This window comes from Streptomyces sp. NBRC 109706 (genome assembly GCF_000974485.1).
Lineage (GTDB): Bacteria > Actinomycetota > Actinomycetes > Streptomycetales > Streptomycetaceae > Streptomyces.
The window spans coordinates 886710-944380 of sequence record NZ_BBOM01000005.1 but is presented as its reverse complement, the minus strand read 5'-3'; the positions used below and the strand labels follow the sequence as shown (position 1 = coordinate 944380).

Annotated in this window: 51 protein-coding genes and 1 tRNA gene (2 of these 52 cut by a window edge); 30 read left to right on the top strand and 22 right to left on the bottom strand. The window is 70.8% G+C overall.

Annotation, left to right across the window (positions count from 1 at the left end):
* Window positions 1-379, bottom strand: the 5' portion of a protein-coding gene (locus AOM46_RS09080; RefSeq protein ID WP_062207859.1) for a TSUP family transporter. The gene continues 410 nt to the left of window position 1, outside the view; only the first 379 of its 789 coding nucleotides appear in the window; its start codon is at window positions 377-379; its stop codon lies beyond the left edge, outside the window.
* 414 nt (window positions 380-793) lie between these two features.
* On the opposite strand from AOM46_RS09080, the gene AOM46_RS09075 reads away from it, so the two are divergent.
* The 14 genes from AOM46_RS09075 to nuoN all read left to right on the top strand — a co-directional run bounded on the left by AOM46_RS09075 (window position 794) and on the right by nuoN (window position 17011).
* Window positions 794-1153, top strand: coding sequence for an NADH-quinone oxidoreductase subunit A (locus tag AOM46_RS09075; protein WP_062207856.1), 360 nt, complete (start codon window positions 794-796; stop codon window positions 1151-1153).
* A 110-nt stretch (window positions 1154-1263) separates the two neighbouring features.
* Complete coding sequence (locus AOM46_RS09070) at window positions 1264-1818, top strand: NADH-quinone oxidoreductase subunit B family protein (protein ID WP_062207854.1); 555 nt, start codon at window positions 1264-1266, stop codon at window positions 1816-1818.
* Window positions 1815-2540, top strand: coding sequence for an NADH-quinone oxidoreductase subunit C (locus tag AOM46_RS09065; protein ID WP_062207851.1), 726 nt, complete (start codon window positions 1815-1817; stop codon window positions 2538-2540). Before AOM46_RS09070 ends, AOM46_RS09065 begins: the two co-directional genes overlap by 4 nt.
* Window positions 2537-3871 (top strand): NADH-quinone oxidoreductase subunit D, encoded by a 1335-nt coding sequence (locus AOM46_RS09060; RefSeq protein WP_370592672.1) that lies wholly within the window; start codon window positions 2537-2539, stop codon window positions 3869-3871. Before AOM46_RS09065 ends, AOM46_RS09060 begins: the two co-directional genes overlap by 4 nt.
* Window positions 3868-4725 carry an NADH-quinone oxidoreductase subunit NuoE gene (gene nuoE / locus AOM46_RS09055; RefSeq protein WP_062207845.1) on the top strand — a complete coding sequence of 286 codons (858 nt, stop codon included), beginning with the start codon at window positions 3868-3870 and terminating at the stop codon, window positions 4723-4725. Before AOM46_RS09060 ends, nuoE begins: the two co-directional genes overlap by 4 nt.
* Complete coding sequence (gene nuoF, locus AOM46_RS09050) at window positions 4725-6083, top strand: NADH-quinone oxidoreductase subunit NuoF (protein WP_062207842.1); 1359 nt, start codon at window positions 4725-4727, stop codon at window positions 6081-6083. The genes nuoE and nuoF overlap by 1 nt, the downstream gene beginning before the upstream one ends.
* Window positions 6080-8608 carry an NADH-quinone oxidoreductase subunit G gene (locus tag AOM46_RS09045; RefSeq protein WP_062207839.1) on the top strand — a complete coding sequence of 843 codons (2529 nt, stop codon included), beginning with the start codon at window positions 6080-6082 and terminating at the stop codon, window positions 8606-8608. Before nuoF ends, AOM46_RS09045 begins: the two co-directional genes overlap by 4 nt.
* On the top strand, window positions 8608-10023 hold the full coding sequence (gene nuoH, locus AOM46_RS09040; RefSeq protein ID WP_062207836.1) for an NADH-quinone oxidoreductase subunit NuoH: 1416 nt from the start codon (window positions 8608-8610) through the stop codon (window positions 10021-10023). Before AOM46_RS09045 ends, nuoH begins: the two co-directional genes overlap by 1 nt.
* Entirely contained in the window at window positions 10016-10657 is a 642-nt protein-coding gene (nuoI, locus tag AOM46_RS09035; protein WP_062207834.1) for an NADH-quinone oxidoreductase subunit NuoI, read from the top strand. The genes nuoH and nuoI overlap by 8 nt, the downstream gene beginning before the upstream one ends.
* Window positions 10654-11577: an NADH-quinone oxidoreductase subunit J gene (locus tag AOM46_RS09030; protein ID WP_062207830.1), complete on the top strand. Its 924-nt coding sequence runs from the start codon at window positions 10654-10656 to the stop codon at window positions 11575-11577. The genes nuoI and AOM46_RS09030 overlap by 4 nt, the downstream gene beginning before the upstream one ends.
* Window positions 11574-11873 carry an NADH-quinone oxidoreductase subunit NuoK gene (gene nuoK / locus AOM46_RS09025; RefSeq protein WP_062207827.1) on the top strand — a complete coding sequence of 100 codons (300 nt, stop codon included), beginning with the start codon at window positions 11574-11576 and terminating at the stop codon, window positions 11871-11873. The genes AOM46_RS09030 and nuoK (AOM46_RS09025) overlap by 4 nt, the downstream gene beginning before the upstream one ends.
* Before the next feature lie 14 nt (window positions 11874-11887).
* Entirely contained in the window at window positions 11888-13783 is a 1896-nt protein-coding gene (nuoL, locus tag AOM46_RS09020; RefSeq protein WP_062207824.1) for an NADH-quinone oxidoreductase subunit L, read from the top strand.
* 1 nt (window position 13784) lies between these two features.
* Window positions 13785-15413, top strand: coding sequence for an NADH-quinone oxidoreductase subunit M (locus AOM46_RS09015; protein ID WP_062207821.1), 1629 nt, complete (start codon window positions 13785-13787; stop codon window positions 15411-15413).
* Entirely contained in the window at window positions 15410-17011 is a 1602-nt protein-coding gene (gene nuoN, locus AOM46_RS09010) for an NADH-quinone oxidoreductase subunit NuoN (RefSeq protein ID WP_062207818.1), read from the top strand. Before AOM46_RS09015 ends, nuoN begins: the two co-directional genes overlap by 4 nt.
* Window positions 17012-17177: 166 nt before the next feature.
* On the opposite strand, the gene AOM46_RS09005 is transcribed toward nuoN, so the two are convergent.
* Together AOM46_RS09005 and fahA are read right to left on the bottom strand one after the other, a co-directional pair.
* A complete protein-coding gene (locus tag AOM46_RS09005) occupies window positions 17178-17777 on the bottom strand; it encodes a hypothetical protein (RefSeq protein WP_158920313.1) in 600 nt (199 codons plus the stop codon).
* Between the two features lie 178 nt (window positions 17778-17955).
* On the bottom strand, window positions 17956-19167 hold the full coding sequence (gene fahA, locus AOM46_RS09000; RefSeq protein WP_062207812.1) for a fumarylacetoacetase: 1212 nt from the start codon (window positions 19165-19167) through the stop codon (window positions 17956-17958).
* Between the two features lie 114 nt (window positions 19168-19281).
* Here fahA and AOM46_RS08995 point away from each other — a divergent pair, with 114 nt between their 5' ends.
* A complete protein-coding gene (locus tag AOM46_RS08995) occupies window positions 19282-20292 on the top strand; it encodes a polyprenyl synthetase family protein (protein WP_062207809.1) in 1011 nt (336 codons plus the stop codon).
* Between the two features lie 197 nt (window positions 20293-20489).
* A complete protein-coding gene (locus AOM46_RS08990) occupies window positions 20490-21488 on the top strand; it encodes a hypothetical protein (RefSeq protein WP_158920311.1) in 999 nt (332 codons plus the stop codon).
* 72 nt (window positions 21489-21560) lie between these two features.
* Here AOM46_RS08990 and AOM46_RS08985 read toward each other — a convergent pair whose 3' ends face one another.
* From AOM46_RS08985 to AOM46_RS08970, 4 genes are all read right to left on the bottom strand, one after another.
* Window positions 21561-23486: a DUF11 domain-containing protein gene (locus AOM46_RS08985; RefSeq protein WP_062207803.1), complete on the bottom strand. Its 1926-nt coding sequence runs from the start codon at window positions 23484-23486 to the stop codon at window positions 21561-21563.
* 162 nt (window positions 23487-23648) lie between these two features.
* Window positions 23649-25736 (bottom strand): serine/threonine-protein kinase, encoded by a 2088-nt coding sequence (locus AOM46_RS08980; protein ID WP_062207799.1) that lies wholly within the window; start codon window positions 25734-25736, stop codon window positions 23649-23651.
* 309 nt (window positions 25737-26045) lie between these two features.
* On the bottom strand, window positions 26046-26951 hold the full coding sequence (locus tag AOM46_RS08975) for a hypothetical protein (RefSeq protein ID WP_062207796.1): 906 nt from the start codon (window positions 26949-26951) through the stop codon (window positions 26046-26048).
* Window positions 26952-27098: 147 nt separating this feature from the next.
* Window positions 27099-27551 carry a VOC family protein gene (locus AOM46_RS08970; protein WP_062207793.1) on the bottom strand — a complete coding sequence of 151 codons (453 nt, stop codon included), beginning with the start codon at window positions 27549-27551 and terminating at the stop codon, window positions 27099-27101.
* A gap of 21 nt (window positions 27552-27572) precedes the next feature.
* Here AOM46_RS08970 and AOM46_RS08965 point away from each other — a divergent pair, with 21 nt between their 5' ends.
* Window positions 27573-28181 carry an ABATE domain-containing protein gene (locus AOM46_RS08965; protein WP_062207790.1) on the top strand — a complete coding sequence of 203 codons (609 nt, stop codon included), beginning with the start codon at window positions 27573-27575 and terminating at the stop codon, window positions 28179-28181.
* A 34-nt stretch (window positions 28182-28215) separates the two neighbouring features.
* On the opposite strand, the gene AOM46_RS08960 is transcribed toward AOM46_RS08965, so the two are convergent.
* The 7 genes from AOM46_RS08960 to AOM46_RS08930 all read right to left on the bottom strand — a co-directional run bounded on the left by AOM46_RS08960 (window position 28216) and on the right by AOM46_RS08930 (window position 36706).
* On the bottom strand, window positions 28216-29085 hold the full coding sequence (locus tag AOM46_RS08960) for a phosphotransferase family protein (protein ID WP_234313685.1): 870 nt from the start codon (window positions 29083-29085) through the stop codon (window positions 28216-28218).
* Between the two features lie 55 nt (window positions 29086-29140).
* Entirely contained in the window at window positions 29141-30106 is a 966-nt protein-coding gene (gene rarD, locus AOM46_RS08955; protein WP_062207784.1) for an EamA family transporter RarD, read from the bottom strand.
* A gap of 176 nt (window positions 30107-30282) precedes the next feature.
* Entirely contained in the window at window positions 30283-31371 is a 1089-nt protein-coding gene (locus AOM46_RS08950) for a 2-oxoacid:ferredoxin oxidoreductase subunit beta (protein ID WP_062207781.1), read from the bottom strand.
* On the bottom strand, window positions 31361-33256 hold the full coding sequence (locus AOM46_RS08945) for a 2-oxoacid:acceptor oxidoreductase subunit alpha (RefSeq protein WP_062207778.1): 1896 nt from the start codon (window positions 33254-33256) through the stop codon (window positions 31361-31363). The genes AOM46_RS08950 and AOM46_RS08945 overlap by 11 nt, the downstream gene beginning before the upstream one ends.
* Before the next feature lie 218 nt (window positions 33257-33474).
* Entirely contained in the window at window positions 33475-34134 is a 660-nt protein-coding gene (locus AOM46_RS08940) for a response regulator transcription factor (RefSeq protein ID WP_062207775.1), read from the bottom strand.
* A 50-nt stretch (window positions 34135-34184) separates the two neighbouring features.
* Window positions 34185-35483, bottom strand: a complete 1299-nt coding sequence (locus tag AOM46_RS08935) for a sensor histidine kinase (RefSeq protein WP_062207771.1) — start codon at window positions 35481-35483, stop codon at window positions 34185-34187.
* Window positions 35483-36706: a sensor domain-containing protein gene (locus tag AOM46_RS08930; protein WP_078856620.1), complete on the bottom strand. Its 1224-nt coding sequence runs from the start codon at window positions 36704-36706 to the stop codon at window positions 35483-35485. Before AOM46_RS08930 ends, AOM46_RS08935 begins: the two co-directional genes overlap by 1 nt.
* Before the next feature lie 156 nt (window positions 36707-36862).
* On the opposite strand from AOM46_RS08930, the gene AOM46_RS08925 reads away from it, so the two are divergent.
* The 12 genes from AOM46_RS08925 (at window position 36863) to AOM46_RS08865 (ending at window position 49243) form a co-directional block, all read left to right on the top strand.
* A complete protein-coding gene (locus AOM46_RS08925; protein ID WP_062207768.1) occupies window positions 36863-37234 on the top strand; it encodes an NADH-quinone oxidoreductase subunit A in 372 nt (123 codons plus the stop codon).
* A complete protein-coding gene (locus AOM46_RS08920) occupies window positions 37225-37845 on the top strand; it encodes an NADH-quinone oxidoreductase subunit B (RefSeq protein ID WP_062207765.1) in 621 nt (206 codons plus the stop codon). Before AOM46_RS08925 ends, AOM46_RS08920 begins: the two co-directional genes overlap by 10 nt.
* Before the next feature lie 385 nt (window positions 37846-38230).
* Entirely contained in the window at window positions 38231-40231 is a 2001-nt protein-coding gene (locus AOM46_RS08910; protein ID WP_062207759.1) for an NADH-quinone oxidoreductase subunit C, read from the top strand.
* On the top strand, window positions 40231-41190 hold the full coding sequence (locus tag AOM46_RS08905) for a complex I subunit 1 family protein (protein WP_062207756.1): 960 nt from the start codon (window positions 40231-40233) through the stop codon (window positions 41188-41190). Before AOM46_RS08910 ends, AOM46_RS08905 begins: the two co-directional genes overlap by 1 nt.
* The gene (locus tag AOM46_RS08900) at window positions 41187-41717 is read left to right on the top strand and encodes an NADH-quinone oxidoreductase subunit I (RefSeq protein ID WP_062207753.1); all 531 of its coding nucleotides are present in this window, start codon (window positions 41187-41189) and stop codon (window positions 41715-41717) included. Before AOM46_RS08905 ends, AOM46_RS08900 begins: the two co-directional genes overlap by 4 nt.
* Window positions 41714-42256 carry an NADH-quinone oxidoreductase subunit J gene (locus AOM46_RS08895; RefSeq protein WP_062207750.1) on the top strand — a complete coding sequence of 181 codons (543 nt, stop codon included), beginning with the start codon at window positions 41714-41716 and terminating at the stop codon, window positions 42254-42256. The genes AOM46_RS08900 and AOM46_RS08895 overlap by 4 nt, the downstream gene beginning before the upstream one ends.
* Window positions 42256-42609: an NADH-quinone oxidoreductase subunit NuoK gene (gene nuoK, locus AOM46_RS08890; RefSeq protein WP_062207747.1), complete on the top strand. Its 354-nt coding sequence runs from the start codon at window positions 42256-42258 to the stop codon at window positions 42607-42609. The genes AOM46_RS08895 and nuoK (AOM46_RS08890) overlap by 1 nt, the downstream gene beginning before the upstream one ends.
* On the top strand, window positions 42606-44531 hold the full coding sequence (locus AOM46_RS08885; protein ID WP_062207744.1) for an NADH-quinone oxidoreductase subunit L: 1926 nt from the start codon (window positions 42606-42608) through the stop codon (window positions 44529-44531). The genes nuoK (AOM46_RS08890) and AOM46_RS08885 overlap by 4 nt, the downstream gene beginning before the upstream one ends.
* Window positions 44532-44535: 4 nt before the next feature.
* Window positions 44536-46167, top strand: a complete 1632-nt coding sequence (locus tag AOM46_RS08880) for a NuoM family protein (RefSeq protein WP_062207741.1) — start codon at window positions 44536-44538, stop codon at window positions 46165-46167.
* Window positions 46164-47768, top strand: a complete 1605-nt coding sequence (locus AOM46_RS08875; RefSeq protein ID WP_062207738.1) for an NADH-quinone oxidoreductase subunit N — start codon at window positions 46164-46166, stop codon at window positions 47766-47768. Before AOM46_RS08880 ends, AOM46_RS08875 begins: the two co-directional genes overlap by 4 nt.
* Before the next feature lie 227 nt (window positions 47769-47995).
* Window positions 47996-48856 carry a zinc metalloprotease HtpX gene (htpX, locus tag AOM46_RS08870; RefSeq protein WP_062207735.1) on the top strand — a complete coding sequence of 287 codons (861 nt, stop codon included), beginning with the start codon at window positions 47996-47998 and terminating at the stop codon, window positions 48854-48856.
* 15 nt (window positions 48857-48871) lie between these two features.
* Complete coding sequence (locus tag AOM46_RS08865; protein ID WP_062207732.1) at window positions 48872-49243, top strand: YccF domain-containing protein; 372 nt, start codon at window positions 48872-48874, stop codon at window positions 49241-49243.
* 133 nt (window positions 49244-49376) lie between these two features.
* Here AOM46_RS08865 and AOM46_RS08860 read toward each other — a convergent pair whose 3' ends face one another.
* The 3 genes from AOM46_RS08860 to AOM46_RS08850 form a co-directional block, all read right to left on the bottom strand.
* Complete coding sequence (locus AOM46_RS08860; protein ID WP_062207729.1) at window positions 49377-50069, bottom strand: DedA family protein; 693 nt, start codon at window positions 50067-50069, stop codon at window positions 49377-49379.
* 366 nt (window positions 50070-50435) lie between these two features.
* A complete protein-coding gene (corA, locus tag AOM46_RS08855; RefSeq protein WP_062207727.1) occupies window positions 50436-51533 on the bottom strand; it encodes a magnesium/cobalt transporter CorA in 1098 nt (365 codons plus the stop codon).
* A 92-nt stretch (window positions 51534-51625) separates the two neighbouring features.
* The gene (locus tag AOM46_RS08850; protein WP_062207724.1) at window positions 51626-52114 is read right to left on the bottom strand and encodes a YajQ family cyclic di-GMP-binding protein; all 489 of its coding nucleotides are present in this window, start codon (window positions 52112-52114) and stop codon (window positions 51626-51628) included.
* A 132-nt stretch (window positions 52115-52246) separates the two neighbouring features.
* Between AOM46_RS08850 and AOM46_RS08845 the strand changes: the two genes are divergently transcribed.
* Window positions 52247-52328, top strand: a tRNA-Tyr gene (locus tag AOM46_RS08845).
* An 860-nt stretch (window positions 52329-53188) separates the two neighbouring features.
* Here AOM46_RS08845 and AOM46_RS36015 read toward each other — a convergent pair.
* From AOM46_RS36015 to AOM46_RS08820, 5 genes are all read right to left on the bottom strand, one after another.
* On the bottom strand, window positions 53189-53518 hold the full coding sequence (locus AOM46_RS36015; protein WP_370592664.1) for a helix-turn-helix transcriptional regulator: 330 nt from the start codon (window positions 53516-53518) through the stop codon (window positions 53189-53191).
* A 770-nt stretch (window positions 53519-54288) separates the two neighbouring features.
* Window positions 54289-55233 (bottom strand): zinc-binding dehydrogenase, encoded by a 945-nt coding sequence (locus AOM46_RS08835; RefSeq protein WP_067226005.1) that lies wholly within the window; start codon window positions 55231-55233, stop codon window positions 54289-54291.
* A gap of 769 nt (window positions 55234-56002) precedes the next feature.
* On the bottom strand, window positions 56003-56518 hold the full coding sequence (locus tag AOM46_RS08830; RefSeq protein WP_062207721.1) for a hypothetical protein: 516 nt from the start codon (window positions 56516-56518) through the stop codon (window positions 56003-56005).
* 62 nt (window positions 56519-56580) lie between these two features.
* On the bottom strand, window positions 56581-57204 hold the full coding sequence (locus tag AOM46_RS08825) for a hypothetical protein (protein ID WP_158920309.1): 624 nt from the start codon (window positions 57202-57204) through the stop codon (window positions 56581-56583).
* A gap of 38 nt (window positions 57205-57242) precedes the next feature.
* Window positions 57243-57671: the 3' portion of a hypothetical protein gene (locus AOM46_RS08820; protein WP_062207715.1), read on the bottom strand. 813 nt of this gene lie beyond the right edge of the window; the window shows 429 of its 1242 coding nt (coding positions 814-1242); the start codon falls outside the window, past its right edge; the stop codon is at window positions 57243-57245.

Below are 57671 nucleotides of genomic sequence, written 5' to 3'. Positions count from 1 at the left end.
CGAAGCGGGGGCGGAGCACCACGAAGCCCGCGACGCCCAACAGCACCACCATGATCAGGGGTTGCAGCGCCTCCTTGCTGACCGCCGAGGCGAAGAGCGCGCCGCCGGCCGCCGCGAGCAGGGCCAGGCCGCCGAGGCGGAGCGCCAGCCGGCGGTCCAGCGGCGCTTTTCGGGCATAGGTGACGGCCGCGATGGAGGTGCCGGTGACGGCGACCGCCTTGTTGGTGCCCAGGGCGTAGGTGGGGGAGCTGTCCGGCAGACCGATCAACAGCGCGGGGAGCAGCAGCAGTCCGCCGCCGCCGACCACCGCGTCGATCCAGCCGGCCAGGGCCGCGGCCACACAGAGCAGCACGGCCGCGGTGAGGGATATGTCTGACACGTGCCACCACTCTAGAACCGGGGTCCATCCCGGTCGAGCCGGTGACGGAGTGCGGACGCGCATCCGTTGGTGGCGTCATGACCTGGGCTATATCACCGGCCGGTTCCCTTCGCGAATTTGCTTGGTATGTGCATCAAGTGGTACGAGCCGGGCGTTCGAATCGCCCCCCAAGTGCCGTCATCCGGGGCTTGTTCAGCGCATCGTTGTTAAATGACGACGACAGGTGAAAAGTCATGCGGTGGTGCGCATTGGGGGAAATGGGCGGGTGGGAGAGATCACAAACTTCTTGGGCGACCCCGTGTCGAAGGTCACAGGGGTCCGGGCATAGGATGCTCTGCAGCCTTGTGAACTGACTCACATAGCGATGATCTTCGTGGTAGCGCAGTCGCCGACGACTGGAAGGAGCGAGGTGGCGTGAACGCGTATGTGCCCATCCTCGTACTGGGCGCCCTAGCGGCGGGATTCGCCGTCTTCTCCGTGGTCGCGGCCGCGTTGATCGGCCCCAGGCGGTACAACCGCGCCAAACTGGACGCCTACGAGTGCGGCGTCGAGCCCACCCCGCAACCCGCAGGCGGCGGGCGGTTCCCCGTCAAGTACTACCTGACGGCGATGTTGTTCATCATCTTCGACATCGAGATCGTCTTTCTCTATCCCTGGGCCGTGCACTTCGACGCGCTGGGGATGTTCGGGCTCGTGCAGATGTTGGTCTTCGTCGGCCTGATCGGCGTCGCCTACGCGTACGACTGGCGGCGAGGGGGCCTTGAGTGGGACTGAGGACACGGGCGTCGAGCGCCGGGACGACCGGGACGGCACCTCGGACACCGCCTCCCACCGGAGCCCCCACACGACGCGGGGCGACACCACGCGAGGAAGGGCACTGACACATGGGCCTGGAAGACAAGATCCCCAGCGGGTTCCTGCTCAGCACCGTCGAGGAGGTGGCCGGGCTGGCGCGGAAGAGCTCCATCTTCCCCGCCACCTTCGGTCTGGCCTGCTGCGCCATCGAGATGATGACCACCGGCGCCGGCCGCTACGACCTGGCGCGGTTCGGCATGGAGGTGTTCCGCGGCTCGCCGCGACAGGCCGATCTGATGATCGTGGCCGGTCGGGTCAGCCAGAAGATGGCGCCCGTGCTGCGCCAGGTCTACGACCAGATGCCGAACCCCAAGTGGGTTATCTCCATGGGCGTCTGCGCCTCGTCCGGCGGCATGTTCAACAACTACGCGATCGTCCAGGGCGTCGACCACATCGTCCCGGTCGACATCTACCTGCCCGGCTGCCCGCCGCGCCCCGAGATGCTGATGGACGCGATCATCAAGCTGCACTCCAAGATCCGTGAGGAGAAGCTCGGCGTCAACCGCGAGCAGGCCGCCCGGGAGGCGGAGGAGGCCGCGATGAAGGCCCTCCCCACCATCGAGATGAAGGGGCTGCTGCGGTGAGCGACGCGGGTCAGGAGAACGAGAACACGAGCACAAGCGGCGTTCCGGCGGCCAGGGGCGAGGGCGAGCCGATCGCCCGCAGGCGCGGCATGTTCGGCGCCAACAACGGCGGCGACACCAGCGGTTACGGCGGCCTCGAACGCGTCGTTCGGATGCCGGGCGCCAGCCAGCGGCCCTACGGCGGCTACTTCGACGAGGTCGCCGACGAGTTGGAGGGCGCCCTGGAGGAGCAGGGGATCGCCCCGGAGACCGCCATCGAGAAGACCGTGGTGGACCGGGACGAGATCACGTTCCACATCGCCCGCGAACACCTCCCGGTCGTCTGCCGCACGCTGCGCGACGATCCGGCGCTCCGCTTCGAGCTGTGTACCGGCGTGAGCGGCGTGCACAACCCCACGGACACGGGCCGCGAGCTGCACGCGGTCTACCACCTGCGGTCGTTGACCCACGGCCGGCTGATCCGCGTCGAGGTCAGCGTCCCGGACAGCGACCCCCATCTGCCCTCGGTCGTGGACACCTACCCGACCAACGACTGGCACGAGCGTGAGGTCTACGACTTCTTCGGCCTGGTCTTCGACGGGCACCCGGCGCTCACCCGGATCATGATGCCCGACGACTGGCAGGGCTTTCCGCAGCGCAAGGACTACCCGCTCGGCGGCATCCCCGTCGAGTACAAGGGCGCCCAGATCCCGGCACCCGACCAGCGGAGGTCGTACAGCTGATGACCACACACGCCACCCGGCCCGCCGAGGCCAGGGAGACCACCGAAGGCACGGTCTACACCGTCACCGGAGGCGACTGGGACGAGTTCGCCGCCGCCGTCGAATCTGCCGACGACGAGCGGATCGTCGTCAACATGGGTCCCCAACACCCGTCCACGCACGGGGTGTTGCGGCTGATCCTGGAGATCGACGGCGAGACGGTCACGGAGGCCCGCGCCGGCATCGGCTATCTGCACACCGGGATCGAGAAGAACCTCGAATACCGCACCTGGGCGCAGGGCCCCACGTTCGTCACGCGCATGGACTACCTGACGCCGCTCTTCAACGAGGCGGCGTACTGCCTGGGCGTGGAGAAGCTGCTCGGCATCACCGACCAGGTCCCGGACCGGGCCAGCGTGATCCGGGTGCTGCTGATGGAGGTCAACCGCCTCGCCTCGCACTTTGTCGCCGTCGCCACCGGCGGCATGGAGCTGGGCGCGACCACGGTGATGATGTACGGCTTCCGGGACCGCGAACACTGCCTGGACATCTTCGAGTTGATCACCGGGCTGCGGATGAACCACGCCTTCATCCGCCCCGGCGGCCTCGCCCAGGACCTGCCGCCCGGCGCCATCGACGCGCTGCGCGAGTACGTCAGGACGATGCGCAAGAACCTGCCCGAGTACGACAAGCTCTGCACCGGCAACCCGGTCTTCAAGGCCCGGCTGCAGGACGTCGGCTATCTCGACCTGGCCGGCGCGCTGGCGCTCGGCGCCACCGGGCCGATCCTGCGCTCCGCCGGCCTCCCGCACGACCTGCGCAAGTCCGACCCGTACTGCGGCTACGAGAACTACGACTTCGAGGTCCCCACCACCGACACCTGCGACTCCTACGGGCGGTTCCTGCTGCGCCTGGAGGAGATGCGGCAGTCGCTGCGAATCATCGAGCAGTGCGTCGAGCGGCTGGAGCCGGGCCCCGTGATGGTGGCCGACAAGAAGATCGCCTGGCCCGCCCAACTGGCCCTGGGCCCGGACGGGATGGGCAACTCGCTCGACCACATCAAGAACATCATGGGCACCTCCATGGAGGCCCTGATCCACCACTTCAAGCTGGTCACCGAGGGCTTCCGGGTCCCGGCAGGGCAGGTGTACACGGCGGTCGAGTCCGCCAAGGGCGAGCTGGGCGTGCACATGGTGAGCGACGGCGGTACCCGCCCCTACCGGGTCCACTTCCGGGACCCCTCGTTCACCAACCTCCAGTCCATGGCGGCGATGTGCGAGGGCGGCATGGTCGCCGACGTCATCGTCGCGGTGGCGTCCATCGACCCCGTGATGGGAGGCGTTGACCGATGACAGCCACCGCTGAGAACCGCGGGGTGCCGCTGGGGATGCCGCAGCCGCCGGCCGCCAGCTACCCCGCCGAGGTGAGGGCGCGGCTTGAGGCGGACGCCGCCGAGGTCGTCGCCCGCTACCCGGACAGCCGCTCCGCGCTGCTCCCGCTGCTGCACCTGGTGCAGTCGGAGGAGGGCTATGTCACCCGCACCGGCATGCAGTTCTGCGCCGACGTGCTGGAGCTGACCACGGCCGAGGTGACGGCCGTCGCCACGTTCTACTCGATGTACCGGCGCCGCCCCTCCGGCGACTACCAGGTCGGCGTCTGCACCAACACGCTCTGCGCGGTGCTCGGCGGCGACGCCATCTTCGCCGCGCTCCAGGAACACCTGGCCCTCGGCAACGGCGAGACCACCGAGGACGGCAAGGTCACGCTGGAGCACATCGAGTGCAACGCGGCCTGCGACTTCGCGCCCGTGCTGATGATCAACTGGGAGTTCTTCGACAACCAGACAGTCGAGTCCGCCAAGGCGCTCGTCGACCAGCTGCGCGCCGGCGAGGAGGTCGTCCCCACCAGGGGCGCCCCGCTCTGCGACTTCAAGCGCACCGCCCGCATCCTGGCCGGCTTCCCCGACGAACGCCCCGGCGCCGTCGCCGCCGGCGGCAGCGCCGGGCCCGCCTCGCTGGCCGGACTCCGCCTCGCCAAGGGCGAGTCGGCCCAGGGCGCGGTGGTCACCCCGCGCCACCCCGAGGTGCCGGCCCTGTCGGACGCCGAGCGGCCGGCTCAGCACCCCAGCTCCCATGACGCCCCCCAGCAGACTTCGGCGTCGGACCCGCAGCACCCCGCGGGCCCGACCGCCGAGGAGGGTGAGTGATGACCGTGACCACGGACGACGTCAACGAGACGACCCCGAGGAAGCTGCTCGCCCCCGTGCTGTCCGAGGCCTGGGACCAGCCCGAGTCCTGGACGCTCGACGTCTACCGCAAGAACGGCGGCTACCGGGGCCTGGGCAAGGCGCTGGCCATGGCGCCCGACGATGTCATCGCCTACGTCAAGGAGTCCGGGCTGCGCGGCCGGGGCGGCGCCGGCTTCCCCACCGGGATGAAGTGGCAGTTCATCCCGCAGGGCGACGGCAAACCGCACTACCTGGTGGTCAACGCGGACGAGTCCGAGCCGGGGACCTGCAAGGACATCCCGCTGCTCTACGCCAACCCGCACTCCCTCGTCGAGGGCATCATCATCGCCTGCCACGCGATCCGCTCCAACCACGCCTTCATCTATCTGCGCGGCGAGGTCGTGCCCGTGCTGCGCCGCCTCCACGCCGCCGTGGCCGAGGCGCACGCCGCCGGCTACCTCGGCAAGGGCGCGCTCGGCGAGGGCGGCGATCTGGAGATCACCGTGCACGCCGGCGCCGGCGCCTATATCTGCGGCGAGGAGACCGCGCTGCTCGACTCCCTGGAGGGCCGACGCGGACAGCCCAGGCTCCGCCCGCCGTTCCCCGCCGTGGCCGGCCTCTACGCCTGCCCCACCGTGGTGAACAACGTCGAGTCGATCGCCTCGGTTCCCGCCATCATGGACCGGGGCAAGGACTGGTTCCGCTCCATGGGCAGCGAGAAGTCCCCCGGGTTCACGCTCTACTCCCTGTCGGGACATGTCGCCCGCCCCGGCCAGTACGAGGCGCCGCTCGGCATCACGCTGCGCGAACTCCTCCAGCTCAGCGGCGGAATGCGCCCGGGCCACCGGCTGAAGTTCTGGACGCCGGGCGGCTCGTCCACGCCGCTGCTCACCGACGAACACCTCGACGTCCCGCTGGACTACGAGGGCGTCGGCGCCGCCGGATCCATGCTCGGCACCAAGGCCCTGCAGTGCTTCGACGAGACCACCTGCGTGGTCCGCGCCGTCACCCGCTGGACCGAGTTCTACGCCCACGAGTCCTGCGGCAAGTGCACCCCCTGCCGTGAGGGCACCTACTGGCTGGTCCAGTTGATGCGCGACATCGAGGCCGGCAAGGCGCTGCTCAGCGATCTGGACAAGATCGCCGACATCGCCGACAACATCAACGGCAAGTCGTTCTGCGCCCTCGGCGACGGCGCGGCCAGCCCGATCTACTCCTCGCTCAAACACTTCCGCGCCGAGTACGAACAGCACATCACCGAGCGCGGCTGCCCCTTCGACCCCGCCAAGTCCACCGCCTGGTCGGACAGCGCGACCCACCAGGAGGTGAACGCATGACGGTCACCACCGACGCCAAGAGCGGTGGCGGGCAGGCAGCCAAGCCGCCCCGGGCCGATCTGGTCACCCTGACCATCGACGGCATCGAGATCTCCGTGCCCAAGGGCACCCTGGTGATCCGGGCCGCCGAACAACTCGGCATCGAGATCCCCCGGTTCTGCGACCATCCGCTGCTCGACCCGGCCGGCGCCTGCCGGCAGTGCATCGTGGAGGTGGAGGGCCAGCGCAAGCCGATGGCCTCCTGCACCATCACCTGCACCGAGGGCATGGTGGTCCGCACCCATCTCACCTCGCCGGTCGCCGAGAAGGCACAGCGCGGCGTGATGGAGCTGCTGCTGATCAACCACCCGCTGGACTGCCCGGTCTGCGACAAGGGCGGCGAATGCCCCCTGCAGAACCAGGCGATGTCGCACGGCGATCCGGACAGCCGCTTCGACGGCGCCAAGCGCACCTACGAGAAGCCGGTGCCGATCTCGGCACAGGTGCTGCTGGACCGCGAGCGCTGTGTGCTCTGCGCCCGCTGCACCCGCTTCTCCAACCAGGTCGCCGGCGACCCGATGATCGAACTCATCGAGCGCGGCGCGCTCCAGCAGGTCGGCACCGGACAGGGGGACCCGTTCGAGTCCTACTTCTCCGGCAACACCATCCAGATCTGCCCGGTCGGCGCCCTCACCTCGGCCGCCTACCGGTTCCGTTCCCGCCCGTTCGACCTGGTCTCCTCGCCCAGCGTCTGCGAGCACTGCGCCGGCGGCTGCGCCACCCGTACCGACCACCGGCGCGGCAAGGTGATGCGCCGGCTGGCCGCCGACGAACCCGAGGTCAACGAGGAGTGGATCTGCGACAAGGGCCGCTTCGCGTTCCGCTACGCCCAGCGCCCCGACCGGCTCACCGTCCCGCTGGTGCGGGACGCCGAGACGGGTGAACTGGCCCCCGCCAGCTGGCCGGAGGCGCTGCGCGCCGCGGCCGCCGGGCTGGCCGGCGCCAGGGGCCGGGCCGGCGTCCTCACCGGCGGACGGCTCACCGTCGAGGACACCTACGCCTACGCCAAGTTCGCCAGGGTCGCCCTCGGCAGCAACGACATCGACTTCCGCGCCCGGGTGCACAGCCCGGAGGAGGCCGCGTTCCTCGCCAGCCGGATCGCGGGCCACGGCCAGGACCTGGACGGCGCCGGAGTCACCTACCGCGCCCTGGAGTCGGCCCCCGCCGTGCTGCTGGTCGGCTTCGAGTCCGAGGAGGAGGCCCCCGGCGTCTTCCTGCGGCTGCGCAAGGCCAACCGCAAGCACGGCCAGCGGATCTTCAGCATCGCCAGCCACATCACCCGTGGCCTGGCCAAGACGGACGGCACGCTGCTGCCGGCCGCGCCCGGCACCGAGCCCGACTGGCTGGAGGCGCTCGCCGGCAACGACCCGGCGCTCGGCGCCGAGGGCCGGCGCGCCGCCGAGGCGCTGCGCCAGCCCGGCGCCCTGCTGATCGTCGGCGAGCGGCTGGCCGGCGTGTCCGGCGGGTACACGGCGGCCGTGGCCGCCGGCGCCGCGACCGGCGCGACGCTGGTGTGGATCCCGCGCCGGGCCGGCGAGCGGGGCGCGATCGAGACGGGCGCGCTGCCCGGGCTGCTGCCCGGCGGCCGGCCCGAGTCGGACGCCGACGCCCGCCGCGAGGTGGCCGCCGCCTGGGGCCTGGGCGCGCTGCCCGAGGCGCCGGCCAGGGACACCGCCGGCATCCTCGCCGCCGCCGCCGAAGGCGCGTTGGACGCCCTGGTGGTGGCCGGTGTCGAGGTGGCCGACCTGCCGGATCCCGCGCTCGCCCGCAGGGCGTTGGACACGGTCGCCGAGCGTGGCTTCCTGCTCAGCCTGGAGCTGCGTCCTTCCGAGGTGACCGAACGGGCCGACGTGGTGCTGCCGGTCTCGGCCGTGGTCGAGAAGGAGGGCACCTTCCTCAACTGGGAGGGCCGCGCCCGCCCGTTCGCCGCCGCCATCAAGCCCGACCAGATGACCAGGCGGCAGACCCAGACCGACGCCCGCGCGCTCCAGATGCTGGCCGACGCGATGGACGTCCACCTGGGCCTGCCCGATATCAACACGCTGCGCGCCGAGTTGGACGGACTCGCCGAGTGGACGGGCGCCCTGCCGCTCGGCCCGACCGCGACGCCCACCGAACTGCCCCGACCGGGGGCCGGCGAGGCGGTGCTCGCCGGGCACCGACTCCTGCTCGACCAGGGCCTGTTGCAGCAGGGCGACGAGGCGCTGGCCGCCACCCGGCACGCCGCCGTCGCGCGCCTCTCGCCGGCCACCGCCGAGGAGGCCGGCGTCGCCCACGGCGATCCGCTCGCCGTGACCGGGCCCGCCGGCACGGTCACCCTGCCGCTGTATGTGACCGACGAGCTGCCGGACCGCGTGGTCTGGCTGCCGCTGAACTCCGTTGGCGGCGGCGCCTACCAGGACCTGGGCGCCCGCCCGGGCCAGCTGGTCCAGGTCGCCGCCTTGACTTCGGCCGCTTCGCAGGCCACCGAGGAGGTGAACGCGTGATGCTGGCCGAGGAACTCACGACCGGGCTGGCGGCGGAGGCCGATCTGTCCATGTTCGGCGACGACCCCTTCTGGCTGGTCCTGATCAAGGCCGTCTTCTGCTTCGCGTTCCTGCTGGGCACGGTGCTGGTCTGCATCGTGATGGAGCGCAAGGTGCTCGGCTGGATGCAGCTGCGCATCGGCCCCAACCGGGCCGGGCCCTGGGGCCTGCTCCAGTCGCTCGCCGACGGCATCAAGCTGATGCTGAAGGAGGACATCGTCGTCAAGGGCTCCGACAAGGTGCTCTTCGTCATGGCGCCGATGCTCGCGACGATCCCGGCGCTGATGGCGATCGCGGTGATCCCGTTCGGCCCGGCCGACGATCCGGTGAGCATCTTCGGCACCCAGACGGTGCTCCAACTCACCGATCTGCCGGTCGCGTTGCTCTATGTGCTGGCCACCGCGGCGATCGCGGTCTACGGCACGGTGCTCGCCGGCTGGTCCTCCGGATCCACCTACCCGCTGCTCGGCGGGGTGCGGGCCACGGCGCAGATCATCTCCTACGAGGTCGCCATGGGCCTCAGCTTCGCCGCCGTCTTCCTCTACTCCGGATCGATGTCCACCTCGGCCATCGTGGAGGCGCAGGAGGACCGCTGGTTCATGATCCTGCTCCCGGTGTCGTTCCTGATCTACATGATCGCCATGGTCGGCGAGGCGCACCGCCCGCCGTTCGACATGCCGGAGTCCGAGGGCGACCTGGTCGGCGGGTATCTCACCGAGTACTCGTCCATCAAGTTCGCCTTCTTCATGATGTCCGAGTACATCCACACGGTCACCGTCTCGGCCCTGATGGTCACCCTCTTCCTCGGCGGCTGGCGGGCGCCGGCGCCGCTCAGCTTCTGGGAGGGCGCCAACTCCGGCTGGTGGCCGATGCTCTGGTTCACCGTGAAGCTGGTCGCGGTCATCTTCTTCTTCGTCTGGATCCGCGCCTCGCTGCCCCGGGTGCGCTACGACCAGTTCATGGTGCTGGGCTGGAAGGTCCTGATCCCGATCGCGCTGGTCTGGCTGATGCTGGTGGCCACCGTGCGGGCGATGCAGAACGAGGACTACGGCTTCCAGGACATCGTGCTCTGGGTGGCCGGCGGAGTGCTGGTCCTGCTGTTGCTCTCGCTGGTCGTCGACTTCCTCAGGGACCGCTCCGAACAGCGGCGCGAGGCCGCCGAGGAGGAGCAGCCGGAGGAGCCGTTCGACCCGCTGGCCGGCGGGTATCCGGTGCCGCCACTGCCAGGGCAGACCCTGCCACCGGTGCCGAGGCGCCGCTCCAGGGCCGAGAGGGCCGCCGGGTCCGCCGGATCCGAGGGATCCGAGGGATCCGAGGCAGACGAGAAGGCGGGCGCCGCCATCACGTCCGAGGGAAAGGAGGGTGACGATGCCTGAGTTCCACAATCCGGTGGCCGGCTTCGGCGTGACCTTCAAGGCCATGTTCAAGAAGCGGATGACCGAGCAGTACCCGGAGGAGAAGAAGCCGACCGCGCCCCGTTTCCACGGCCGGCACCAGCTCAACCGGCATCCGGACGGCCTGGAGAAGTGCATCGGCTGCGAGCTGTGCGCCTGGGCCTGTCCCGCCGACGCGATCTATGTGGAGGGCGCGGACAACACCGAGGAGGAGCGCTACTCCCCGGGCGAACGCTACGGCCGCGTCTACCAGATCAACTATCTGCGCTGCATCCTCTGCGGACTCTGCGTGGAGGCGTGCCCCACCCGCGCGCTCACCATGACCAACGAGTACGAGCTGGCGGACCGTTCGCGCGCCTCCCTGATCTACACCAAGGAGGAGCTGCTCTCCGGGCTCAGGGACGGCATGGTCGAGGCGCCGCACGCGATGTACCCGGGCACGGACGAACAGTCCTACTACCGGGGCGAGGTCACCGAGGCCGCGCAGGGCACCGTGCGGCAGGTCGCCTGGTCCAAGGGCGAGACGCCCGAAGGGGCCGAGGCCGACGACGCGTTGGCCGCCGCCTCCCGGCTGACCGACCCCAAGGGCCCGGCCGATTCGGAGGTGCGCTCATGAGCGCCCTCGCCTCGCTGGCCGCCGGGACGTCGCTGGCCGCCGAGACGTCCACCTCCACGGGCGAGGCCCTGCAGTTCTGGCTACTCGGCCCGATCGCGCTGCTCGGTGGCCTCGGCACGGTGCTGATGAAGCGCGCGGTGTACTCCGCGCTCTGCCTCGCCGGCACCATGGTGATCCTGGCGCTGTTCTACCTGGCCAACGGCGCCTACTTCCTCGGCATGGTGCAGATCGTCGTCTACACCGGCGCCGTGATGATGCTCTTCCTCTTCGTGCTGATGCTGGTCGGCGTCAGCCATACCGACACGCTCAAGGAGACGCTGAAGGGCCAGCGTTGGGTGGCCGCCGGGCTCGGCCTCGGCGTCGGCCTGCTGCTGGTCTCCGGCATCGGCCAGGCGTCGACGGGCTCCTTCACCGGCCTCGCCCAGGCCAACTCCGAGGGCAACGTCCAGGGGTTGGCCTCGCTGCTCTTCACCCGCTATGTGGTGGCCTTCGAGGTCACCGGGGTGCTGCTGACCATCGCCGCCATCGGCGCCACGCTGCTCACCCACCGCGAGCGCCTGGAGCGCGCCAAGAGCCAGCGCGAGCTGGCCGAGGCGCGGGTGCGCGGCGGCAAGCAGCTCCCGCCGCTGCCGGCGCCCGGCGTCTACGCCCGCCACAACGGCGTCGACCTGCCGGGCCTGCTGCCCGACGGCACCCCGTCGGAGCTGACCGTCAACCCGACGCTGCGCGCCCGTGGTCAGGTGCGCGAGGTGCACGAGGACGCGCTCGCCGCGGTCCGTGCGCTGGAGCAGCGCACCAACCGGCACCACGGCCGCGAGGAGGCCCCGGGCCGCCCGGGTGCCACCGGAGCCGGCCGAGGCGGAACGGACGGCGAGGGCGCCCCCGGTGACGCCAAGAACGCCGAGGAGGCCAGGAAGTGAGCCCGGAGAACTATCTCTACTTGGCGGCGCTGCTCTTCACCGTGGGCGCCTGCGGCGTGCTGCTGCGGCGGAACGCGATCGTGGTGTTCATGTGCGTGGAGCTGATGCTCAACGCCGCCAATCTGGCGCTGGTCACCTTCTCCCGTATGCACGGCAATCTCGACGGCCAGATCATGGCCTTCTTCGTGATGGTCGTGGCCGCCGCCGAGGTGGTGGTCGGGTTGGCGATCATCGTCACCGTCTACCGCTCCCGTCATTCGGCCTCGGTTGACGACGCCAGTCTGATGAAGCTGTAAGGGGACGTGAACCAGTGGAGTCATTGATCGGACTGCTCGTCGGCGCGCCGCTGCTGGGCGCCGCGCTGCTGTTGGTGGGCGGGCGCCGCCTGGACAGGACGGGCCACTGGCTGGCGACCGGCCTGGCGGCCGTCTCCTTCGTCCTCGCCGCCGTGTTGTTCTTCGACCTGCTCGGTCGGGACGGCGAGGACCGTGCCCTGCACCAGCACCTCTTCAGTTGGGTGCCGGTGGCGGACTTCCAGGCGGATGTGGCGTTCCAGCTCGACCAGCTGTCGATGACGTTCGTCCTGCTGATCACGAGCGTGGGCACGCTGATTCACCTCTACTCGATCGGCTATATGGAGCACGACGAGCGGCGGCGGCGGTTCTTCGCCTATCTGAACCTCTTCCTCGCGGCGATGCTGCTGCTGGTGCTCGCCGACAACTACCTGCTGCTCTACGTCGGTTGGGAGGGCGTCGGGCTCGCCTCGTTCCTGCTGATCAGCTTCTGGCAGCACAAGCCGAGCGCGGCGACCGCCGGCAAGAAGGCGTTCGTGGTCAACCGGGTCGGCGATGTGGGCCTCTCCATCGCGATCCTGCTGATGTTCACCACCTTCGGCAGCTTCGCCTTCGAGCCGGTGCTGGCCAACGCGACGGAGACCTCGGAGGGCACGCTCACCGCGATCGGCCTGATGTTGCTGCTGGCCGCCTGCGGCAAGTCGGCGCAGGTGCCGCTCCAGTCCTGGCTGGGCGACGCGATGGAGGGCCCGACCCCGGTCTCGGCCCTGATCCACGCCGCCACCATGGTGACCGCCGGCGTCTATCTGATCACCCGCTCCGGGGCGATCTTCAATGCGGCGCCCGACGCGCAGACCGTGGTGGTCGTGGTCGGCGCGGTGACGCTGCTCTTCGGTGCGATCGTCGGTTGCGCCAAGGACGACATCAAGAAGGCGCTCGCCGGCTCGACCATGTCGCAGATCGGCTACATGATGCTGGCCGCCGGGCTCGGCCCGGTCGGCTATGTCTTCGCCATCATGCACCTGGTCACCCACGGCTTCTTCAAGGCCGGCCTCTTCCTCGGCGCCGGATCCGTGATGCACGGCATGAACGACGAGGTCGACATGCGGCGTTACGGCGGCCTCCGGAAGTACATGCCGATCACCTTCGTCACGTTCGGCCTGGCCTATCTGGCGATCATCGGCTTCCCCTATCTCTCCGGATACTTCTCCAAGGACGAGATCATCTACGCCGGTTTCAGCCAGGGCGGCACCGAGGGCTGGATCCTCGGCGGCGTGATGCTGCTGGGCGCCGCGCTCACCGCGTACTACATGACGCGGATCATGCTGCTGACGTTCTTCGGCGAGAAGCGGTGGCAGCCGGACGCCCAGGGCCACGAGCCGCATCCGCACGAGTCCCCGCTCTCCATGACCATCCCGATGATGGTGCTGGCGGTCGGCTCGGTCGGCGCCGGTTTCTTCTTCAACCTGGACGAGCGGTTCGTGCACTGGCTGGAGCCGGTCACCGGCCTCGACCACGGCGACTCCCCGGTCAGCCATGGCACGGTCGCGCTGGCCGCGACCGGCGTGATGGTGCTGGGCGTCGTCGCCGCCTGGTGGCAGTACGGCCGCCGCCCGGTGCCGGTGGTGGCGCCGCGCGGCCGCTGGATCACCAGGGCGGCCCGCCGCGATCTGCTCCAGGACGACTTCAACCACGCCGCGTTCGTGGCGCCGGGGAACTACCTGACCCGTGGACTGGTCTATCTGGACCACAAGTTGGTGGACGGTGTGGTCAACGGCACCGCCGCCTCGTTCGGTGGTCTCTCCGGTCGGCTGCGCCGGGTCCAGAACGGATTCGCCCGCTCATACGCGGTATCGATGTTCGGCGGTGCGGCAGTGCTGATCGCCGCGACCCTGCTGATGAGGGCGGTCTGATATGTCATTTCCCCTGCTGACGGCCACGGCGCTGACGCCCGCCATCGGCGCCGTCGTCACCGCGTCGGTGCCGGCCGCCCGGCGGACCCTGGCCAAGTGGACGGCGCTGTTCTTCTCGCTGGTCACGGTCGGCTTCGCCGCGGCCGTGCTGCTGCGCTTCGACACGGGTTCCGGCGCGGACCGCTTCCAGCTGACGGAGTCCCGTTCCTGGATCGAGGACTTCGGCGTCCGCTACGAACTGGGCGTGGACGGCATCGGCGTGGCGATGATCGCGCTGACCGCCGTGCTGATCCCGTTCCTGATCGGCGCCGGCTGGAAGGACGCCGACCCGGAGGAGGGCGCCGAGGAGAACGGGGCGGGCGCCGAGAACCGCCGCTGGCGGCCGACCCAGGCGTTCTTCGCGCTGATCCTGCTGGTCGAGGCGATGGTCGTGATGTCCTTCGCGGCCACCGACATCTTCCTCTTCTACATCTTCTTCGAAGCCATGCTGATCCCGATGTACTTCCTCATCGGGGGCTTCGGCGACCGCGCCGGCGAGCAGGGCGAGGAGGGGCAGGCGCGGCAACGCTCCTACGCCGCCGTCAAGTTCCTGCTCTACAACCTGGTCGGTGGCCTGGTGATGCTGGCGGCCGTGATCGGCCTCTATGTCGCCACGGCCGACCAGCTGCCGGAGGGCACGTTCTCCCTCCAGCAGATCCTCCAGGCGCGGGCCGCCGGCGAGTTGGACTTCGGCACCGGCACCGAGCGGTGGCTCTTCCTCGGCTTCTTCGTGGCGTTCGCCATCAAGGCGCCGCTGTGGCCGCTGCACACCTGGCTGCCCAACGCGATGGGCGAGTCGACGGCCCCGGTCGCGGTGCTGATCACGGCCGTGGTCGACAAGGTCGGCACCTTCGCGATGCTGCGGTTCTGCCTGGGCCTCTTCCCCGAGGCCAGCGACTGGGCCACCCCCGTGGTGCTCGGCCTGGCCCTGGTCAGCATCATCTACGGCGCGCTGTTGGCGCTGGGCCAGCGGGACATCAAGCGGCTGATCGCCTACGCGTCGATCAGCCACTTCGGCTTCATCGTGCTGGGCATCTTCGCGATGACCAGCCAGGGCCAGAGCGGCGCGACGCTCTACATGGTCAACCACGGGGTCGCCACGGCCGCGTTGCTGCTGGTGGCCGGCTTCCTGATCGCCCGCAGGGGCTCCCGACTGATTCAGGACTACGGCGGGGTGCAGAAGCCGGCGCCCAAGCTGGCCGGCGCCTTCCTGATCGGTGGTCTGGCCACCCTCTCGCTGCCCGGACTCGGCCCGTTCGTCTCCGAGTTCCTGGTGCTGGTCGGCACCTTCAGCCGCTACAAGGTGGCCGGGATCATCGCCTGTGTCGGCATCGTGCTGGCGGCGCTCTATGTGCTGGTGCTCTACCAGCGCACCATGACGGGCCCCGTCAAGCCCGGGATCGAGAAGCTGCCCGATCTGAAGGTGCGGGAGATCGCCGTGGTGGCGCCGCTGGTCGCGCTGCTGATCTTCCTCGGCGTCTTCCCCAAGGCGCTCACCGACATCGTCAACCCGGCCGTCGAGCACACGCTCTCGGACGTCGGCAAGACGGACCCAGAACCTGAACTGCCCGCAGTGGAGGCCGCACCGTGAATGAACTGCAGGCCCCGGACATCGAATGGGTCGCGCTCTCGCCGAGCCTGATCGTGTTCGGCGCCGCCATCGTAGGCGTGCTGATCGAGGCGTTCCTGCCGCGCCGGCAGCGGTACTACGCCGAAGTGGCCGTGTCCGCACTGGCGTTGGCCGGTGCGTTCGCCGCCGTGATCGGTCTGGCCGCCAGCGGACACGGCACCGAGGAGGCGCAGATCGCCGGCATGGGCGCGCTGGCCGTCGACGGTCCCGCGCTCTTCCTCCAGGGCGTGATCGCGCTGGTGGGTCTGGTGTCGGTGGCGCTCTTCGCCGAACGGCGCCTTGAGCCGGCGGTGCACGGCGCCCGGGTCGACTCGTTCGCCGCGGCCCCGGCCGCTGTGCCGGGCGGCCCCGCCGAACAGGAGGCCGTCAAGGCCGGACGCACCACCACGGAGATCTTCCCGCTGCTGCTCTTCGCGGTCGGCGGGATGCTGCTCTTTGTCGCGGCCAACGACCTGTTGGTGCTGTTCATCGCCCTTGAGGTGCTGTCCCTTCCGCTGTATCTGCTCTGCGCGCTGGCCCGCAGGCGGCGGCTGCTCTCCCAGGAGGCGGCCGTCAAGTACTTCCTGCTGGGCGCGTTCGCCTCCGCGTTCCTGCTCTTCGGCGTGGCCCTGCTCTACGGCTACGCGGGCACCGTCTCCTATGCCGGCATCGCCGATGTGGTGGCCGGCGAGCCGGGCGCCATCGAGCCGGGCCTGGCCGGGACGATGGGCAACGACGCGCTGCTGCTGATCGGCGGCGCCCTGCTGGTGATGGGCCTGCTGTTCAAGGTGGGCGCCGTGCCGTTCCACATGTGGACGCCTGACGTCTACCAGGGCGCGCCGACCCCGGTCACCGGCTTCATGGCCGCGGCCACCAAGGTCGCCGCCTTCGGCGCCCTGCTGCGGCTGCTCTATGTGGTGCTGCCGGGCCTGCGGTGGGACTGGGAGCCGGTGCTGTGGGGCGTGACCATCGCCTCCATGGTCGGCGGCGCGGTCGTCGCCATCACCCAGACCGACGTCAAGCGGCTGCTGGCCTACTCCTCCATCGCGCACGCCGGGTTCATCCTGGCCGGCGTGGTGTCGCTGTCGGAGGACGGCGTCTCCTCGGTGCTGTTCTACCTGGGCGCCTACTCCCTGGTGACGCTGGGCGCGTTCGCCGTGGTGACGCTGGTGCGGGACTCCGGCGGCGAGGCGACGCACCTCTCCAAGTGGGCGGGGCTCGGGCGGCGTTCGCCGCTGCTGGCCTCGGTCTTCGCGCTGTTCCTGCTGGCCTTCGCCGGTATCCCGCTGACCTCCGGCTTCTCCGGCAAGTTCGCCGTCTTCCGGGCGGCGGCCGATTCGGGCGCCATGGGCCTGGTGGTGGTCGGCGTGCTGGCCTCGGCGATCGCCGCGTTCTTCTATGTCCGGGTGATCGTGCTGATGTTCTTCAGCGAGCCCAAGCCCGACGGTCCCTCGGTGGTGATCCCCTCGCCGCTGACCAGCTCGGTGATCGGCCTGGCCGCCGTGGCCACCGTGGCGCTCGGTGTGGCGCCGCAGTACTTCCTCGATCTGGCCGGTCAGGCCGGGGTCTTCGTCCGCTGACCGCTCGGGCGGCGCGCGACACGACGGCGGCCCGGCACCCGCTTCCGATGGTTCGGAAGGGGTGCCGGGCCGCCGTCGTGTCGGCACGGGCGTCTCGCCGCCCGGAGGCCACGGTGCCTCCCCGGGCCGGCGTTCGACCGCCGGGGGCCCGGACCGTGGCGTCCGATCAGTAGCCCAGCTCCTCCAGCTCGCGCTGCAGCTCCTCCAGCTCGGCGAGGTCCAGATCCTGGTCCAGGCCGCTCAGGTCGCCCATGTCGCCCAGGTCGGGCAGGTCCTCAAGGCCGGTCAGGTCGCCCAGCGACTGGTAGGTCTCGGTGCTGCCGGACGCCCAGGTGACGTTCAGCTCCGAGCCGTTGAGCGCCAGGGTGGCCTCGCTGTAGTCGCTGGAGCCGTTGTCGCACTCCAGCGCGATGCTGGCGCCGTCGAGCGTGCCGAAGCAGGAGGCCCCCGACATGTCGGCCAGGGTGTTCTCCACAAAGGTGACGGTGCCGGAGGTGAAGGTCAGCACCGGGTCGCTCTCCTCCAGGCCGACGGCCCAGAAGCCCTCCAGCTCCTCGGCGGTCGGCGCCGGACCGGCGGCCGCGTCGTCGCCCGCGTTCGGGTCCTCGGGCGCGGCGTCGCCCTCGGCTTCCTGCTCCTGCTCCTGCCCCTGGTCGCCCTGGCCCAGGCTGCCGCCGCCCTCGCCGTCGTCGTCGTCACTGCAGGCGCTCAGCAGCAGCATGGCCGCGGCCACGGCAGGCACGGCGAGACGTATCGAGCTACGCATCTGTTTCCCCTCAAAGTCGAGCATGTCGAGGGAAGATTAGCCTGTGCCGAGACGGGTAGATGACACTGTTACGTTCCTATTTCATGTGCGGCGCCTGGCCGAGACCTTGGGCACACATTCCCCACCGCATGAGCGGGTTCTCCACAGCGGACGGGCCGTGCCGGTGCGGGCGTTCCCGTCAGAGCGGCGGGCCCACCGTGCCGCTGACCTCGCCCAGGCCGATCCGCCCGCCGTCCGCGCCAGGCGCCCAGGCGGTGATGGTGACGCGGTCCCCGTCCTCAAGGAACGTCCGTGGCCCGTCCGTCAGTCGCAGCGGACGCTCACCGTTCCAGGAGAGTTCGAGCAGCGAGCCGCGCTGCCGCTCCTCGGGCCCGGAGACCGTGCCGGAGGCGAAGAGGTCCCCGGTGCGCAACGTCGCCCCGTTCACCGTCAGATGGGCCAGCTGCTGCGCCGCCGTCCAGTACATGGAGGCGAACGGGGGCTCGGCCACCGGCTCGTCGTTGAGCAGCACGGTCAGCCGCAGATCGAGCCCGCCGGGCGGCTCGTCGGCGTCGTCCAGATAGGGGAGCAGCGGCCGGTCCCGCTGCGGGGGCGCGACCCAGGCCGCGTCCAGCGCGTCGAGCGGGGTGATCCAGGCGGACACCGAGGTGTGGAAGGACTTGCCGAGGAACGGGCCGAGCGGCACGTACTCCCACGCCTGGATGTCCCGGGCGGACCAGTCGTTCACCAGGCACACTCCGAACACATGCTCGCGCAGTGCGGACAGCGGCACCGGGCGTCCGGGCTCGGACGGGGTGCCCACCACAAAGCCGACCTCGGCCTCGATGTCCAGCCGCGCCGAGGGCCCGAACCCGGGCGGCGCGGCCGGGTCGGACGAGGCCGGCCGCCGCTGCCCCAGCGGGCGCCGTACCGTGCCGCCGCTCACCCGGACCGTGCCGGCCCGGCCGTGGTAACCGATCGGCAGATGCTTCCAGTTGGGCGTCAGCGGCGGCTGTCCCGGCCGGAAGATCCGGCCGACATTGCTCGCGTGGTGCTCGCTGGCGTAGAAGTCGACATAGTCGGCGACGGTGAACGGGAGCCGGAGCGTCACCGTCTCCAGCGGACGCAGCAGCGGCTCCACCGTGGCGCGGTGCGCGGGATCGCCCAGCCACTCCCGCAGGGCGGACCTGACGGCCCGCCAGACGGGGCGTCCGGCGGCCAGCAGGGCGTCGAGGGAGGGCGCGGAGAGCGGCCCGGCATGGGGGGAGCCGAGGGCGCGCGCGGCGGCGCCCACATCCAGCACGCGCTCCCCCCACCGCACGCCGATCCGTGGCGCGTCCGGTGCGTCGGTGGGGCTGAAGACCCCATAGGGGAGGTTGTCGATTCCGAACAACGCTTCGGCGGTCGGCATGGAGACATGCTATCGACCACGCCCACGCGCACCAGCGGTACGTCCCCGAAGTGATCGACATGCGACCGGATACGCTGCCAGGGACAACGCATCGGAGATCAGGGGAGAGCGCTCGTGACCGTCGTTGGGCCCTTCGGGGTGAGCGTGCGGGACCCGGCCCTGGACGCCGAGGTCCAGGCGGGGCTTTCCGCCGTCGAAGCGGGGCTGGTCGAGGCGACCAAGAGTGATGTCGACTTTATAACCGAGACGGCGCAGCACCTGGTTCGAGCCGGCGGCAAACGGTTCCGTCCGCTGCTGCTGTTGTTGGCCGCCCAGTTCGGCGACGCTCACGCGCCCGGGGTCGTGCCGGCCGGTGTGGTGGTCGAGTTGACTCATCTGGCGACGCTCTACCACGACGACATCATGGACGAGGCGCAGGTCAGGCGCGGGGTGCCCAGCGCCAACGCCCGGTGGGACAACTCCGTGGCCGTGCTCACCGGCGACTTCCTCTTCGCGCGGGCCTCGACGATAGTGGCCGAGCTGGGCACCGAGGCGGTCCGCGTCCAGTCCGAGGCGTTCGGACGCCTGGTCACCGGGCAGATCCAGGAGACCGCCGGCCCGCGCCCCGGCGAGGACCCGGTGGTCCACCATCTCGATGTGGTCGCCGGGAAGACGGGCTCGCTGATCGCGGTGGCCGGCCGGATGGGCGCGATGATGGCGGGCGCCCCGGCGGAGGCCGTCGAGGTGCTGGCCCGCTACGGCGAGCTGATCGGCATCGCGTTCCAGTTGGCGGACGATGTGCTGGACATCACCAGTGACCGCGCGGAGTCGGGCAAGACGCCCGGCACCGATCTGCGGGAGGGCGTGAGCACGCTGCCCGTGCTGCGGCTGCGCGAGCTGGCCGCCCGCACCGGGGCGCCGGAGGACGTCGGCCTGGTGGAGCTGTTGGCCGGCGATCTCACCGATGACGCACGGCTGGCCGACGCGCTGGCCGGGCTGCGCGCCCACCGCGCGCTGGAGCTGGCCCGGCAGGACGCGCTGTCGTTCGCCGAGCGGGCCAGGGACACCCTCGGGCCGCTGCCCGACGGCGCCGCCAAGGAGGCGCTTGGCGAGCTGTGCGACGCGGTGGCGGACCGTACCAGCTGATGAGCGGAGCGTAGTTCCGCGTGCTCAACACCGGCCGCCCCCGAGCCCGAGGGCGGTCGTCCCCTACGGGTTCCCCACCACCGGCGTGCGCAACCGTCGTCCTTGGGTAGTACGGAAGAGCCGTCCGTGGGCGGATGCCTTCGGGCCGTCGTGCTGTTGCAATGGATACAGCCACAAGGCGAGCGGAGGGGCATCTGATGGCTTTGCACAGGAACATCCGGCGCGCGGGACTTCCCATCGCGGTGACAGCTGGTGTCGCGGCGATTGGGGTGGGCGTGTGGCCGGCCCTGGCCAGCGACGGCAGCCCGGACCTGCCGGAGATGACGGCCGAGGAGCTGGTGGTGCTGGTCGCCGAGTCGGAAACGGCCCAGCTGTCCGGGACGGTTCGGGTGGAGACGGATCTCGGCATACCCGATCTGGGGGGCATGGCCGACGGCGCGATCTCCCGGTTCGCCGGCGTGGACGGCCCGTTGGCCGGTCTGCTCGCGGGGGACAGCACGCTGCGGGTGGCCTTCGACGGCCCCGAGCGGCAGCGGCTGGCGCTGGTCGCGGGATCGGACGAGTTCGCGGTGATCCGCAACGGCGACGAGCTGTGGGCGTACGACAGCGCGAGCAACGTGGTCTACCGGGCGGATCTCGCCGAGGCGGCCGCCCAGGCCGAGGAGCAGGGCGAGCCGGTGCCGGAGGACTGGGCGGAGCTGACCCCGCAGGAGGCGGCCGAGCGGCTGCTCGCCGACGCCGAGGGCACGGCCGACATCACGGTCTCCGGCACGGCCAGGGTCGCGGACCGCGATGTGTACCAGCTGACGGTCCGTCCCTCGGACGAGAACGCCCCGATGTCCTCGGCCCGGGTCTCGGTGGACGCGGAGACGGGGGTGCCGCTGGCCGTGCGCGGCGAGGCGCCGGGCGGTCAGGTGCTCGATGTGGCCTTCACCGACGTCGACTTCACGGCGCCGGCGGGCGGCGCCTTCCAGTTCACGCCGCCGGCGGACGCCGAGGTGGTCGAGCTGGACCCGAACGAGCCGTTCGGCGGTCTGCTGCCCGAGCTGCTTCCTGAGGGCCTGCCCGAGGGGCTGACGCTCGACCCGTCGGCCGATCTCCCGGAGGAGGTTGTCGCCGAGCTGCCGGAGGGGGTGGCCGAGCGGCTGCCGGAGCTGCTGGCGGAGCTTGAGGAGCTGGCCGGCCGGCACGGCTGAGCCGGCGGACGGCTCGGGCCCCCGCGACCGGGGTGGGGTCGCGGGGGCCCGAGCCGTTCTCGGTCCGGTGCCTCAGTCGCAGTGCTGGTGCCCCGGCTTGTCGCCGTGGTGGTGACCCGGCTTCTCCCCGTGGTGCGGGGGCTTGTCGCAGTGGTGCGGTGGCTTGTGGCCGTGGTGGGGCGGCTTGTCACCGTGGTGCGGGGGCTTGTGGCAGCACTTGCAGTGACATTCGCAGCAGGGCGGCGGCTCCGGAGTCGTCACCGTCACCTCGGTGGTGCAGGGGAGTTGGGTGTCGCCGGTGCAGTGGGCGCCTGGGGTGGGGGAGGTGACGCTGTTGCGGAGGGTCTGGTCGCCGGTGTCGGGGTTGTCGATGCGGACGGTGTAGGTGATGGTGGCGGTTTGTCCTGGGGTGAGGGTGCCGGTCCAGTTGAGGGTGCCGTTGGTGAGGGTGGCGGTGCCGGTGTCGGCGGTGGGGGTGCCGACGATGCCGGCGTCGTCGAGTACGTCGGAGAGGTCGTCGGTGAACTCGGCGGGGTCGACGGTGGTTTCGCCGGTGTTGGTGACGGTCACGGTGTAGGTGACCTCGTCACCCGGCTCGGCCTCCGTCACGCTGGCCTGCTTGTCGATGGTCAGGTCCTGCACGCTCCGGACCACCGGCACCGACGCCGAGTACTCGTTGGAGAGGACCTGCTCCCCGGCCGGGTTGTCGCCCTGGGCGGTCGCGGTGTTGGTGAAGACGTCGGTGAGGGTGTCGCCCTCCTCGATCACATGGCTGCCGGTGCACACCATGGACGAGGTCGCGCTGCCCGCCGGGCCCAACGTGGTGCGCGGACAGGACACGTCGGTCACGTCCGGGTCGGTGACCGTCACATCCGTGAGCGGGGTGGTGCCCGTGTTGGTCACCAGGAACTCGTAGGTGACGGTGTCGCCGATCGCGTACGGTTCGGTGGTCCCGCTGGTGACTGTCTTCACCAGGTTGAGATTGTCCAGCTCCTCGACGGACATCGCGCTGACATCGCGGATGAGGTGGGTGTCGAAGAAGCCGCCGGTGGAGGCCGAGAAGCCGAACTTGTAGGTCTCCGGTGCCTCCTCCGTCAGCTGGGTGGTCAGCACCGTCTGCAGACCGTTCCCGTCGTGGAAGTCGATGTCGACCTCGACGGTGGGCAACTCGTCGGGGCTGACCGTGATCTGCACGGTGCGCAGTGCCGGCTCGGGGTCGGTGCCCTGCTCGCGGAGGCTGCCCGGCAGGGTGGAGACGTAACCGGCGGGCGCCGTGGCGTCCGGCGTGATGGTGGACGTGAGATAGCAGTACCCCTCGATGCCCTGGCCGGGCCCGCGCAGCGTCACCGTGTTGGGCACCTGCGCGTCGACGGTCACCGGGGAGCGCTGGTCGTCGGGGCAGCCGTTGCCCCGGTTCTCGAAGTCGTTGACGAAGTTCCCGTAGGCGTCGAGCCCCACGCCCACATAGCCGCCGTCGACGCCCGGTTCGAGGTTGCGCTGCGCGTAGCCGAGCGAGCCGCCGGTGGCGCCCGTGCTGGTCAGGTTGGTCGAGCCGTCGACCAGGAAGAACCCGATGCCGTCGGCGCCGGCGCCGTCGGGGTTGGTGCCGTACTGGTACTGGTCGAAGGTGACCTGGAGCCCCCCGTTGCCGGGCAGCGGGCGGTTGTAGACCACGCCGCCGGTACGGTACGTGCCGCTGTCGGTGAGCTGCAGATAGCCGGGCGTCACGCCGGGAGGCGGCACCGGGGCCGTGGTCTGGTCGGCGCCGTCGCAGGGGCCCAGGGCCGAGGCGTCCGGTGGGGGTTCGGCGCCGGCGCCGGTCAGACAGGCCGTGTCCAGCGGGATGAACCCGGGGTCGTCGACCTGGGAGCCCTCGAAGGTCTCGTTCAGCAGTACCGACCCGTTGCTGGGCGGCGCCATGGGCACGGCCGCCGGGGTCGCGGCGAGCGCGAGCCCCTGGCTCGCGCCGAGCAGCACGGTGAGAGTGGCGCCGGCCACGGTCGCCAGGGACGATCGCGGCCGGGCCGTACGGTGGGGGGGATCTCATGACGTCAAGTTAGAAAGGCCCACCGGTGGTCGCGGCCCATCGAGGGGTGACACGCGCCGAGAGGAGTCGTTCGGCGGAGTCCCCGCCGGCCCGGGGGAGGAGCGCGCGGACCGTCAGCCCCTGTTGACGGTCGCCCCGTCGATGGCCAGATCGGGCATGTCCCATTCCTCCAGGATCTCCGCATAGGTGCCGTCGTCCATCATCGCCTGCACGGCGGCCTGGATCAGATCGCGCAGCTCGGAGGCGCCCTCGGGCACCGCGATGCCCCGGACGGTGATGCCGACATGGTCCGAGGTGGCCCACAGCCCGCTGTCCGGGTTCTCGTTGACAAAGCTCCTGGCCCCCGAGTAGGAGACCAGCATGCCGTCGACCTGGCCCGCCTGGACCAGGGACTCCATCTCCTGGGTGGTGTTGGCGGTCCGCAACTCCACCGGCTCCCGGCAGCCCACCGTCGCGTGCTCGACGATGCTGCGCAGCCGGTCGGACTGCCAGGTGACGACGGACCCGCCGCACATGTCGTCCAGCGAACGGATGCCGGACTGCACGGGGACCAGCAGCGTCATCCCCTCCTGGATGTGGTTGACGAAGTTCACGTTCTCCTCCTGCCGGAAGCTCGGCACATCCTCAAGGCCGCCCATGGCGAACTGCGAGGTGATCCCGGCCATCGCGGCGGTCCGCATGGCCGTCATCAGGTTGCGGCTGTCCGACGAGGGGGCGAAGTCGATCCGCAGGCCCAGCCGTTCACCGATCTCCAGCGCCAGATCGTGCTCCACACCGGCGATATCGGTGTCGGGGTCGACATACATCAGCGCCCCCGCGTAGGTGCCGGCGCGGACGGTGATCTTCCCCTCCTGCCGCAGCTCCTCGGGCAGGCGGTCGAAGAACGGCGCGTCCGGGTCGCCCGGGTAGCCGGTGTCGTCGGTCGGATCCTCACCCGGCTCGCCGTCCGTTCCGTCGTCCGGCTCCTCGGCCGGTCCGGTCTCGGAGCCGGTGGGGTCCCCGCCGGCGGTCGGCGGGCCGTCGTCCCCGCCCCCGAACTGGTTGGCGACCAGAAACGCGCCACCGACCAGCGTCAGCACCACGGCGCCGGCCAGCAGCGGGGTGCGCCAGCGGCGGCTCGGCGGGGGCGGCGGGGGCGGCACGGTCGGCGCGTGCGTCCCGTTCGGTCCGTTGGGGCCGTGTGTCGCGGAGCCGGTCAGCGGGCCGGTGACGGGCGCCGCCGACGCCGGGTACGGCGGCGGGGTGCCCTGGCCCCGGCCGGGGGCCGGCGACGGCGGCGGGGTGTCGGGGGCGTCCCTCGGCCCGTCGAGGGCGAGCAGGCTGGCCGCGTCACGGCCGAGCTGCGCGGTGAGCCGGGGCGGCAGCCAGACGCCGCTGTTGTCGGTGTGGTGGGCGGCCAGCTGGAGGATCTGCGGCAGCGTCGGCCGCTCGCCCGGGTCCTTGAGCAGACAGCGCTCGGCGACCTGGCGCAGATAGCCGGTCAACGGGCCCTCGGGCGCGCCCAGTTCGGGCTCCTCGTGGAGCACGCGGTAGAGCACGGTGTGCAGCGACGGCTGGTCGGGCGCGAACGGCGACACCCCGCTGACCGCGTACGCCACCACGGCGCCCAGCGCGAAGATGTCGGCCGCCGAGGTGATGTGCTCGCCCCTGATCTGCTCGGGCGCCATATAGCCGGGCGAGCCGACCATGGAACCGGTGCGCGTCGCCTGGCTGGCGTCCACCGCACGGGCGATCCCGAAGTCGATCACCTTGGGCCCGTCCAGCGTGATCAGCACATTGGACGGTTTGAGGTCGCGGTGCACCAGACCGTTGCCATGGATATCGGTGAGCGCCTGGGTGAGACCGTGCGTCAACGCCCACACCGACTCCTCGGGCAGCGGGCCGTACTTCCCCACCACCTGGGTGAGCGAGGGCCCGGGAACGTAGCCGGTGGCCACCCAGGGAACGGTCGACTCGGTGTCGCTGTCCAGCACCGGAGCGGTCCACTCGCCGCTGACCCGCTGCGCGGCGGCCACCTCGCTCCGGAACCGGCGGCGGAACTCGGGGTCGGAGGCCAGCTCCGCGTGGACCAGCTTGATCGCCGCCGTCCGGCCCCCGGGCGAGCGGCCGAGATAGACCTCTCCCATGCCGCCGGCTCCCAGCCGACCCAGCAGCCGGTAGGGGCCGACGCTCGTGGGCTGACCCGGGCTGAGGGGCTGCACGTCACGGCCTCCCTTGTCTGTTCGCGTGAACCATCTCCCGTGGCAACGGGCAGAGTTGGGGAGGCATCCTGCCATGGCGCGCACCGGGCCCCCGCCCCCGGCGGGCGGCGTCCGCGCAACCGGGACCGCCGACGCGAGCCCCGCACCCCCCGGACCGACGTCGTCCACGTCTATGTCCACGGCCACGGCCATGTCCACGGCCACGGGAAGGTGTCCCCCCTCGGCTAGGACACTACCGGGCCACGCGCGGTTGCAACCTCCAGGACGACGGCTGCCAGGGGCGGACGGAACGGCGTGGCGGTCGGTCGGTCACAGCAGCCCGGCGGCCAGCCAGGACAGCGGTGCCAACACCGCCCAACAGGCCACCAGGACCCACCGCCGGCGCCCGTCGACCACCGCGTTCCGCACGAACAGCAGGGCGAGGACGAGCAGCGCGCAGAGGGCGGACGCCGCCAGCGCGAGCAGGACCAGCCAGCCCGGCAGGGCGTCGGAGTCCAGGACATGACGGGTCAACGCGGGGAGCAGCAGCGCCGCGCCGATCATCAGCGCGAGGACGGGCCAGCCGTCGCGGCCGTCGCTCGGCGTGCTGTCCGGCCGTCGGACGGCGGGCGGGGCGTCGCCCCAGGGTCGGGAGACGGGCCCGGCCGGCGGCACCTCGGGCGGCGCGGCCGGCCAGGACCGGCTCACCGTCCCCAACCGGGGTGCGGGCTCCGGCTCTTCCTCGGGCCCTGGCTCCGGCTCCGGCTCCGGTTCTGGTTCCGGCTCCGGTTGCGGTCCTGTGGTCGGTGCCTGCCTGGTCGCCGGCGCTCGGCCGGACGGGACGGGCGCGCCCGTCAGATGCAGAAAGGTCAGCAGCAGGCCCCAGCCGGAGACCAGCACCAGGGCGACCACGGCCGGCGTCACATCGCCGATCTCCATCATCCGCGGGTGCAGCCGGTCGTTGGCCAACTGCAGGGCGCCGGCGCCCAGTACGCCCGCCGAGGCCCCGGTGAGCCAGCCGTGGTAGACGGGCGCGCGGGCGCCCCGGCGCGGCAGGCCGATGCCGTGTTCGGCCAGGGTGTAGGCGATCAGGGAGATGATCAGCACCAACAGCGCGCCGGCGCCCCAGTCGGTCCAGTTGTCGGGCTGGGTCTCGTGCAGCGATTCCTCCAGCATGTTCAGTGCGATCGCGAACGGGACCAGACCCCAGAGGAATCCGGTGCTGAACGAGATCATGAACCGCGCTACGGGATAACGCGCCCCACCGCGACCTCCCACCATGGCCTCCCCAGGCGATCACACCCGCGAGCCCCCGAACGGCGGGCCGCCCGCCCAGCATCTCAGATGGCCGGAAACCATCCCTCCGGGCCGAGGCCCACGGGGTCAGGAGGCGCAGAACTCGTTGCCCTCCGGGTCGAGCATGATCCACCAGTGGCCGGCCGGGCCCTGGTTCTCCTCGCGTACCCGGCTGGCGCCCAGGCCCTCCAACCGTGTGACCAGCGCCTCCAGTTGGCCGCGTTCGCCGTGGATGTCGATGTGCAGCCGGTTCTTGACCGTCTTGGGCTCCGGCACCTCCTGGAAGAGCAGCCGTCGGCCCAGGCCGATATCGCTTGCCTCGTCAAAGGGGTCGTCCGGGTGCCGCACGGCGGCGAAGCCCCGGAAGCCGAGCCGTCCCTGGTGCTCGACGACGGCCTCCGGCGGCAACTGGCCGGCCGCGCGCAGCCGTTCCACCAGGCGGCTGTTGTCCTCCCGGCGGTACTCCAGGGCGGCGGCCCAGAAGTCGGCCTGCCGATGGGCGTTCTCACTGTCGATCACAAGTTTCCAGCCAAGTGTCATGTCACTAGTTATAGTGGTTACATGGAGCCTTCGCCAAGCAACGTGACCGGACTGCGCCTGCGTTCCCACTCCGGGGCGTGGTACCGCTTCGATCCCGGCGCGCTCTGCCTGGAGCTGTTGCCCACCGGCGGCCCGGGCGAGTTCGCCCGCTGGGAGACGCTGCACACGCCGCAGGCGTTCGACGACTGGCTGGGCGCCTGCCGTCTGCGCCCCACGCCCGAACTGACGGCGCGCGCGCCGGAGATGGCGGCGGTCCGCCGGCTGCGCGACGCACTCTGGGGCCTGGTGCTGGCCCGGGTGGCGTCCCGGCCGCTGCCCGAGGCCGAGCTGACCACGCTGAACGCGGCGGCCGCCCACCCCCCGCTGAGCCCGGCCCTCGCCCCGGACGGCACCCGCGCGTGGGCCGCCGGCGGCACGGTCGAACAGCTGCTGTCCACCGTGGCCAGGGACGCCGTCGAACTGTTCACCGGCCCGTTCGCCGAGCGGATACGGATGTGTGCGGCGGACAACTGCCAGCTGGTCTATGCCGACACCTCACGCCCCGGCCGCCGCCGCTGGTGCGCCATGGAGCACTGCGGCAATCTCCACAAAACCCGAGCCCTCCGCACCCGCCGCGCCACCCCACCATGACGCCCGGCCTCGGCCCCGGCCGGGCGTGAACGGGTCAGGGGGTGGCGTTGTCCAGGATGGCGGTGAGGTAGGTCTCCAGGCGGGTGGTGAGGAGGGTGGGGGTGAGGTCGGGGCGGCCCGATGTGCGCCAGGGGGTGGCTACCTTTTCGGCGTCGGGGGCGAAGCCCAGCGCGTCCAACAGGCGCCAGTAGCGCCGTGCCTCGGGGGTCGGAGCCAGGCGGCCGCCCGCCGCGCGGTAGTGGTCGGCGAGGCCGAGGCCGACCTCGGGGCCGTGCAGCAGTGCCAGCGCCGTCGCGCAGTGCGCCACATCGAGGTCCGCCGGGCCCAGGGACGTCTCCACCCAGTCCACCAGGCCGGTGATCCGGCCCGCGTCGTCGAAGAGGACATTGCCCGGGTGGAAGTCCCGGTGCAGGAAGCGGCCTTCGAACGGTGGCGGCGGTCGGTCGATGCCCGCGATCGCCGCCCGCCACAGCGCCGGCCGCGCGGTGTCCTCCGGCACCCGCACCCGTTCGGGGCCGGCCCACGCCTGGTAGGGGCGCGGACGTTCGGGGCCTTCGGCGGGCAACTGGTGCACGGTGACCAGCAGTTCGGCGAGCGCCTTCACCCGCCCGGGGAGGCCGTCGTCGTCGGCCAGCCGGATGCCGCCGGGGAGCAGCGTCATCAGCAGCGACGGCGCCGCGCAGTGCGCGCCGTCCGGGTCGACGCCGAGCGGCCTCGGCGCCGGGACCGAGGTGCCGGCGAGCTGCCCCAGCACCCGGTGTTCGCGCCCCAGCAGCCCCGGCGCGTGCCGGCGGAAGAACGGGGTGACAAAGGAGCGCAGCACCACCTCCCGGACGGCGCCCCCGGGCCCGGTCACCGTCAGCCGGCGCATCTCGGACGTCCAACCGCCGCGCAGCGCCGTCACCTCGGTGACCCGTTCGCCCGGCGCCAGCCGCGCCTCGACCCACTCCCTGGTCGTCTCAGCCAGCAGGGCTGGTCGCCTCCTTCGAATCCTTCGAAGAGGTGCCGGTCACGGCGTTGGTGACCACCGTGCGGCGGCGGGTGCCGGCCCGGCGGACCGCGTCCCAGGTGAGCACCGTCAACGCGATCCACACCAGGCCGAAGCCGATCCACCGCTCGGGCGGCATCTCCTCGCCGAAGGCCAGCAGCCCCAGCAGGAACATGGCGATGGGCGCGATGTACTGCATCAGGCCGATGGTGGACAGCGGCAGCCGCACCGCCGCCGCGCCGAAGAAGATCAACGGGAGGGCGGTGACCAGGCCGCTGGCCACCAGCAGCAGGGCGTAGCCGGGGCCCTGGACCGTGAACGAGCCCTCGCCCCGCCCGGCCAGCACCAGCAGAAAGCCGAGCGCCGGCAGGAACTGGAACGCGGTGTCCGCGCTGAACCCCTCAAGGCCGTCCAGACCGGTCCGCTTCTTCACCAGGCCATAGCCGGCGAAGGTCACCGACAGCGTCAGCGACAGCCAGGGCACCTGGCCGTAGGCCACGCTCATCACCACCACCGCGAGCCCGCCGATGCCCACCGCCACCCACTGCGCCCTCCGCAGCCGCTCCTTGAGCAGCAGAACGCCCGTGGCGATGGTGAGGAGCGGGTTGATGAAGTAGCCGAGGGACGCCTCCAGCACCCGGTCCTCGGCGACGCACCAGATGAAGACGGCCCAGTTGCAGGTGATCAACAGGGCGGAGAGCAGCACCAGCCCCAGCCTTCTGGGATCGCGCAGCAGCGGACCTATCCAGGACCAGTTGCGGACCAGCAGCAACAGCAGCAGCGCCGTGGGCATCGACCACACGATGCGGTGCGCGAGCACCTGGAAGGCACCGGTGTCCGCCAACAGATGCCAGTACAGGGGGAGTAGCCCCCACAGACCGAAGGCCGCGAATCCCAGCGCCAATCCCGACCGGCTCGCCGCGCCCGTTCCCGCCACCGCCCACCTCCCGAACTCCGAACAGTTGTCGCACTCGAACAGCGCCCCCCGAAGGTAACGCCGCCGGTCGTGCCTGTCATTCCGGATAAGGCGAGGCGAACGGCGCGCCGGGCAGTGCCGATCCCCCGCCCGGAAGCCGGACGGGGGATCGACGCGCTCTCAACGGCGACGCGACGTCAGCCGGCGACCGTCCAGGTGTCGTTGCCGGCGAGCAGCGCGCCGAGGTCGCCCTTGCCCTGCCGCTCGACGGCGAGGTCGAGCTGCTCGGCCATCTGGTCCTCGTACGCCGGCCGCGGCACGCTGCGGAACACCCCGATCGGGGTGCGGTGCAGCGTCTGCGGGTCGGCGAGGCGGCTGAGCGCGAACGCCGTGGTGGGCGACGCGGCATGCGCGTTGTGGACGAGGATGCCGTCGGTGCCCTCCGTCGCCACGTCGATCACCCGCAGATCGCCGCTCTCCGGATCGCGGACCACGCCCTTCTCGCCGAGACCGTCCTCGGCCGGCAGGCCGAACCGGATCGGCTCGCCGTGTTCGAGACGGATGACCGCCTCCTGGGCCTGCTTCTTGTCCTTCAGCACCTCGAAGGCGCCGTCGTTGAAGATATTGCAGTTCTGGTAGATCTCCACCAGCGCCGAACCATGGTGCTCGGCCGCCGCGCGCAGCACCCCGGTGAGGTGCTTGCGGTCCGAGTCGACCGTGCGGGCCACAAAGGACGCCTCCGCGCCCAGCGCCAGCGAGAGCGGGTTGAACGGGGTCTCCAGCGAGCCCATCGGCGTCGACTTGGTGATCTTGCCGGCCTCCGAGGTCGGCGAGTACTGCCCCTTGGTGAGCCCGTAGATCCGGTTGTTGAAGAGCAGGATCTTGAGGTTCACATTGCGCCGCAGCGCGTGGATCAGATGGTTGCCGCCGATGGAGAGCGCGTCGCCGTCACCCGTGACCACCCAGACCGACAGATCCCGCCGGGACGCCGAGAGACCCGTCGCGATCGCCGGGGCGCGCCCGTGGATCGAGTGCATCCCGTAGGTGTTCATGTAGTACGGGAACCGGGATGAGCAGCCGATGCCGGAGACAAAGACGATGTTCTCCTTGGCGAGGCCCAGCTCCGGCAGGAAGCCCTGGACCGCGGCGAGCACGGCGTAGTCGCCGCAGCCGGGACACCAGCGGACCTCCTGGTCCGACTTGAAGTCCTTGGCGCTCTGCGGCTTGTCGGCCGTGGGGATGAGCGACAGCGAGGTGCGGTGCTGGATAGGTGCCTCAGTGGACATCGTCCAGAGCCTCCTTGAAAGCGGTCGCGAGCTGCTCGGCCTTGAACGGCAGCCCGGTGACCTGCGTCAACGACTGGATATCAACCAGATACCGGGCGCGCAGCAGGGCGGACAGCTGGCCGAGGTTCATCTCCGGCAGCACCACCCGGTCATAGGAGCGCAGCACCTCGCCGAGGTTCGACGGCAGCGGGTTGAGATTGCGCACATGGGTCTGGGCGATCTTTCCGCCGGCCTTGCGGACCCGCCGCACGCCGGCCGTGATCGGACCATAGGTGGAGCCCCAGCCGAGGACCAGCACCCTGGCCTCGCCGCTCGGATCGTCCACCACGACATCCGGCACCTCGACGCCGTCCACCTTCGCCTGCCGGGTGCGCACCATGTGCTCGTGGTTGGCCGGATCGTAGGAGATGTTGCCCGTGCCGTCCTGCTTCTCGATGCCGCCGATGCGGTGTTCGAGACCGGGCGTGCCGGGCACCGCCCACGGGCGGGCCAGCGTGGTCTCGTCCCGCTTGTAGGGCCAGAACGTCTCGCTGCCGTCCGGCAGGGTGTGGTTCGGCCCGGTGGCGAACTGGACGCGCAGATCCGGGAGTTCGGCCGGCTCGGGGACCCGCCAGGGCTCCGAACCGTTGGCCAGGTAGCCGTCCGACAGCAGGAAGACCGGCGTGCGGTAGGCGAGCGCGATCCGGGCCGCCTCGATCGCCGCGCCGAAGCACTCGCCCGGCGTCGCCGGCGCCACGATCGGCACCGGGGCCTCGCCGTTGCGCCCGTACATCGCCTGCAGCAGATCGGCCTGCTCGGTCTTGGTGGGCAGCCCGGTGGACGGGCCACCGCGCTGGATGGCGACGATCAGCAGCGGCAGCTCCAGCGAGACGGCCAGACCGATCGTCTCGGACTTCAGCGCGACGCCGGGCCCGGAGGTGGTGGTCACGCCGAGCGAGCCGCCGAACGAGGCGCCCAGCGCGGCGCCGATCGCCGCGATCTCGTCCTCCGCCTGGAAGCTGCGCACCCCGAAGTTCTTGTGCTTCGACAGCTCGTGCAGCACATCGGAGGCCGGGGTGATCGGGTAGGAGCCGAGGAAGAGCGGCAGATCGGCCTGCTGGCCGGCGGCGACCAGACCGTAGGCGAGCGCCAGATTGCCCGAGATGTTGCGGTACGTCCCGGCGGGGAACGCCGAGACGGCCGGCGCGACCTCGTAGGAGACCGCGAAGTCCTCGGTGGTCTCGCCGAAGTTCCAACCGGCGCGGAACGCCGTGATGTTGGCCTCGGCGATATCGGGACGCCTGGCGAACTTCGCCCGCAGAAACGCCTCGGTGTTCTCCGTGGGGCGGTGGTACATCCAGGACAGCAGCCCCAGCGCGAACATGTTCTTGGAGCGCCCGGCCTCCTTGCGGGTCAGCTCGTACGCCTTGAGCGCCTCCACCGTGAGCGTGGTCAGCGGCACCCGGTGCACGCTGTACGCGTCCAGCGAGTCGTCCTCCAGCGGGTTGCCCGCGTAGCCGACCTTGGTCAGCGCCCGCGAGGTGAACTCGTCGGTGTTGACGATGATCTCGGCGCCGCGCGGCAGATCCGACAGGTTCGCCTTGAGCGCCGCCGGGTTCATCGCCACCAGCACATCGGGCGCGTCACCCGGCGTGAGGATGTCATGGTCGGCGAAGTGCACCTGGAACGAGGAGACACCCGGCAGGGTGCCGGCCGGGGCGCGGATCTCCGCCGGGAAGTTGGGCAGCGTGGAGAGATCGTTCCCCAGCGAGGCCGTCTCCGACGTGAAACGGTCCCCCGTCAACTGCATACCGTCGCCGGAATCCCCCGCGAACCGGATGATGACCCGATCCAGACGCCGCACGTCCTTGTCGTCCCGGCTCGCCTGGTTGGCCTCGATGGTCACTGCTGTAGCCCTCCTTACGAGGCGGCTCTTGTCGGCCATGGTACGGCGGGTAAGGGTTGCCTTCCCGAGGGCGTCTCACAGCGCGGACGTACTCTCACCCCGTGTGAACGGACGAGCGGTGACCCCCACCACCCCGCAAACCCCCCGCCATGCCGCGGAACGCCGCAACTCCCGGCCGAGTGCCGGTCGTTCACCTCTCCCACCAGCCTGTCAGAGGGCTAGGAATTGAGATACGTGAGAACCGCCAGAACCCGCCGGTGATCTGTGTCACTCTGCGCCAAACCGAGCTTCATGAAGATGTTGCTCACATGCTTCTCCACCGCGCCATGGCTCACCACCAGCTGCTGCGCCACCGCGGAGTTCGTCCGGCCCTCCGCCATCAGCCCCAGCACCTCGCGTTCGCGCGGCGTCAGCCCGCCCAGCACATCCTGTTTGCGGCTGCGGCCCAGCAGCTGGGCGACCACCTCGGGATCCAGCGCCGTGCCGCCCTCGGCGACCCTGGCCACCGCGGCGACAAACTCGCTGACGTCCGCCACCCGGTCCTTCAACAGATAGCCCACGCCCCGGCTCGATCCGGCGATCAGCTCCGTGGCGTACTGCTCCTCCACATACTGCGAGAGCACCAGCACCCCGAGATCGGGGAAGCGCTGCCGCAGCCGCACCGCCGCCCGCACCCCCTCGTCGGTGTGCGTCGGCGGCATCCGCACGTCCGCCACCACCACATCCGGCACCTGCCCGGCCTCGGCCAGCTCGTCGATCGCGGCGATCAACGCCTCCGCGTCGCCGACCCCGGCCACCACCTCGTGGCCCCGGTCGTTGAGCAGCCGGGTCAACCCGTCCCGCAACAGCACCGAGTCCTCGGCGATGACTACCCGCACCCGTCCACTCCCCGCTTCTCATGAACCGTCCCCCAGCATCTCACCTCGTCTCACCTCGGCCGACGGCCGCTCTGGGAGCCGTCCGGTTCCCGCCAGGGGAGTTCGGCGGTGATGGTGGTGGGTCCGCCGGTGGGGGAGTGGATGGCGAGGAGGCCGTCGACGGCGGTGAGTCGTTCGGTGAGTCCGGCGAGGCCTGTGCCGTGGGTGGTGGTGGCGCCGCCTCGGCCGTTGTCGGTGATCTGGATCATGAGGCGGTCGGTGGTGCGCCAGATTTCGATGGTGGCGTGGTCGGCGTGGCTGTGTTTGCTGATGTTCTGGAGGAGTTCGCTGGTGGTGAAGTAGGCGATGCCTTCGATGGCGGGTGCGGGGCGTTGGTCGAGGTCGACGTCGACGGTGACGGGGACGGTGCAGCGGGCGGCGACGGAGGAGAGGGCGGGGCCGAGTCCTCGGTCGGTGAGGACGGCGGGGTGGATGCCTCGGGCGAGGTCGCGGAGTTCCTGGAGGGCGAGTTTGACCTCGCCGTGGGCTTCGTCGACCATGCGGGCGGCGGTTTCGGGGTCTTCGGTGAGTTTCTCCTTGGCCAGGCCGAGGTCCATGGCGAGGGCGACGAGTCGGGCCTGTGCCCCGTCGTGGAGGTCCCGTTCGATCCGCCGCAGATCCGCCGCCGAGGTGTCCACCACCACCGAACGGTCCACCTCCAGCTGCGTCACCCTGGTCGCCGCCGCCGAGGGCCCCAGCAGCGTCCGGACCGCCGCGCGGTCCACCACGGCCATGCCCCGGATCAGCAGCGAACCGGTGATCAGCAGCAGCAGCCCGACGACCGAGACCATCGCCAGCTCGAACGGGTTGTCCCAGATCCAGCCGTTGCCCTCCCCGTCGGTGTTGATGCCGACCTCCTCGTCGGGCAGCGCCCAGTGCCAGATCGGGAACGTCAGCGCGGCGTAGCCGCCGGCCCAGGTGATCACCGCCGCCGTGAAGGTCGCGATCGCCCACGGCAGATGCAGCAGCGCGTACGCCGTCGACCGCCAGGACACATCGCTGCGCAGCACCGCGCCGATCCAGGCCAGCAGCCCGGTCTTCCCGTTCCGCAGCCGCACCGGCTCCGGATCGGCCACCTCGAGATCCAGCAGCAGCCTGGCCCGGTACCGCTCCACCCAGCCGAGGGTGCGCAACAGCATCAGCACCAACGCCAGCAGCGGCAGCCCGACAAAGGTGATCAACAACCCACCGCTGACCGCGAGTCCGGTCACGGCGGTGACAAAACCGATGATCGCCATGGGGAGGTTCAACAGGGCGTGCAGCCCCTCTCGCCAGGTCCTTGCCGTAAACGGCAGCCGTAGGACGGTCATCACACCGCCCTCCCTTCGTGCTTGTGCTGGTGTCGTTCCCGCCAGGGGAGTTCGGCGGTGATGGTGGTGGGTCCGCCGGTGGGGGAGTGGATGGCGAGGAGGCCGTCGACGGCGGTGAGTCGTTCGGTGAGTCCGGCGAGGCCTGTGCCGTGGGTGGTGGTGGCGCCGCCTCGGCCGTTGTCGGTGATCTGGATCATGAGGCGGTCGGTGGTGCGCCAGATTTCGATGGTGGCGTGGTCGGCGTGGCTGTGTTTGCTGATGTTCTGGAGGAGTTCGCTGGTGGTGAAGTAGGCGATGCCTTCGATGGCGGGTGCGGGGCGTTGGTCGAGGTCGACGTCGACGGTGACGGGGACGGTGCAGCGGGCGGCGACGGAGGAGAGGGCGGGGCCGAGTCCTCGGTCGGTGAGGACGGCGGGGTGGATGCCTCGGGCGAGGTCGCGGAGTTCCTGGAGGGCGAGTTTGACCTCGCCGTGGGCTTCGTCGACCATGCGGGCGGCGGTTTCGGGGTCTTCGGTGAGTTTCTCCTTGGCCAGGCCGAGGTCCATGGCGAGGGCGACGAGTCGGGCCTGTGCCCCGTCGTGGAGGTCCCGTTCGATCCGCCGCAGATCCGCCGCCGAGGTGTCCACCACCACCGAACGGTCCACCTCCAACTCGGCGATCCGCCGCTCCAGGCCGTCCGAAGGCGACAGCAGCGTGCGCACCAGCCCCCGGTCCACCTGGCTGAAACCGCGCGCCAGCCACGGCAGCGCCGGCCACGCGACGAAGAACGCGGCCAGCGTCAGCGCGAACGTCAGCAACGCCCACGGCAGCCGCACCACCACGAAGAGCGCCGACCGCCAGCCCACCGGATCCTTCAACGCCGACCACAGCCAGGCGAAGAACCCCGCGCCCCGCTGCGCCCGCAACGGACTCGGCTCCTCCACCACGACCCGCAGCAGCGCCCGCGCCCTGACCCGCTCCCACCTGCCGAACCAGCGGCTCCCCACCAGGCCGAGCGCCAGCACCGGCAGACCGATCACGGTCACGGAGAGCAGCACACCCACAGAGAGCCAGATCAGGACATAGCAGAAGGCGATCAGATCCAGCGGCCAGCTGGACAGCAGATAGGCACACTCCCGCCAGGTCGCCGCGCTGAGCGGCGGCCGAGGTGGCGGCAGCGCCGCGTCGTCCGCACCTTCGTCCGCACCTGCGGCGGAACCGGGGCCATGGCCGGAACTGATCATGTGGTCAAGACTGCCGCGTCCGTCGCACCGGCACCATGGGGTGGGTCGGTGAACGACGGTAGGGCTATCCCCACCCCCCGGCCTGGTCACAACCGCGTCCCGACCCCCTAGACTCCCGTGCTGTCAGCCCTCCCTGACTCCGCCGGAGGCCACAACGTGCCCGACTACTTCCACGGCTACACCGTCGTCGGTCTGGTCGCGGTGGTCGGCGTGCTCTTCGTCGCCGTGGCCTTCATCGCCGGCCACCTGCTCAGACCCACCGTGCCGACGCCGGAGAAGCTGCTGGTCTACGAGTGCGGCGTCGACCCCGTCGGCGAGGGCTGGGCCCACACCCAGGTGCGGTACTACATCTACGCGTTCCTGTATGTGATCTTCGCCGTCGACTCCGTCTTCCTCTTCCCCTGGGCCACGGTGTTCGCCGCCGACGGCTTCGGCGCGGCCACCCTGGTGGAGATGTTCGTCTTCCTCGGCTTCCTGACCGTCGGACTCCTCTACGCCTGGAAGAAGGACGTGTTGACATGGACCTGAGACCGGCGGGCAGCGCGTTGGGGCCACTGGCCCGGCTGGCGCCCGAACCGATGAAGGTCGTCCTCAACTGGGGCCGCCGCTACAGCCTCTGGGTCTTCAACTTCGGCCTGGCCTGCTGCGCCATCGAGTTCATCGCCGCGTCGATGTCCCGCCACGACTTCATCCGACTCGGCGTCATCCCTTTCGCGCCCGGCCCGCGCCAGGCCGACCTGATGGTCGTCTCCGGCACCGTCACCGACAAGATGGCGCCGGCCATCAAACGGCTCTACGAGCAGATGCCGGAACCGAAGTACGTCATCTCCTTCGGCGCCTGCTCCAACTGCGGCGGGCCGTACTGGGACTCCTACGCCGTCACCAAGGGCGTCGACCAGATCATCCCCGTCGACGTCTATGTGCCCGGCTGCCCACCGCGCCCGGAGGCGCTGCTGCAGGGCATCCTCAAGCTCCAGGAGAAGATCGCGGAGGAGTCGACGGCAGAACGGTACGCCTCGCCGACGCCTTTGCCTGCGGCGCCAGCCGTGGAGGGTGCGCGTTCGCCTTCGCCTTCGCCTTCGCCTTCGCCTTCGCCTGCGGCGCTCAGCAGCGGACTGGTCAGGCGGGACGCGCGGTGACGGCGGCGGTGGCGCGTTCGGTGCCTGCGGCGCGTTCGGTGCCTGAGGGGGTGTTCGAGGACGCGGCGCCGGCTGGGGGCCGGTGGGCGGAACTGGCGAGTGCGGAACTTGCTTCTGGTGTGGCGGCGGCTGGGGGCCGGTGGGTGGTGGTTGTGCCTGCGGCGGGGTGTTCGGTGGCGTTCGGCGGCGGGGCGGCGGCGGTTGGTTGGTTGTCGGCCGCGGTGGCGGAGACCTTCGGGCCTGACGCGGTCGCCGAGGCGGCGGGTGACGTGTCGGCGGTCGATAGGCCGGCCGGCGGCGCCCGGACCGTGGTGGCGTTTGGGCGGCGGGCTGGTGCGGGCGCTTCTCCCGCAGCGCCTGGCCGTGGCGTGGCCGAGGGGGTGGCGTGGTGACGCTGGTGGGTTGGTTGCCGGCCGAGGCGGCGAAGCTCTTCGGGCCAGGTGCGGTCGCCGAGGAGGCGTACGACGTCCTTACGGTCGACGTGCCGGCCGGCGACGCCTGGCCGGCGGCGCTGACCGCCGCCCGCGACGAGTTGGGCTGCACCTTCTTCGACTGGCTCAGCGCGGTCGACGAACCGGGCACCGGCCTGCTGATCTGCGCTCATGTGGTCGCCCTCGGGGCACCGCCCCGCCGGCTGCTGCTGCGCACCACCGTCCCGCACGAGGCTCCGTCCCTGCCCACCGCGACCGGTGTCTACCCGGGCGCGGGCTGGCACGAGCGCGAGACCCACGAGATGTTCGGCGTCGACTTTCCCGGCCACCCGGGACTGACCCCGCTGCTGCTCCCCGACGGGTTCGAGGGGCACCCGCTGCGCAAGGACTTCGTCCTGGCCGCGCGGGTGGCCAAACAGTGGCCGGGCGCCAAGGAGCCGGGCGGCGAAACCCCCCGCCGGCGCCAGCCCCTGCCCCCCGGCGTCCCCGACCCCAACGACTGGGGGCCCCTCAAGGGCCAGGCCCCCACGCCTCCCCCCGCGACCCGCCGCCCCCGAGCCACGGCCGCCGGCACGCCGGAACGCACACCACGCCGCGCTCGCTCGGCGAGCGAGGGCTCCGCGAGCCAGCGGGGCGCCTCCGGCGGTGGGGCCGTGGACGGGCCTTCGCCGTCTCGGGGTGATGACGCCGAGCCGCGTGCGGTGACGCGTGGTCCGCGTCGCTCGCGCTCGGCGAGCGAGGGTTCCGCGAGCCAGCGGGATGCCTCCGGCGGTGGGGCCGTGGACGGGCCTTCGCCGTCTCGGGGTGATGACGCCGAGCCGCGTGCGGTGACGCGTGGTCCGCGTCGCTCGCGCTCGGCGAGCGAGGGTTCCGCGAGTCAACGGAACGCCTCCGGCGGTGGAGCGTCGGCGGAGCGGGCTTCCGCGACCCCGAAACCGTCCGCCGCCCCGGCCGAGCCGGCGGAGCCGGCGCCGCCGGCTGCGGCCTCGGCCGTCGCCCCCTCGGAGAAGCCGGTCCCGGCAGAGCCGGACCCCGCCGCGCCGGCCCAACCGGCGGAGTCGGAGTCGCCGGCTCAGGTGGACTCCGTCTCGTCGCCGGATTCCACGGCCTCGGCGGGGCCTGCCTCGCCCGCTTCCCTCGCCTTGGCGAAGCCGGACCTGGCCGCACCGGCGAAGCCGGAGTCGCCCGCCTCGGCGGAGCCGGATCCGGTCCCCGCGTCCTCGGCGGAGCCGGAGTCGCCGGCTCAGGTGGAGCCGGACCTCGCCTCCTCAGCCCAACCGGCGGAGTCGGAGTCATCGGTCCCGGCTGGCGCCGCTGCCCCGGCGAAGCCGGACCCCGCCGCGCCGGCCGAGCCGGCAGAGCCGGACCCTGCCTCCCCGGCCCAACCGGCGGAGCCGGAGTCGCCGGCCTCGGCGGGTGCCGTTTCCTCGGTGGAGCCGGGTCCGGACCGTGCGTCCTCGGTCGAGTCGGAGTCGCCGGCTCAGGTGGACTCCGTCTCGTCGCCGGATTCCACGGCTCCGGCCCAACCGGCGGAGCCCACCTTGCCCGTCCCCGAGTCCCCGGCGAAGCCGGACCCCGCCACGCCCGCCCTGGCGGAGCTGGACCCCGCTGCCTCGGCGGGGCCTGCCTCGCCCGCTTCCCTCGCCTTGGCGAAGCCGGACCCGGCCGCACCGGCGAAGCCGGAGTCGCCCGCCTCGGCGGAGCCGGATCCGGTCCCCGCGTCCTCGGCGGAGCCGGACCCCGCCACGCCCGCCTCGGCGGAGCCGGACCCCGCCTCCCCGGCCGCCCCGGCGAAGCCGGAGCCTGCCTCCCCGGCCCAGCCGGCGGAGCCGCCCGCCGAGCCGGACCGCGCCCAGCCGGCGGAGCCGGCCGCCGAGCCGGACCCCGCCCAACCGGCGGAGCCGCCTGCGGAGCCGCCCGCCGTGCCGGGGGCCGCAGGGGAGGAGGGGGAGTGATGGACGTTTGGGAGGTTGCGCTGCGGGTTGGCGCCGTGTTGGTGGCGTTTCTCGTGTTGCCGTTGCTCGTGGGGCAGGGGGAGCACAAGGCGATGGCCCATATGCAGGGGCGGCTCGGGCCCATGCATGCGGGTGGGTTCCATGGTTGGGCTCAACTCATCGCGGACGGTGTGAAGTTCGCGCAGAAGGAGGACACCGTCCCGGAGGGGGCCGATCGGCGGATCTTCCGGTTGGCGCCAGCCGTGGCGTTGATTCCGTATCTCGTGGTGCTGATCGCGATCCCGGTGGGGCCCGACGGGTTCGTCGGGCAGAGCCTGGACGCGGGGATCTTCTTCGTGCTGGCGGTGCTGGGCATCGGCGTGCTGGGGTCGTTGATCGCCGGTTGGGCGTCGGCGAACAAGTACTCGTTGCTCGGCGGGTTGCGGACGGCGGCCCAACTGATGGCCTACGAGCTGCCGTTGCTGCTCTCCGCCGCGTCCGTCGCGATGGCCGCCGGGACGCTCAGTCTGACCGGCATTCTCAACGAGTTCGAGTGGTGGTGGGTGCCCTGGCAGCTGGTGGGCGCCTTTGTGTTCTTCACCGCCGGGCTGGCCGAACTGCAGCGGCCGCCGTTCGACGCGCCGATCGCGCCCGAGGAGATCATCTTCGGCGCTTACACCGAGTACTCGGGGCTCAGGTTCGCGTTCTTCCTGCTCGCCGAGTACGCCGGCATCGTGGTCATCTCCGCGTTGACGGCGGTGCTGTTCCTCGGCGGGTGGCATGGTCCGTTCTCGGACCAACTCGGTTGGCTGTGGACCTTGTTGAAAACCGGCGCGCTGTGTTTCGTGGTGATCTGGGCGCGGGTCGCCTGGCCCAGGCTGCGCGCCGACCAGATCCAGAAGTTCGCCTGGACGGTGCTGGTGCCGCTCGCGCTGGCCCAGATCGCGTTGACCGGAGTGATCAAGGTGGTGATCGGATGAGCCTGGGATCGGGGCTCGCCAAGGGGCTGGCCATCACGTTGCGCACCATGACCCGGCGGGCGGTGACCGCGCAGTATCCCGAGACGCAGCCGGAGTTGCCGCCGCGCAGCCGGGGGGTGATCGGGCTGTTCGAGGAGAACTGCACGGTCTGCATGCTGTGCGCGCGGGAGTGCCCGGACTGGTGCATCTATATCGACTCGCACAAGGAGACGTTGCCGGCGGCGGCGCCCGGTGGGCGGGAGCGCAGCCGCAACGTGTTGGACCGGTTCGCCATCGACTTCTCGCTCTGCATGTACTGCGGGATCTGTGTCGAGGTCTGTCCGTTCGATGCCCTCTTCTGGTCGCCGGAGTTTGAGTACGCGACCACGGATATTCGTGAACTGACCCATGAACGGGACACGTTGCGCGCCTGGATGTGGACGGTGCCCGAGCCGCCGCCGTTGGATCCGGCCGGTGAGGAGCCCAAGGAGATCGCCGCCGCCCGCAAGGCCGCCGAGAAGCAGGCCGGTAGCGGGGACGCCCCGTGAGCGGGCCGGGGTTTCTCTCGCCCTCCGGCCAGGAGATCGTGTTTCTGCTGGTCGGCGTCGTGGTGCTGGGCGCCGCCGTGCTCTGTGTGACGACGCGGCAGCTGGTGCACGCCGCGCTCTGGCTGGTGGTGGCGCTCGGCGGGCTGGCCGTCGAGTACCTGCTGCTGACCGCCGAGTTCATCGCCTGGGTGCAGGTGTTGATCTATCTGGGTTCTGTGGTGGTGCTGCTGCTCTTCGGGCTGATGCTCACCAGGGCGCCCATCGGCCCGTCGCCCGATGTCGACTCGGGCAACCGCTGGGTCGCCCTGGCCGTCGCGCTGGCGTCGGCGGCGACGCTGGTCACCCTGGTGGTGGACGCGTTCCGCAGCACCTGGATCGATCTGGAGACACCGCACGGCGAGTCGGCCGCGTTGGGCGACAGCCTGTTCCGCTACTGGGTGCTGCCGTTCGAGGCGCTGTCGGTGCTGCTGCTGGCCGCGCTGGTCGGCGCCATCGCGCTGTCCCGGACGCGGGCCCGGGCCGGGGCGGGTGAGCGCTGATGCATCTGGTCTATCCCACGGTGCTGGCCGCGCTGCTGTTCTGCGTCGGGGTCTACGGCGTGCTGGCCCGCCGCAACGCCATCCTCGTGCTGATGTCGGTGGAGCTGATGCTCGCCGCCGTCAGCCTCAATCTGGTCGCTTTCGACGTGTGGCTGCGGGACGAGGCACACACCGGCCAGATCTTCACTCTCTTCCTCATCGCCCTCTCCGCCGCCGAGATCGGCGTCGGACTGGCCATCGTGCTGCTCGTCTACCGCCAACGCGGCACCTCCGCCGTCGACCAGCTGCGTGAACTGGGCGACGAGGAACGGGACTCCGCCGGCGCAGCGAGCCGGGAGACCACCACCACGTGAACACCACGACCGCCGCCGTCCTCGTTCCGCTGCTGCCGCTGCTGGCCGCCGCCGTCACCCTGCTGACCGGGCGGCGGGCCCCCGGCTTCGTGCGGCCGCTGGCCGTGCTGCCCATGCTGGCCACCACCGCGCTGGCCGTGCTGGTGGCCGTCCGGCAGCGCGGCGAGGAGCCGTTGCTGGCCGCCACCGAGCTGGCGCCGACCGGGAACGCGACGCTGCCCATCGAACTCGCCCTGCGCCTGGACGGGTTCGCGGTGCTGGTGGCGGTGCTGGTCACCGCCGTGGCCAGCTGTGTGCAGCTCTACTCCACCGGCTATCTGCGCGGCGACGCCCGTTACCCCTCCTATGCCGCGCTGGTCTCGCTCTTCACCTCGGCCATGCTGCTGGTCGTCTACACCGATGATCTGGTGGTGCTCCTGGTCGGCTGGGAAGTGATGGGCATCTGTTCGTACTTCCTGGTGGGGCACTACTGGGAGACGTCCGCCGCCCGGGCCGCCTCGCTCAAGGCGTTCCTGGTCACCAAGCTCGGCGACGTCCCGTTCCTGATCGGCATCCTGGCGCTGGCCTCGGAGGCCGGCAGCTTCCGGATCAGCGAGATCGTGGCCCGGGTCTCGTCCTCGATCTCCGGCTTCGAGCTGGACCATCCGACGGTGATCGCGCTGCTGCTGCTCGCCGGCGTGGCCGGCAAGTCGGCGCAGGTGCCGCTGCACACCTGGCTGCCGGACGCGATGGCGGGCCCGACGCCGGTTTCGGCGCTGATCCACGCGGCGACCATGGTCGCGGCCGGGGTCTACTTCATCGCCAGGCTGCTGCCGGTCTTCGCCCAGTCGGCGGCGGCGCTGGTGGTGTTGGCCGTGGTGGCCGCGCTCACCATGCTGGCCTCGGCGCTCGCCGCGCTGGCCCAGGACGACGTCAAACGGGTCCTCGCCTACTCCACCATCGGCCAACTCGGCTTTATGACGGGTGCGTTGGCCGTTGCCGACCGCGAGGCCGCCGTCTTCCACCTGCTCACCCACGGCGCGTTCAAGGCGCTGCTGTTCCTGGCCGCCGGGGTGCTGATCCAGACGGCCGGCACCGGCTCGTTGACCGCCATGTCCCGGATGCGGGATCTGCGCCGCCGGGCGCCGGACGCGTTCTGGGCGATGACGATCGGCCTGTTGGCGCTGGCGGCGGTGCCGCCGTTCGCCGGCTTCTTCTCCAAGGAGGCCGTCATAGGCGCGGCCGAACACGTCGCCCTGGACAACGAGCACGGCGTCTCGTCCAGCCTGGCCGCGCCCGTCGCCGCCGGCTGGATCGTGCTGGTGGGCGGGCTGGCCGCCGCGCTGCTGACCGCCGCCTACGCGGCCAGGCTCTGGCTGCTCGCCTTCCACGATCCGGTCCGCGCCCGCGAGGGCCTGGTGCCGCCGGGCGAGCGGTCGAGCCCGGTGATGACCGGGGTGCTGTGGCTGCTGACGGTGCCCTCGCTGCTGCTGGGGCTCGCCTACGGCGAACTGCCCGAATGGTTCGACGGCGGCTCGCTGGCGCCCACCCTCACCACCTCCGTACTGGCCACAGGCGCCGCCGTGTTGGGCGGCACCGCCACCTATGCGGCCTGGCGCCGCGCCTACGAGGGCGCGGGCGAGGAGGATCCCGCGCCCGCGCTGCTCGGCCCGCTGCGCCGGCCGGCCGAGGCCGGGTTCCATCTGGACGCGCTCTACACGGCGGCCGTGGTCCGTCCGGTCCGCGCGCTCGCCGGCCTGGTGCGCTTCCTGGACCGGACGGTGGTCGACACCTATGTACGGGGCACCGCCGCCGCGCCCGGGCTGTTGGGAACGCTCACCCGCCGGGCCCAGACCGGCAATGTCCAGACCTATCTGAGCACGCTGGTCGCCGGGGCCCTGGTGCTCGGGCTGGCCGCCGTACTCGTCGCGGCGGGGGACTGATCCGATGATCACGCTGTCCGACTCGGTGCAACAGTGGCTGCTGGTCGCGGCCCTGGCCCTGCCCCTGCTGGGCGCCGCCGCCGCACTGCTGCCGGCCCCGCCGGGACTGCGCGGCGCCGGCGGCCCCGACCGGGACGTGCTGCGGCACGGCGTCACCGTCACCGGCGCGGTGCTGGTCGCCACCCTGGTGCTGGCCGCCGCGTTCGACCACGACCAACCGGCCGCCGTCCAGGCCGAGACCGATGTCTCCTGGATCCCGGCACTGAACATCAGGATGCATCTCGGGATCGACGGCATCTCGCTCCCGCTGCTGGTGCTGACCGCGCTGCTGACGTTCCTCTGCGCGCTCTACTCCTACTTCCGGCCGCCCACCGGCGCCCACACCCCGGGGCCGCGCGCCTTTGTCGCGCTGCTGCTGCTGTTGGAGACCGGGATGCTGGCCACCTTCGCGGTGCTGGACCTGGTGCTCTTCTTCCTCGCCTTCGAGACCGTGCTCGTCCCGATGTACTTCCTGATCGCCCGCTGGGGCAACGGCGCCGAACGAGCCGCCGCCGCTTGGAAGTTCGTCCTGTTCACGGTGCTGGGCTCGGTGCTGATGCTGCTCGGGCTGCTGCTGATCGGGGTCCGCGCCGGCACCTTCGACATGATCGCGCTCGCCGACGCGCACGGCACCGGGCTGACCAGGGGCACCCAGCTGATCGCCGTCCTCGCCATCGGCCTCGGCTTCGCGATCAAGACCCCGATGTGGCCCCTGCACAGCTGGCTGCCCGACGCCCACACCGCCGCGCCGACGGTGGGCTCGGTGCTGCTCGCCGGGGTGCTGCTGAAGATGGGCACCTACGGGTTCGTACGGATCGTGCTGCCGGCGGCGCCCGAGGGGATGCACACTTTCGCGCCCTATCTGGCCGCCTTCGCGGTGGCGGGCATCATCTATGGCTCCCTCGCCTGTCTCGCCCTGGTCCTGCCAACGCCGGCGAACGGCGCGGCCCGGTTCCTGCCCCACCCGGGCGAGGGCCGCGATCTCAAGCGGCTGATCGCCTATTCGTCCGTCGGCCATATGGGCTTCGTCCTGCTGGGCATCGCCACCCTCACCCACACCGGGGTCAACGGCGCGCTCTTCGCCAACGTCGCCCACGGCCTGATCACCGGGCTGCTCTTCTTCCTGGTCGGCGCCCTCAAGGACCGCACCGGCAGCACCGATGTCGACACCCTCGCCGGCCGGGAGGGGGGCGCGCTCTACGCCCGCGCCCCCCGGTTCGGCGGGCTGCTCGCCTTCGCCGCCGTCGCCTCGCTCGGACTGCCAGGGCTCGCCGGGTTCTGGGGTGAACTGCTCGCCCTGCTCGGCTCGTTCCACCCGGCGGACGGCCTCAGCCGGCCCGCGTTCCTCACCTACCTCGCGGTCGCCGCCGTCGGCACCCTGCTGACCGCCGCCTATCTGCTGCTGGTGGTCCGCCGGGTCTGCATGGGCCCGCGCCCGGCCGACGACGTCCCCGCGCTGGCCGATCTGCGGGGCTTCGAGTACGCGGCGTTCGGCCCGCTGGTCGCCCTGATCCTGCTGGCCGGACTCTGGCCGGCCGTACTGCTGAACCTCACCGATCCCGTTGTGCAGAACCTCCTGCCGGGAGCCGTCCGATGAACCTGATCCAGACCGTGGACTGGGCGGTTGTCGCGCCCCCGCTGATCGCCGCGCTGGCGGCGGTCGCGGTGCTGGTCGCCGACCTCTTCCTGCCGGCGGGCCGCAAGGCGCCACTGGCCTGGGCGGCCGTCGGCGGCCTCGCCCTGGCCGCGCTGGCGCTGCTGCCGCTGCGCGACGGGGACCGCGCCACCTTCTGCCTGGCCGACGATCCCGGGCTCTGCTCCTATGCCGCCGACCGGTTCGCCCTCATCGTCCAACTGCTGGTGCTCGGCGGCGCGTTGGTCGCCGCGCTGCTCTCGGTGCCGGAGCTGCGGCCGGGCCGCTCCGGGGAGGAGTCGGGCGAGCTGCCCGGGGGCGAGTTCTGGTTCCTGCTGCTCTCCTCGGCCGCCGGCGCCGCGCTGCTGCCGGCCGCCCGCGACATGGCCACCCTGATCATCGCGCTCGAAGTCACCACGCTGCCCGCCTACGCCCTGGTCGGGCTGCGGCGCGGCAGCACGGTCGGCCCCGAGGCGGCGCTGAAGTTCTTCCTCTCCTCCGTCACCGCGACGGCCGTCGCCCTGCTCGGCATCAGCTTTGTCTACGCCGGCGCCGGCAGCCTCCACCTGGACGGGATCGCCGGCGCGCTGCCGGACGCCGACCCCCGACTCGCGACGCTGGCCGAGGCCGGGGTGGCGCTGACCCTGGTCGGCTTCGCCTTCAAGATCGCCGCGGTGCCCTTCCACTTCTGGGTCCCGGAGACCTACCAGGGCGCCCCGCTGCCGGTCGCCGGCTATCTCTCGGTGGTCGGCAAGACCGCGGGCCTGGCCGGGCTGATCCTGGTCACCACCCGGGCGTTCCCCGCCTTCGGCGACCTCTGGGGGCCGGTGCTCGCGGTGCTGGCCGGGCTCACCATGACCGCCGGCAATGTCGCCGCGCTGCGCACCGCCGGCGAGGCCCCGCACAGCGCGGTGCGGCTGCTGGCCTGGTCATCGATCGGCCAGGCCGGCTATCTGCTGGTCCCGATCGCCGCCGCCGGCTATGCCACCGGGGGCGAGGAGATGTCCTCGGCGGTCGGCGCCGCCATCGCCTATGCGCTGATGTATGGCGCGGTGAACCTCGGCGCGTTCGCCGTGCTCGCGCTGCTCCTCCAGGAGCGGGGCGACGGCACCGGGCGTCGTATCGCTGACTTTCGCGGCCTCTACGCCCGGCGTCCGCTGGCCGCCCTGGCCCTGGCCTTCTTCCTGCTCTGCCTGGCCGGACTGCCCCCGGGGGTGATCGGCCTCTTCGCCAAGGTGGCGGTCTTCAGGTCCGCCGTCGACGCGGGGCTCGGGGCGCTGGCCGTGGTGATGGCGGTGAACGTGGCCATCGCCCTTGTCTACTACCTGCGTTGGACGGCGCTGCTCTTCCAGCCGGCCGAGGCCCCGGTCCCGGCCCCGTTCCTGGCCCCGGCCCCCGTTCCGGTTCCCGCCGAGGAGCCAGACTCCGAGCCCACGCCGGTGCCCCCCGCGCCGCGCCGCCCGCTGGCCGTCGGCGGCGCCATCGCGCTGACCAGCGGCATCGCGCTCGCATTGTCCGGAGCACCGCAACTGATCCTCACCTTCGCCGGCGGCGGCCTGCTCTAGCGGCCGGCCCGCTCCGCCGCCGTTGGCGGCCCTCCCCGGAACGCACCGACCCGTTTCCGTCACCGGACCGACCCCGCCACGTCCGGCTCGGGTAACGACGCGTCGGCCTGGGAACGCATGCCCTTCGTATGGCGTTGTGCACTTCGGGAGTGTCCACTGTTAGTGGAGATACTCCAAAATCCGGGATGATCCGGACACCCCCATGCGCGCGATCTGGAGGGCACACCGTGCACCGCCGGCACAACGGATTGAGGACAGCCGCACTGCTGGGCGGCATGTCCGCCCTGATCCTGGTGGTGGGCAGCCTCTTCGGTCGCACGGGGCTGCTGATCGCCCTCGTCCTCGCGCTCGCCACCAACGGCTACGCGTACTGGAACAGCGACCGGCTCGCCCTGCGTTCCATGCGGGCGCGCCCGGTGGGGGAGTTCGAGGCCCCCGCGCTCTACCGGATGGTGCGCGAGCTGGCCGGGCAGGCGCGGCAGCCCATGCCCCGGCTCTATATCTCGCCCACGGAGGCCCCCAACGCCTTCGCCACCGGCCGCAATCCGCGCAATGCCGCCGTCTGCTGCACGGAGGGCATCCTGCGGCTGCTCGACGAGCGGGAGTTGCGCGGCGTGATCGGACATGAGCTGAGCCATGTCTACAACCGCGACATTCTGATCTCCTCGGTGGCCGGAGCCATGGCCTCCGTGATCATGTTCCTGGTGAACTTCGCCTGGTTCCTCCCGCTCGGGCGGGATGACGACGACGGTCCCGGGCTGGTGGGGATGCTCCTGGTGCTGGTGCTCGGTCCGATCGCGGCCTCGCTGATCCAGCTCGCCGTCAGCCGCTCCCGCGAGTACGAGGCGGACGCCGCCGGCGCCCAGCTCACCGGGGATCCGTTGGCCCTGGCCAGCGCGCTGCGCAAGCTGGAGGCCGGCACCCAGCGGCTGCCGCTGCGCCCCGAGCCGCAGTTGGAGACGGCCAGCCATATGATGATCGCCAATCCGTTTCGCCGTGGCGAGGGCCTGGCCAGGATGTTTGCCACCCATCCGCCGATGGCCGAGCGCATTGCCCGCCTGGAGAGGATGGCGGGCGGCGGGCGTTGACGCCATGCTGTGTGCGTGCGAACCCTTCTGAACATTCTCTGGCTTGTCTTTTCCGGTTTCTGGATGGCCCTGGGCTATGCCATTGCCGGACTCGTCTGCTTTGCGCTTGTGATCACCATCCCCTTTGGGGTGGCCTGCTTCCGTATCGCCAGATATGCGCTCTGGCCCTTCGGGTACCGGGTGACGGACCGGCACGACGCGGGGCTGGTCTCCGGGCTCGGCAATGTGATCTGGCTGATCTTTGCCGGAATCTGGATCACCCTGGGCCATATCCTGGCCGGTCTCGCCTTCTGCGTGACCGTGATCGGGATCCCCTTCGGCATCGCCCACTTCAAGCTGGTGCCGGTCTCCCTGATGCCGCTCGGCCGCGAGATCGTCCCCGCCTGACCGCCGGCGGGACCGTTCCCACCCGACCGCCGGGGGGACCGTTCCCACCCGACCGCCGGGGGCGGAAGCGCCCATGAACGACGACGGCCCGGGCACTCCCGCCCGGGCCGTCGACCACCACTCGCCGTGCCGGCTACCGCCGCTTGGCCTTCTCCTGCGCGCGCTCGCCGGCCGCCGCGTCCTCGTCGGGCTCCTCGCCCGCCACCCCGCCCGCGCGCCTGGCGCTGACATAGCGCTCGCGCGCATAGCGGATGCCCTCGTGCAGCAGGGTGATGCCGAGCGCCAGGCCGAGGCCCAACATCACGCCGCGCAACGGCTCCTCCTCGAACGCGTGGCCGCCGATATAGCCGATCGCCGTCGAGTAGACGGCCCAGGAAACGGCCGCGATGGTGTCGTAGAAACTGAACGAGCGGAGCGGATAGCCCGTCGCGCCCGTGGTCAACGTGGCGGCCGTGCGCCCGCCCGGGATGTAACGGGCGACCACCAGCACCAGACCGCCGCGCTTCTCCAACATCCGGGCCACGGCGTCATAGGCCTTGCGGGTACGGGTGCCCGGCTTGAGCTTGGCGTAGATCCGGGAACCGGACTTTCTGCCTATGTAGTAGGAGATATGGTCGCCCGAGAACGCGCCGATCGCCGCCACCACCACGATCAGCACCACATTGGGCTCACCATTCGCAGCTGCGAATACCGCCAGGGTGATCACCAGCGTCTCGCTGGGCACCACGGGGAAGAATCCGTCGAGCATGGCGATGGCATACAGCGCCAAATACACCCACGGGGTGGAGACGAAGTCTTCGACCGCCTGGAGGATCGCATCGTTCATGTCCGCAAGGCTAAGTAATAGAAGCGGTCGGCGCTGCTGTTGATCCGTAACGGTCACGTCCGGTTTTCGCACGGGCCTTCCCGGTGACCGGGCCGGCCGAGAGCGAGGTCGCCCCGCCCGCCTCCGACGGGCGCGGGAGAAGTGGGCGAACTCACACGGCGTAACGCCACCTCCCGGCGGTCCCGGTGGCGCGAACGGACGCACCGGGGGGCCGAACGGGGAGCCCGCCCGGTTCGTCACCCGTCCGTCATCGCCCCGCGCCCCTCCCGTGACGCGTGCGGCGCCGGGACGGGCCCGGACGACGCCGTCCAGCCGACGGGGGCGGTTCTGCCCCCCAACCACACCTTCGCTAAAGCGAATACCCGGTCAGAGCCAGCCGTTTCTTCGGAAGCCCCGATGGATCAGAAGGCTCGCCGTCGCGATGACCCCGAGCACCAGCGGATAGCCGAACCGCCAGTGCAGCTCCGGCATATGGTCGAAGTTCATGCCGTAGACGCCGCACACCATCGTGGGCACCGCGATGATCGCCGCCCATGCCGTGATCTTGCGCATGTCCTCGTTCTGCGTCGCCTGCACCTGCGCCAGATTGGCCTGCAGAATCGAGTCGATCAACGAGTCATAGGCGGTGACCTGGTCGGAGACCCGGGTGAGGTGGTCCGCGACATCGCGGAAGTAGCTGCGAATGTCCGGGTCGATCACCGCCAGCGGCGCCTCGGAGAGCCGCTGCAGCGGACGGTCCAGCGGACCGACCGACCTTTTCAGCTCCAGAACCTCCCGCTTCAGCTGGTAGATCCGCTCGACCTCGGTGGCGCTGCCCCTGGTGTCGGCGAACACCGCCGCCTCGATCTCGTCGATATCGTCCCGCACCGCCGCCGTCACATCCAGATAGTGGTCCACCACCTGGTCGGCGATCGCGTGCAACACCGCCGACGGCCCCTTCGCCAACTGCTCGGGCGTTCCCTCCAGCCGGCGCCGCAGCGCGGCCAGCGAGCCATGGCTCCCATGGCGGACCGTGATCACGAAGTCCGCGCCGACAAAGACCATGATCTCGCTGCTCTCCACCACTTCGCTGGTGGCGGTCAGCTCGCTGTGGCCCACATAGCGAACCGTCTTGAGCACCATGAAAAGCGTCTCGTCGTACTGTTCGAGCTTCGGCCGCTGATGGGCGTGCACCGCGTCCTCGACGGCCAGCGGGTGCAGCCCGAACTGCGAGGCCACACCGGCGAGTTCGTCCTCGGTGGGCTCATGGAGCCCGATCCAGACGAAGGTGCCGCGCCCGCGCCTCCTGGCCTGCCGGATCGCGGACGCCGGATCCCCGCTGTTCGGGCGACGCACCCCGTCCCGATAGACCGCACAGTCCACCACGGCGTCCGTCGCCACCGTGCTCCCGTCGTCGACGACCTCCGTGGGACGCTGCCGCCAGGCCAGATCGAAGGCCGCGCGGAGCGGACGAATCATGGACACGCCTACCTCCTACCCCACGCGGCACCCGCTGTCAGTGGGCCACGCCCAGCGATGTTCCGACACCGCCACCGGCGCTGGTGCCCGCAACAGCTCTAGCGATAGTTCACGAACTGCACCGCGAAGTCGAAGTCCGCCTCCTTCACCAGGCGTTGCACCTCCTGCAGCGCGTCCCGGCTCTTCGAGCTGACCCGCAGCTCGTCCCCCTGCACCTGCGCCTTGACGCCCTTCGGGCCCTCGTCCCTGATCAGCTTGGCGACCTTCTTGGCGTCCTCGGTGGAGATGCCCTCCTTGACGCTGGACACCAGCCGGTACTCCTTCCCCGACGCCTGGGGCTCACCGGCGTCCAGGGCCTTCAGGGAGATGCCACGCTTGATCAGCTTGGACTGGAAGATGTCCAGAACGGCCTTCGTCCGCTCCTCGGCGTTGGCCCGGATCTCGATCAGCTCGCCCGACCAGCCGATGGAGGCTCCCACCCCGCGGAAGTCGTAGCGTTGCGAGATCTCCTTGGCGGCCTGGTTGAGGGCGTTGTCGACCTCCTGCCGATCGACCTTGGAGACAATGTCGAAACTGGAGTCGGCCATGGTGGTATTGGCTCCTCACACATCCGGATCGGGCTCAGTCGCCGACAGCCTAGCCACCACCCCCCGCGTTCGACCCGGCCGAACCGAGTGGCGAACCACCCCCACGCATCGGGTATGGTTTACCCGCAGCAAGGCGGTGTGCCCGAGCGGCCAAAGGGAGCAGACTGTAAATCTGCCGGCTCAGCCTTCCCAGGTTCGAATCCTGGCGCCGCCACAGCTCAGGAAAGACCCTCCGACCAGCGAGCATCGCTGGTCGGAGGGTCTTTTCGCTTCTCCTGGAGGGCGCTGTCCCGGCTGGTGCGGAAGAGCCGTCCGTCTTGTGTGGTTCCGTGGTGGTGGATGTGATGCGCGGCATCCGGACGAGGACGGGCGGGACGGGCACGGGGCGGGTGTCCTCCGGGGCCCGCGCCCTGAGTCCGCGTACTTCGTGGGCCTGTCCGCCGTCGGTCCAGCTTCGCCCCGCGCGGACCACTCCACCGCGCGGGGTGAGTCGGCCCCGGCCCGCGGCGGGGAGGTGGCACTGGCTTTCCGCCCAAGCGCTTGCCGAGCGCGTCCAGTGCTCTTCGGAGTACCGCGGCATCCTCAAGGTCGGGGGCCCGGGAGGGAGTTCTTCCTCGCCCACTCCAGGGCTCTGACGTGCTCCTCTGGTGTGTCCTGGCTCCAGGCGTTCTTGTTGTAGGCGCTGCGGTAAAGGGGGCGTCAAAGGAGACGGTCGTCGGCCTGCCGGGTCCGTCCTCCGTCAGGGCGGGGATGATCGTGGCCAGGGCATCGGCCACGTTGCGCCGGGACTTGGCGGGGGATCGTCTCCCCTTTGCGGTCGACAAAGGTGTGGGTGGTGGTCATACCAGGTGACCAAGCCTCTCGGTGCCCGCAGTTCGGAGACCGGCAGCCCGGTCTCGGTGTCGAACTGCTCGCCGCGACGGATCGCTGCCGTCAGCTCGGACCGACGCCGTCGGCCTGGGGCTTCAGCCGGTAGCTCTTGGGGAACTTGCGCTGTCCGACGAGCCAGTGGACGCGATACGGCTCTGGGCGTTCGCGTCGCGTCTCGATGGGCGTAGACGCGGACGTCGTAGGTCAGCAACTGATCCCTTCCTCTTGTGCGGTGAGCCAACGACCGAGGTCGGTGCGACGGAAGCGGAGCCGGCCGTTCGGAAGCGTGAGCGCTTTCGGCACGAGGCCGCGCACCCGCATCCGATAGAAGGCGGCTCGGGAGATGCACAGCTCGGCCTCGAACAGGTTGCGCACGTTGCGCTCGGTCTGCCCGATGCCCCGCGCGATGGCCGCGCGCCGCCCCCGCCCTGGCAATGGCGGGTTCTTCTCCCCGCGCGCCCTGCGGGCCACCCGCTCGCGTTTCTCGTCCGCACTGAGCGGGTCCGCGTGGCACGTCGGCGACCAGGCTGTCACGGCGTGCCTCGCGCTCCGGCAACCGCGCACACAGACGCTCGAACAACTCCATGGCGGCCCGGAGCGTGGTGAGGCCGTCGTCGTTACCTGTCACGCGCTTCCCCGGCACGGATATCGCCGTTGCCACGACACGTCTTCTTTCCGCACCAGCATCCGGTCCAGTGGCCACCGCACGGTCCCGCGATTCCCCAGGACCGATGTTGAGCTGGGAGCGGAGATCGACATGACGCCTCTCCCGGACGAGACACACAAAAACAGGAGCATCCACGCACGCGCGAGGAGGACGTCGGCGCCCCGATTTGACTGTCAAATCGGCTACGGAACACCCCCGCTCGCGCGGGGAGGACACTTGCTGACCTGGGGTGTTAGGAGGGGTTTGCCGTTTCTTTGCCTTGTGGTGCGTGCGGATGCCGGGGTGGGTTGGGCATGGCTCAGCCTTGTCGTGGGTGCCTGCGGCCGAGGTTCAGGCTATCCGTGGCCTCTGACATCGGCGGCTAAGTTCAGGTGCTGCCCGGTCCGTTGAGGAGTCGGGCGATGACGTCGTCGGTGTCCAAGGCCCGGTTGTCCTTCAGGCCGCCGAAGTCCAGCGACGGTTCTCCCGGGCCCGCTCGCATCGTCAACTCGCCGGCTCGGACGGGTGGGGCCTGTCACCGGTCGGCGCAGCGGCGAGGACGCGCTGCCGGATGGGGTCCGGTAGACAGGCCAGGGTGTGGAGCATGGCCGGGCCGGCACCCGGTGCACCCGCTCGGCGTGGCCGGTTGCGCATGGTCTCAGTGGGCGGCGTCGAGGGAGAGTTTGCCGAGGTGGGTGCGGGTGGCGAGGGTGGTGTGTGCTTCGGCGGCGTCGGTGAGGGGGTGGATGGCGCCGGTGATGGGGGTGAGGCTGCCGTCCCGCACGGCTTCGAAGAGGGCGTTGATGCTGGTGGGGAGGGCGGTGCGGTCGGCGTAGAGGTGGGGGAGCCAGAAGGTGTTGACGTTGATGGATTTTTCCATCAGGGCGCGGGTGGGGAGGTCGGTGGTCTGGCCTGAGGCGTAGCCGTAGAGGACGAGTCGGCCGCGGGGTGCCAGGGCTGCGATGGTCTCTCGGAGGACCGTTCCGCCGGTCATTTCCAGGGCGGTGTGGATGGGGCCGCCGGCGGCTTCGACGATGCGTTCGGCGAGGTCGTCCGCGGTGGAGTCGATGATGGCGTCGGCGCCGAGTTCGCGGGCGAGGCGTCGCCTCAGTTCGGTGCTGGCGAGGGCGATGACGCGGGCGCCGGCTCGTTTGGCGAGTTGGACGGCGATGGAGCCGAGGCCGCTGCCGGCGGCGGGGATCAACACGGTCTGGTCGGGTTGGAGTTGGGCGGCGGTGAAGAGGAGGTGCCAAGCCGACTGGCCCTGGAGGGCCAGGGCGATGGCCTGGTCGTCGTCGATATCGTCGGGGACCTCCCAGGATGCGCGGCGGTGGAGGTGTGCCTGTTCGGCGTAGCCGCCGCCCTGGGTGAGCCCGATGAGACGCCGGCCGTCGGTGGTGGTGCCGAGGACCTCGTTGCCGGGGGTGTAGGGGAGCGTGACGGGGGCGAGGTAGCTGTCCGTCCTGGCGTGCACATCGGCGTAGTTGACGCCGGCCCGGACCACCCTCACCAACTGGTGCGCCGGGCGCGGTTCCAGATCCGGGACCTCCTCGATCCGCAGGACCTCGGGCCCACCGAACTCTTTCATGACGATCGCGCGCACAACGCTCCCTGGGGAATGGTGGCCATGTTGGCGAACAGCACCATAAATCAGATTCGGTGAGGGGGTTTCGCTGTTCGGAGAAAAAGCCGCACTTTCTCGCCAAGCGAGAATTTTCCGCGTGGAGGTGAATGTTTCTCGCCACGTGCGCAATGGCATCTCATGCGACTGCGTTTGCCGTTTTCGTGTCGACCCGTGGCGATTTGACGTGTAGAACTGGAGTTCAGGAGCGAAGCACTGTTCGAGGCGGTGCAAAGCTCAGCCCTGTGACCTCAGGACGATTCGCGGAGTGATTCTCATGGTTCTCCGCGAAAGTGGGGTGCGCACGGCGCCGCCGGATCGGGAAGTTGACGGCGGCGGGTCCCCGTTGCTGTCCGCTTCCGGCGCTCGGCTCACGGTGGCGGGAGGGGACTCGGTGTCCCTGCGGGCAGAGAGGGGCGTTGACGCCGGCGTGGCCGAGCCCCTTGATGCCGCGAGCTGGCTTATGCCCCAGCCTGACGCGTCAGTTCATCGCGCGGGCACTCGGCTCTCCACGGATCGTGCGGCTACCCGTGCGACGAGATTCCGCGTCCTTTGTTGCGCAGAGCCTGCAGAACCGGCCTCGCCTGATCGAAGTCGCGTTCGAGCAGCACCTTCGACGGACTGCGCTCCTCTGGGGGACGCCTTCTCAGCTGATGCGGAAGGCGCCGATGTGCCGGGCGCAGTATTCGAACCATGGTCGGCGGGACGGGGCGGGGCGAGCGCCCGGGGGCCGGCCCCCAGTACCCCGCTCTCAACCGGCCGATGGTGGCGACTGCCGCTGTTGCGGGTGGGGCTGGTGCGGATACGGCGGTTGCTGGTAGGAGAGTTGGGGGTGCTGTTGTCCAACGGTGTTGAGGAAGTAGTGGAGTTCCTGCTGCCAGAGAGAGATGACGCGCATCTTGCTCGCGCGGCGTTTTCCGGGAAGTTGGTAGCGGAACTCGGCGTCGCCGTGGCCATCCCACTTCAGGTCGCTGAAGGTGCTGAGGAACTGGGCGCGGGGGATGGTGTGTTTGACGCGTTTCACACGGTGGAAGACGCGGCCAGTGCGGATGAAGAGAACGTGGTGGTCGGTGAGGACGACGGTGTAGAAGCGTTCGACGAGCGTCTCGTAGAGGGACAGCGCCCAGACGAAGATCGTTGCCCAGGAGAGCGACTCGCCCAACTCCCCGGAGGTGGTCTGGAACGTGACCCAGGGACGTTCGGCTGGGTGCGCCTCGGCAGCTCGTCGTGTGCCCTGTTCCACGATGGCTGACTTGCTGACTGGCATCTGGGCATCCTCCGTAGGACACGCGGCCGTACCGCAGGCCGCTGATCAGGTCATGACGTTCATCAGTCGGCCGGCTGCGGCTCCGGACGTCGCGTCGGATGTGCCTTGCCGTCCACCACCGGGCCGGCGACAAACGCGATGCTGCGAAGCAGTCGCACGACGGATGGCATGTACGCCTCCCAGTGCGCTGGTTGGGGTGTGCTGAAGGAGACCGTCAGGAGGTACTGATCGGTCAGCGAAGGCGATGTGGGTACGGGGACGTACGCTTGGAGTTCGGCGACGCGCATCACGAACGGCTCTCTGGAGTTGTCCTGCCAGGGCACGTCGTAGGAATGCCCACCGGTGACGACGGCAGCGGGACCGCACGGCAGGTCGTAGACACCTCCGCTCCACCCCTTGCCCTTGGCCGCCACGAGGGAATGCATGGCCCCCTCGGCAGCGACCCGGGTGCTCTCTCCGTAGGCGAACCTGTGGGCGGTGACGACCAGCGTGGCCGTGGAACGCTCCCCACTGATCACGCGCAGCGCGCTGCCCGTGAAGAGCGTGCCGGTGGCGCGTAGGAGACCGGAAAGCGCGTGGAACGGACGTACCAACTCGTCGTCGACCGGATGCCCCCCGGCGCCGCGGGCGTCGAACTCACGCCGCAGGTAGTCAGCGGTCCCCTCGGCGGTCATTCCTGCGGGCATGCCCGTGAAGGCTTCCGAAACCTCGAAAAGGGCCTGCACTACGCCGCCTCCTGGCCATGCCAAGCGCGGTCGAAGCCCAGATAGAGAGGAACTTCCGGTATCGCGACAGGGCTGGGAGTCGGCAGGGTGGCCAGCCCCAGCGCCTCGACATGGTTCCGGTCGGCAACTCTCTCGGACAGCACCTGGCGGGCGGAAGCGCCTGGAACGAACGGGATCGCCTCCGCGTCGGCGGCGCTGGTCTCAAGAGGAGCACCCTGGACGATGAACTGGTCCATGTCGACCTCCAGAGTCTCGATCTCGCCCTCCCACGGCATGTCCAGCCAGGGCCAGTCGATGTCCTCCCAGGGGTACTGGACGTCGGCACCGCCCCAGTCCGCCACGCCGTAGGCTCCGAGACCGGCCAGTTGCATGGTCCATCCGGAGATCTTGAAGCCTCTGGCGACGGCCAGAACGACGCCCCTGACCTG

Bases quoted from the DNA above. Each gene is read 5' to 3' on its own strand.
- AOM46_RS09070 (WP_062207854.1), top strand. From the start codon at position 1,264: ATGGGCCTGGAAGACAAGATCCCCAGCGGGTTCCTGCTCAGCACCGTC.
- nuoE (WP_062207845.1), top strand. From the start codon at position 3,868: ATGACAGCCACCGCTGAGAACCGCGGGGTGCCGCTGGGGATGCCGCAG.
- nuoF (WP_062207842.1), top strand. From the start codon at position 4,725: ATGACCGTGACCACGGACGACGTCAACGAGACGACCCCGAGGAAGCTG.
- AOM46_RS09045 (WP_062207839.1), top strand. From the start codon at position 6,080: ATGACGGTCACCACCGACGCCAAGAGCGGTGGCGGGCAGGCAGCCAAG.
- nuoH (WP_062207836.1), top strand. From the start codon at position 8,608: ATGCTGGCCGAGGAACTCACGACCGGGCTGGCGGCGGAGGCCGATCTG.
- nuoI (WP_062207834.1), top strand. From the start codon at position 10,016: ATGCCTGAGTTCCACAATCCGGTGGCCGGCTTCGGCGTGACCTTCAAG.
- AOM46_RS09030 (WP_062207830.1), top strand. From the start codon at position 10,654: ATGAGCGCCCTCGCCTCGCTGGCCGCCGGGACGTCGCTGGCCGCCGAG.
- AOM46_RS09015 (WP_062207821.1), top strand. From the start codon at position 13,785: ATGTCATTTCCCCTGCTGACGGCCACGGCGCTGACGCCCGCCATCGGC.
- AOM46_RS09005 (WP_158920313.1), bottom strand. From the start codon at position 17,777: ATGCGTAGCTCGATACGTCTCGCCGTGCCTGCCGTGGCCGCGGCCATG.
- fahA (WP_062207812.1), bottom strand. From the start codon at position 19,167: ATGCCGACCGCCGAAGCGTTGTTCGGAATCGACAACCTCCCCTATGGG.
- AOM46_RS08990 (WP_158920311.1), top strand. From the start codon at position 20,490: ATGGCTTTGCACAGGAACATCCGGCGCGCGGGACTTCCCATCGCGGTG.
- AOM46_RS08975 (WP_062207796.1), bottom strand. From the start codon at position 26,951: ATGATCTCGTTCAGCACCGGATTCCTCTGGGGTCTGGTCCCGTTCGCG.
- AOM46_RS08970 (WP_062207793.1), bottom strand. From the start codon at position 27,551: ATGACACTTGGCTGGAAACTTGTGATCGACAGTGAGAACGCCCATCGG.
- AOM46_RS08965 (WP_062207790.1), top strand. From the start codon at position 27,573: ATGGAGCCTTCGCCAAGCAACGTGACCGGACTGCGCCTGCGTTCCCAC.
- AOM46_RS08950 (WP_062207781.1), bottom strand. From the start codon at position 31,371: ATGTCCACTGAGGCACCTATCCAGCACCGCACCTCGCTGTCGCTCATC.
- AOM46_RS08935 (WP_062207771.1), bottom strand. From the start codon at position 35,483: ATGACCGTCCTACGGCTGCCGTTTACGGCAAGGACCTGGCGAGAGGGG.
- AOM46_RS08930 (WP_078856620.1), bottom strand. From the start codon at position 36,706: ATGATCAGTTCCGGCCATGGCCCCGGTTCCGCCGCAGGTGCGGACGAA.
- AOM46_RS08920 (WP_062207765.1), top strand. From the start codon at position 37,225: ATGGACCTGAGACCGGCGGGCAGCGCGTTGGGGCCACTGGCCCGGCTG.
- AOM46_RS08905 (WP_062207756.1), top strand. From the start codon at position 40,231: ATGGACGTTTGGGAGGTTGCGCTGCGGGTTGGCGCCGTGTTGGTGGCG.
- AOM46_RS08900 (WP_062207753.1), top strand. From the start codon at position 41,187: ATGAGCCTGGGATCGGGGCTCGCCAAGGGGCTGGCCATCACGTTGCGC.
- nuoK (WP_062207747.1), top strand. From the start codon at position 42,256: ATGCATCTGGTCTATCCCACGGTGCTGGCCGCGCTGCTGTTCTGCGTC.
- AOM46_RS08880 (WP_062207741.1), top strand. From the start codon at position 44,536: ATGATCACGCTGTCCGACTCGGTGCAACAGTGGCTGCTGGTCGCGGCC.
- AOM46_RS08875 (WP_062207738.1), top strand. From the start codon at position 46,164: ATGAACCTGATCCAGACCGTGGACTGGGCGGTTGTCGCGCCCCCGCTG.
- AOM46_RS08860 (WP_062207729.1), bottom strand. From the start codon at position 50,069: ATGAACGATGCGATCCTCCAGGCGGTCGAAGACTTCGTCTCCACCCCG.
- AOM46_RS08850 (WP_062207724.1), bottom strand. From the start codon at position 52,114: ATGGCCGACTCCAGTTTCGACATTGTCTCCAAGGTCGATCGGCAGGAG.
- AOM46_RS08830 (WP_062207721.1), bottom strand. From the start codon at position 56,518: ATGCCAGTCAGCAAGTCAGCCATCGTGGAACAGGGCACACGACGAGCT.
- AOM46_RS08825 (WP_158920309.1), bottom strand. From the start codon at position 57,204: ATGCCCGCAGGAATGACCGCCGAGGGGACCGCTGACTACCTGCGGCGT.